This is a genomic window from Streptomyces sp. NPDC034099 (genome assembly GCF_055575415.1).
Window position 1 is genome coordinate 308,818 of record NZ_JBVISR010000010.1, and the last position, 56,748, is coordinate 365,565.

Annotated in this window: 49 protein-coding genes and 1 pseudogene (2 of these 50 cut by a window edge); 12 read left to right on the forward strand and 38 right to left on the reverse strand. The window is 73.1% G+C overall.

The features are described from left to right. Both ACZ56V_RS27905 and ACZ56V_RS27910 read right to left on the reverse strand, forming a co-directional pair. Positions 1-747 carry the 5' portion of a DNA polymerase Y family protein gene (locus ACZ56V_RS27905; protein WP_468946009.1) on the reverse strand. 222 nt of this gene lie to the left of the window's left edge, so only the first 747 of its 969 coding nucleotides appear in the window; its start codon is at positions 745-747; its stop codon lies beyond the left edge, outside the window. Continuing rightward, on the reverse strand, positions 744-4,283 hold the full coding sequence (locus ACZ56V_RS27910) for a DNA polymerase III subunit alpha (protein ID WP_467384255.1): 3,540 nt from the start codon (positions 4,281-4,283) through the stop codon (positions 744-746). The genes ACZ56V_RS27905 and ACZ56V_RS27910 overlap by 4 nt, the downstream gene beginning before the upstream one ends. A gap of 163 nt (positions 4,284-4,446) precedes the next feature. Here ACZ56V_RS27910 and ACZ56V_RS27915 point away from each other — a divergent pair, with 163 nt between their 5' ends. Beyond that, positions 4,447-5,511 carry an ABC-2 transporter permease gene (locus ACZ56V_RS27915; protein WP_467384256.1) on the forward strand — a complete coding sequence of 355 codons (1,065 nt, stop codon included), beginning with the start codon at positions 4,447-4,449 and terminating at the stop codon, positions 5,509-5,511. A gap of 123 nt (positions 5,512-5,634) precedes the next feature. Here ACZ56V_RS27915 and ACZ56V_RS27920 read toward each other — a convergent pair whose 3' ends face one another. The 7 genes from ACZ56V_RS27920 to ACZ56V_RS27950 form a co-directional block, all read right to left on the reverse strand. Beyond that, a complete protein-coding gene (locus tag ACZ56V_RS27920) occupies positions 5,635-6,717 on the reverse strand; it encodes a S1 family peptidase (protein WP_398916585.1) in 1,083 nt (360 codons plus the stop codon). A 284-nt stretch (positions 6,718-7,001) separates the two neighbouring features. Beyond that, on the reverse strand, positions 7,002-7,904 hold the full coding sequence (locus ACZ56V_RS27925) for a S1 family peptidase (protein ID WP_398916583.1): 903 nt from the start codon (positions 7,902-7,904) through the stop codon (positions 7,002-7,004). 574 nt (positions 7,905-8,478) lie between these two features. Beyond that, positions 8,479-9,792: an NtaA/DmoA family FMN-dependent monooxygenase gene (locus tag ACZ56V_RS27930; RefSeq protein ID WP_398916581.1), complete on the reverse strand. Its 1,314-nt coding sequence runs from the start codon at positions 9,790-9,792 to the stop codon at positions 8,479-8,481. Then, entirely contained in the window at positions 9,789-10,868 is a 1,080-nt protein-coding gene (locus ACZ56V_RS27935) for an LLM class flavin-dependent oxidoreductase (protein ID WP_468946015.1), read from the reverse strand. Before ACZ56V_RS27935 ends, ACZ56V_RS27930 begins: the two co-directional genes overlap by 4 nt. An 80-nt stretch (positions 10,869-10,948) precedes the next feature. Further along, entirely contained in the window at positions 10,949-11,728 is a 780-nt protein-coding gene (locus ACZ56V_RS27940; protein ID WP_468946017.1) for an amino acid ABC transporter ATP-binding protein, read from the reverse strand. Beyond that, positions 11,725-13,530 carry an FAD/NAD(P)-binding protein gene (locus ACZ56V_RS27945; RefSeq protein ID WP_467384263.1) on the reverse strand — a complete coding sequence of 602 codons (1,806 nt, stop codon included), beginning with the start codon at positions 13,528-13,530 and terminating at the stop codon, positions 11,725-11,727. Before ACZ56V_RS27945 ends, ACZ56V_RS27940 begins: the two co-directional genes overlap by 4 nt. Then, positions 13,527-14,384 carry an amino acid ABC transporter permease gene (locus ACZ56V_RS27950; protein WP_398916574.1) on the reverse strand — a complete coding sequence of 286 codons (858 nt, stop codon included), beginning with the start codon at positions 14,382-14,384 and terminating at the stop codon, positions 13,527-13,529. The genes ACZ56V_RS27945 and ACZ56V_RS27950 overlap by 4 nt, the downstream gene beginning before the upstream one ends. A 429-nt stretch (positions 14,385-14,813) precedes the next feature. Here ACZ56V_RS27950 and ACZ56V_RS27955 point away from each other — a divergent pair, with 429 nt between their 5' ends. Continuing rightward, a complete protein-coding gene (locus tag ACZ56V_RS27955) occupies positions 14,814-15,761 on the forward strand; it encodes an ABC transporter substrate-binding protein (protein ID WP_398916572.1) in 948 nt (315 codons plus the stop codon). Positions 15,762-15,796: 35 nt separating this feature from the next. Here ACZ56V_RS27955 and ACZ56V_RS27960 read toward each other — a convergent pair whose 3' ends face one another. After that, the gene (locus tag ACZ56V_RS27960; protein ID WP_398916570.1) at positions 15,797-16,987 is read right to left on the reverse strand and encodes a DUF5685 family protein; all 1,191 of its coding nucleotides are present in this window, start codon (positions 16,985-16,987) and stop codon (positions 15,797-15,799) included. Between the two features lie 289 nt (positions 16,988-17,276). Here ACZ56V_RS27960 and ACZ56V_RS27965 point away from each other — a divergent pair, with 289 nt between their 5' ends. After that, positions 17,277-17,717 carry a cell division protein SepF gene (locus ACZ56V_RS27965; RefSeq protein WP_007447969.1) on the forward strand — a complete coding sequence of 147 codons (441 nt, stop codon included), beginning with the start codon at positions 17,277-17,279 and terminating at the stop codon, positions 17,715-17,717. Between the two features lie 48 nt (positions 17,718-17,765). Here the strand turns inward: ACZ56V_RS27965 and ACZ56V_RS27970 are convergent, their stop codons facing one another. Next, complete coding sequence (locus ACZ56V_RS27970; protein WP_468946022.1) at positions 17,766-18,959, reverse strand: acyl-CoA dehydrogenase family protein; 1,194 nt, start codon at positions 18,957-18,959, stop codon at positions 17,766-17,768. 271 nt (positions 18,960-19,230) lie between these two features. Next, entirely contained in the window at positions 19,231-20,832 is a 1,602-nt protein-coding gene (locus tag ACZ56V_RS27975) for an MFS transporter (RefSeq protein WP_468946025.1), read from the reverse strand. Positions 20,833-21,091: 259 nt separating this feature from the next. On the opposite strand from ACZ56V_RS27975, the gene ACZ56V_RS27980 reads away from it, so the two are divergent. Together ACZ56V_RS27980 and ACZ56V_RS27985 are read left to right on the forward strand one after the other, a co-directional pair. Beyond that, positions 21,092-22,273, forward strand: coding sequence for a mannosyltransferase family protein (locus ACZ56V_RS27980; protein WP_468946027.1), 1,182 nt, complete (start codon positions 21,092-21,094; stop codon positions 22,271-22,273). Positions 22,274-22,511: 238 nt separating this feature from the next. Further along, positions 22,512-23,531, forward strand: a complete 1,020-nt coding sequence (locus ACZ56V_RS27985) for a phosphatase PAP2 family protein (protein WP_356365459.1) — start codon at positions 22,512-22,514, stop codon at positions 23,529-23,531. An 18-nt stretch (positions 23,532-23,549) separates the two neighbouring features. Here the strand turns inward: ACZ56V_RS27985 and ACZ56V_RS27990 are convergent, their stop codons facing one another. Together ACZ56V_RS27990 and ACZ56V_RS27995 are read right to left on the reverse strand one after the other, a co-directional pair. Next, positions 23,550-23,765: an I78 family peptidase inhibitor gene (locus tag ACZ56V_RS27990; RefSeq protein WP_059299754.1), complete on the reverse strand. Its 216-nt coding sequence runs from the start codon at positions 23,763-23,765 to the stop codon at positions 23,550-23,552. 333 nt (positions 23,766-24,098) lie between these two features. Then, positions 24,099-24,944, reverse strand: a complete 846-nt coding sequence (locus tag ACZ56V_RS27995; RefSeq protein WP_467384269.1) for a hypothetical protein — start codon at positions 24,942-24,944, stop codon at positions 24,099-24,101. Positions 24,945-25,353: 409 nt separating this feature from the next. On the opposite strand from ACZ56V_RS27995, the gene ACZ56V_RS28000 reads away from it, so the two are divergent. Further along, positions 25,354-26,151 (forward strand): hypothetical protein, encoded by a 798-nt coding sequence (locus ACZ56V_RS28000; protein ID WP_356365455.1) that lies wholly within the window; start codon positions 25,354-25,356, stop codon positions 26,149-26,151. 73 nt (positions 26,152-26,224) lie between these two features. Then, on the forward strand, positions 26,225-26,518 hold the full coding sequence (locus tag ACZ56V_RS28005) for a hypothetical protein (RefSeq protein ID WP_356365453.1): 294 nt from the start codon (positions 26,225-26,227) through the stop codon (positions 26,516-26,518). Positions 26,519-26,596: 78 nt separating this feature from the next. On the opposite strand, the gene der is transcribed toward ACZ56V_RS28005, so the two are convergent. From der to aroH, 5 genes are all read right to left on the reverse strand, one after another. Beyond that, positions 26,597-28,075, reverse strand: coding sequence for a ribosome biogenesis GTPase Der (gene der / locus ACZ56V_RS28010; protein ID WP_398916560.1), 1,479 nt, complete (start codon positions 28,073-28,075; stop codon positions 26,597-26,599). Positions 28,076-28,149: 74 nt separating this feature from the next. Next, the gene (locus ACZ56V_RS28015) at positions 28,150-28,851 is read right to left on the reverse strand and encodes a lysophospholipid acyltransferase family protein (protein ID WP_446750281.1); all 702 of its coding nucleotides are present in this window, start codon (positions 28,849-28,851) and stop codon (positions 28,150-28,152) included. Continuing rightward, complete coding sequence (gene cmk, locus ACZ56V_RS28020) at positions 28,809-29,504, reverse strand: (d)CMP kinase (RefSeq protein ID WP_104635612.1); 696 nt, start codon at positions 29,502-29,504, stop codon at positions 28,809-28,811. The genes ACZ56V_RS28015 and cmk overlap by 43 nt, the downstream gene beginning before the upstream one ends. 113 nt (positions 29,505-29,617) lie before the next feature. Then, on the reverse strand, positions 29,618-30,703 hold the full coding sequence (locus ACZ56V_RS28025; RefSeq protein ID WP_468946033.1) for a prephenate dehydrogenase: 1,086 nt from the start codon (positions 30,701-30,703) through the stop codon (positions 29,618-29,620). Beyond that, the gene (aroH, locus tag ACZ56V_RS28030; protein ID WP_104635614.1) at positions 30,700-31,062 is read right to left on the reverse strand and encodes a chorismate mutase; all 363 of its coding nucleotides are present in this window, start codon (positions 31,060-31,062) and stop codon (positions 30,700-30,702) included. The genes ACZ56V_RS28025 and aroH overlap by 4 nt, the downstream gene beginning before the upstream one ends. A 145-nt stretch (positions 31,063-31,207) precedes the next feature. On the opposite strand from aroH, the gene ACZ56V_RS28035 reads away from it, so the two are divergent. Then, positions 31,208-31,606 (forward strand): Rieske (2Fe-2S) protein, encoded by a 399-nt coding sequence (locus ACZ56V_RS28035; protein ID WP_468946036.1) that lies wholly within the window; start codon positions 31,208-31,210, stop codon positions 31,604-31,606. Between the two features lie 22 nt (positions 31,607-31,628). Continuing rightward, positions 31,629-32,381 (forward strand): nucleotidyltransferase domain-containing protein, encoded by a 753-nt coding sequence (locus tag ACZ56V_RS28040; RefSeq protein ID WP_468946039.1) that lies wholly within the window; start codon positions 31,629-31,631, stop codon positions 32,379-32,381. Here the strand turns inward: ACZ56V_RS28040 and ACZ56V_RS28045 are convergent. The 12 genes and pseudogenes from ACZ56V_RS28045 to ACZ56V_RS28100 form a co-directional block, all read right to left on the reverse strand. Then, positions 32,307-32,566: pseudogene (locus ACZ56V_RS28045) on the reverse strand (nucleotidyltransferase domain-containing protein); the annotation flags it as partial. The gene ACZ56V_RS28040 and the pseudogene ACZ56V_RS28045 sit on opposite strands and share 75 nt — an antisense overlap. A gap of 85 nt (positions 32,567-32,651) precedes the next feature. After that, complete coding sequence (locus tag ACZ56V_RS28050; RefSeq protein ID WP_467384276.1) at positions 32,652-33,674, reverse strand: ADP-ribosylglycohydrolase family protein; 1,023 nt, start codon at positions 33,672-33,674, stop codon at positions 32,652-32,654. After that, complete coding sequence (locus ACZ56V_RS28055; RefSeq protein ID WP_398916547.1) at positions 33,671-34,390, reverse strand: NUDIX hydrolase; 720 nt, start codon at positions 34,388-34,390, stop codon at positions 33,671-33,673. The genes ACZ56V_RS28050 and ACZ56V_RS28055 overlap by 4 nt, the downstream gene beginning before the upstream one ends. A 69-nt stretch (positions 34,391-34,459) precedes the next feature. Further along, complete coding sequence (locus ACZ56V_RS28060) at positions 34,460-35,575, reverse strand: pseudouridine synthase (protein ID WP_104635620.1); 1,116 nt, start codon at positions 35,573-35,575, stop codon at positions 34,460-34,462. Continuing rightward, the gene (gene scpB, locus ACZ56V_RS28065) at positions 35,575-36,144 is read right to left on the reverse strand and encodes an SMC-Scp complex subunit ScpB (RefSeq protein WP_238696843.1); all 570 of its coding nucleotides are present in this window, start codon (positions 36,142-36,144) and stop codon (positions 35,575-35,577) included. Before scpB ends, ACZ56V_RS28060 begins: the two co-directional genes overlap by 1 nt. A gap of 98 nt (positions 36,145-36,242) precedes the next feature. Further along, on the reverse strand, positions 36,243-37,517 hold the full coding sequence (locus ACZ56V_RS28070; RefSeq protein ID WP_468946043.1) for a segregation and condensation protein A: 1,275 nt from the start codon (positions 37,515-37,517) through the stop codon (positions 36,243-36,245). Positions 37,518-37,535: 18 nt separating this feature from the next. Then, a complete protein-coding gene (locus ACZ56V_RS28075) occupies positions 37,536-38,114 on the reverse strand; it encodes a hypothetical protein (RefSeq protein WP_468946044.1) in 579 nt (192 codons plus the stop codon). Next, positions 38,099-39,229: a ParA family protein gene (locus tag ACZ56V_RS28080; RefSeq protein WP_171987084.1), complete on the reverse strand. Its 1,131-nt coding sequence runs from the start codon at positions 39,227-39,229 to the stop codon at positions 38,099-38,101. The genes ACZ56V_RS28075 and ACZ56V_RS28080 overlap by 16 nt, the downstream gene beginning before the upstream one ends. A gap of 387 nt (positions 39,230-39,616) precedes the next feature. After that, positions 39,617-40,732, reverse strand: a complete 1,116-nt coding sequence (gene ald, locus ACZ56V_RS28085) for an alanine dehydrogenase (RefSeq protein WP_398916711.1) — start codon at positions 40,730-40,732, stop codon at positions 39,617-39,619. Between the two features lie 142 nt (positions 40,733-40,874). Next, a complete protein-coding gene (locus tag ACZ56V_RS28090) occupies positions 40,875-42,902 on the reverse strand; it encodes a tetratricopeptide repeat protein (protein WP_398916537.1) in 2,028 nt (675 codons plus the stop codon). Positions 42,903-43,066: 164 nt separating this feature from the next. Next, entirely contained in the window at positions 43,067-43,702 is a 636-nt protein-coding gene (locus ACZ56V_RS28095; protein ID WP_104635625.1) for an NUDIX domain-containing protein, read from the reverse strand. Positions 43,703-43,788: 86 nt separating this feature from the next. Then, the gene (locus ACZ56V_RS28100) at positions 43,789-45,456 is read right to left on the reverse strand and encodes a CTP synthase (RefSeq protein ID WP_398916710.1); all 1,668 of its coding nucleotides are present in this window, start codon (positions 45,454-45,456) and stop codon (positions 43,789-43,791) included. 585 nt (positions 45,457-46,041) lie between these two features. Here ACZ56V_RS28100 and ACZ56V_RS28105 point away from each other — a divergent pair. Further along, positions 46,042-47,844 carry a glycoside hydrolase family 15 protein gene (locus ACZ56V_RS28105; protein WP_356365419.1) on the forward strand — a complete coding sequence of 601 codons (1,803 nt, stop codon included), beginning with the start codon at positions 46,042-46,044 and terminating at the stop codon, positions 47,842-47,844. Between the two features lie 264 nt (positions 47,845-48,108). Here the strand turns inward: ACZ56V_RS28105 and ACZ56V_RS28110 are convergent, their stop codons facing one another. After that, a complete protein-coding gene (locus ACZ56V_RS28110; protein WP_398916535.1) occupies positions 48,109-49,062 on the reverse strand; it encodes an LLM class F420-dependent oxidoreductase in 954 nt (317 codons plus the stop codon). Between the two features lie 89 nt (positions 49,063-49,151). Between ACZ56V_RS28110 and ACZ56V_RS28115 the strand changes: the two genes are divergently transcribed. Then, entirely contained in the window at positions 49,152-50,798 is a 1,647-nt protein-coding gene (locus tag ACZ56V_RS28115; RefSeq protein ID WP_468946049.1) for a PucR family transcriptional regulator, read from the forward strand. A 20-nt stretch (positions 50,799-50,818) separates the two neighbouring features. Here ACZ56V_RS28115 and ACZ56V_RS28120 read toward each other — a convergent pair whose 3' ends face one another. The 5 genes from ACZ56V_RS28120 to ACZ56V_RS28140 all read right to left on the reverse strand — a co-directional run bounded on the left by ACZ56V_RS28120 (position 50,819) and on the right by ACZ56V_RS28140 (position 56,160). Beyond that, positions 50,819-51,967: a glycosyltransferase family 4 protein gene (locus ACZ56V_RS28120; protein ID WP_467384285.1), complete on the reverse strand. Its 1,149-nt coding sequence runs from the start codon at positions 51,965-51,967 to the stop codon at positions 50,819-50,821. A gap of 274 nt (positions 51,968-52,241) precedes the next feature. Beyond that, a complete protein-coding gene (recN, locus tag ACZ56V_RS28125) occupies positions 52,242-53,984 on the reverse strand; it encodes a DNA repair protein RecN (protein ID WP_398916529.1) in 1,743 nt (580 codons plus the stop codon). Positions 53,985-54,144: 160 nt separating this feature from the next. After that, positions 54,145-55,050, reverse strand: coding sequence for an NAD kinase (locus ACZ56V_RS28130; RefSeq protein WP_052842112.1), 906 nt, complete (start codon positions 55,048-55,050; stop codon positions 54,145-54,147). After that, entirely contained in the window at positions 55,047-55,862 is an 816-nt protein-coding gene (locus ACZ56V_RS28135; protein ID WP_356365407.1) for a hemolysin, read from the reverse strand. Before ACZ56V_RS28135 ends, ACZ56V_RS28130 begins: the two co-directional genes overlap by 4 nt. Positions 55,863-55,869: 7 nt before the next feature. Beyond that, positions 55,870-56,160 (reverse strand): hypothetical protein, encoded by a 291-nt coding sequence (locus tag ACZ56V_RS28140; RefSeq protein ID WP_468946054.1) that lies wholly within the window; start codon positions 56,158-56,160, stop codon positions 55,870-55,872. 42 nt (positions 56,161-56,202) lie between these two features. Between ACZ56V_RS28140 and ACZ56V_RS28145 the strand changes: the two genes are divergently transcribed. After that, positions 56,203-56,550, forward strand: a complete 348-nt coding sequence (locus ACZ56V_RS28145; protein WP_356365403.1) for a sterol-binding protein — start codon at positions 56,203-56,205, stop codon at positions 56,548-56,550. On the opposite strand, the gene ACZ56V_RS28150 is transcribed toward ACZ56V_RS28145, so the two are convergent. Then, a protein-coding gene (locus ACZ56V_RS28150; protein ID WP_467384288.1) for an ABC transporter ATP-binding protein crosses the window boundary here: on the reverse strand, positions 56,534-56,748 show its 3' portion. Its footprint extends 661 nt past the window's final position; the window shows 215 of its 876 coding nt (coding positions 662-876); the start codon falls outside the window, past its right edge; its stop codon occupies positions 56,534-56,536. The genes ACZ56V_RS28145 and ACZ56V_RS28150 overlap by 17 nt on opposite strands.

Consider the following 56,748-nt stretch of genomic DNA (forward strand, 5'->3'; position numbering starts at 1 on the left):
CAGGGCCGCCGAGTGCGCGGTCGGCTCCTTCAGGGTGCGACTGCGGGTGGTGGCGGAGCGGTCGGCGTAGCGGACGGTGAGGGTGAGGGTGCGGCAGACCTTGCCCACGGCGCGCAGCCGGGCGCCCAGCTCCTCGGCGGCCGAGAGCAGGGCGCGGCGGTGGCGGTCGGGGTCGAGTTCGTCGCGGTCGAAGGGGCGGTCGGCGGCCAGGGACCGGGAGACGCCGTTGGGGACGACCCGGCCGCGGTCGACGCCCTGGGCCTTCTCGTACAGCTCGCGGCCGGTCTTCGCACCGACCAGGCGCTGGAGCGTGGACAGCGGCGCGGCGGCGACCCGGCCGAGGGTGTCGAGGCCGTACTCGCACAGGGTGCGGGCGGTCGCGGTGCCGACGCCGGGCAGCGTGGCGACGGGCTTGCCGGCGAGGAAGTCCCGCTCCTCCCCGCCGGGCACCGCGCGGGTCAGTCCCGGCCGGGCGTCGCGCAGCGCCATGCGGGCCAGCATCGGGCCGGGTCCGGCGCCGATCACGCAGTCCACGCCGTACAGCGCGAGGGCCCGGACCCGGATCACCGAGGCCAGTTCCACGGCGTCGCGTCCGAAGTACCGTTCGGCGCCGCGCAGGTCGGCCAGCGCGCCGTCGGGCGGCAGCGCCTCGACGACCGGCGTGAACTCCTCAAGGAGACCGAGCAGTTCGGGCAGGGCCGCCTCGCGCGTCGGCGGCAGCTGGAAACGTACGCAGAGAATCGTCATCCCGCACTCCCCGGGCTCTGGTGCCACAACTTCCTTCCGACCGCGGGCCCTTCGCCCGCGGGGCGCAGATCGGCCCAGGGATGCATCTCGTACCCGGTGGACATGCGGATCCTCCGCTGCTCCATCGGGTCCTGGGCCGCGGAGCCGGCCGGCGCGGGCCGCCCGTCCGAACCGGCGAGGCGGCGGCGCGCGGGGCCGCCCTCGGGGTCGTCGCCCTCCCGGTTTCCGCCCGCCGCCGCCAGCCGGGCGGCGACGCCCTCCAGACCCTCCTCGCGGCGCACCTCCAGCAGGTCGGCGAGGTTCCAGGCGGCGGAGCCGACGACGCTGAGGCTGCGCGGGCCGCGCCGTTGCACCACCCCGCGCACCAGCAGCAGCCAGGAGTGGAAGACGGTGTGGGCGCAGGCGTCGTGGGAGTCGTCGAAGAAGGCGAGATCGACCAGGCCGGAGCCGTCGTCGAGGGTGGAGAAGATGACCCGGCGGCCGGAGCGGACCGGCGGGGTCTGGGTGGCCGCCTTGGCGCCCGCGACCAGCACCGTCTCCCCGTGCCGTGCCTCGCGCAGCCGCTTGGCCGACACCACGCCCAGCTCGCGCAGGAAGGTGCGGTGGTCGTCCATCAGGTTGCGTGAGGCGTCCATGGAGAGCACGCCGAGTTCGGCGCTGAGCTTCTCCGCCGAGGTGAGGTCGGGCAGTCCGGCGGAGGCGGTCCTGCGTCCGCCGGACAGGGGGAGCTGGTCGCCGCGTCCGCCCCGGGCGCCGCGGTGCAGCTCGGTCAGGTGCAGTTGCAGGTCGCGGCGGTTGGCGCCGAACGCGTCCAGCGCACCGACCTGGGCGAGCCGTCCGGCCAGCGGCCTGCTGGGGCGGGCCCGTTCCCAGAAGTCGAGCAGGGAGGCGTAGGGCTGCCCCTCGGCGATCCGCTCCGCCTCGGCCTCGCTGATGCCGTGCACGTCGGAGAGGGCGAGGCGCAGGCCCCACGTGGCAGGCTTCCGTGACCGCGATTCAGACACCAGTTCGATCCTGTGTGCGACCCCGGACTTGTTCACGTCCAGCGGCAGGATCGGCACCCCGCGCCGCCGCGCGTCCGCCAGCAGCAGCCGCTTGGGGTACATGCCGGGGTCGTGGGTGAGCAACCCCGCGTAGAAGGCGGCCGGATGATGGGCCTTCAGCCACGCCGACTGGTAGGTCGGCACGGCGAAGGCGACGGCGTGCGCCTTGCAGAAGCCGTAGCTGCCGAACGCCTCGACGATCTCCCAGGTCCGCTGGATCGTTTCCGCGTCGTAACCGTTCGCCGTCGCGTGCTGCGCGAACCACACCTTGATCCGCCCCTGCGACTCCGGGTCGGAGAGGCCACGCCGCACCCGGTCCGCCTCGCCGCGTCCGCAGCCGGTCATGATGGCGACGATGTCGATGATCTGCTCGTGGAAGACGACGACCCCGTACGTCCCCTCCAGCGGCTCCGCCAGGTCCTCGTGCGGGTAGCGCACCGGCGCCCGCCCGTGCCGGGCCTCGATGAACGGCCGCACCATGTCGGCGGCGACCGGTCCCGGCCTGAAGAGCGAGATGTCGACCACGAGGTCGTGGAAGGTCGACGGCTGGAGCCTGCCGACCAGGTCCCGCTGGCCCGGCGACTCGATCTGGAAGCAGCCCAGCGTCTCGGCGGACCGGATCATCCGGTACGTCGCCGGGTCGCCCTCCGGTACGGCGTCCAGGTCGACCTCGGTGCCCGTGGCCCGCTTCACCTCGGCGACCGCGTGCGCCATCGCCGACTGCATCCGCACCCCGAGCACGTCCAGCTTGAGCAGCCCGAGGTCCTCCACGTCGTCCTTGTCGAACTGCGCCATCGGGAAGCCCTCGCCGCTGGTCGGCATGACCGGTGTACGGGAGAGCAGGGAGGCGTCGGACAGCAGGACGCCGCAGGGGTGCATGGCGACACCGCGCGGGAGGGCGTCCAGGCCCTCGACCAGCTCCCAGAGCTTGCCGTACCGCTCCCGCTCCCCCGCCAGTTCCCGCAGTTCGGGCAGTTCCTCCAGCGCCGCGCGGGCGTCGCGGGCGCGGATGTGCGGGAAGGACTTGGCGACGCGGTCGATCTCGGCCGGATCCATGGACAGGGCGGCGCCGACGTCGCGGATGGCGTGCCGCACCCGGTACGTCTCCGGCATGGCGACCGTGGCGACCCGCTCGGTGCCGAACCGGCCGATGATCGCGCGGTAGACCTCCAGGCGGCGCGCGGACTCCACGTCGATGTCGATGTCGGGCAGCACGACCCGTTCCTTGGACAGGAAGCGCTCCATCAGCAGCCCGTGCTCGACCGGGTCGGCGTGCGCGATGCCGAGCAGGTGGTTGACGAGCGAACCCGCGCCGGAGCCGCGCGCGGCGACCCGGATGCCCATGTGCCGTACGTCGTCCACGACCTGGGCGACGGTGAGGAAGTACGAGGCGAAGCCGTGGTGGGCGATGATGTCCAGCTCGTGGTGCATCCGCTCCCAGTACTCCCGGTGGTCCGGCCGCCGGTCGTAGCCGCGCCGCACCATGCCCGCCGCCGCCCGGGAGGCGAGCGTCCGCTGCGCGGTGCGGCGGCCGGCGCCGACGAGGTGCGGTTCGGGGAAGTGGACGGCGCCCATGCCGAGGTCGTCCTCGGGGTCGACCAGGCACTCGGCGGCCGTGGCCCGGGTCTGCTCCAGCAGGCGGTGCGCGGTGTCGCGCCCGAAGCCCGCGGACTCGACGATCCGCTCGGCGGCGTGCCGCATGGCACCGGCGTCCTTGAGCCAGGCCTCGCCGGAGTCCAGTTCCCTGGTGGCGCCGATCGGGACCAGGCGGCGGGCGGCGTCCAGGACGTCGGCGACCTCGCCCTGGCCGGGGTCGGCGTAACGGACGGCGTTGGAGAGCACCGGCCTCACGCCCTGTTCGGCGGCGAAGCCCACGGTGCGGGAGGCCAGCCGCAGGGAGCCGGGGCCGGTGCCCTCGCGGCCGTGCCAGACGGCCTCCAGGCGCAGGGCGTCGCCGTAGACCTCCCGCCAGGGGGCGAGGAGCCGCGCCGCGCGGTCGGGGCGCCCTGCGGCGAGGGCGCGGCCGACCTCGGAGTCGGGGCCGAGCAGAACGGTCAAACCGTCGGCGTGGTTGTCGGGCCAGGACAGCAGCGGGGTGCCCTCGGCCGTGTGGGCGGCGGAGACCAGGCGGCACAGGTCGGCCCAGCCACGGGCGCCGTCGCGGGCGAGGAACGTCACCCGGGGGGCCGACTCGTCGACGAAGGCGCCGCCGCGCACGGGGACGCGGCGCCGGTCCCGGCGTACGGAGGTCTCCGTGCGGTCGGCTTCGGGCTCGGGGGCCGCCACCGCCAGCTCCGCGCCGAACAGGGGGCGGACGCCCGCCTTCGCGCAGGCCTTGGCGAAGCGGACCGTGCCCGCGAGGGTGTCGCGGTCGGTGAGGGCGAGGGCGTCCATGCCCCGCTCGACGGCGCGCTCGGCCAGCCGCTCCGGGTGGGAGGCGCCGTAGCGGGCGGAGAACCCGGAGACGGTGTGCAGATGCGTGAAACCCGGCACGCGCACCTCCCGACTCATGGACCCGACGCATGACCGAACGCCATTATCGAACGTCTGTTCCCAGCTACCTCACCCACCATACCTCCATCCTCGAATATGTGTGCGACATCCGTTCGGCCCCGCCCCACCTGCGCAAACGCCCCCCGACCAGGACTGTGGGGACATGTCACACACACCGGGCCCCGGCACGCGAAGCGGCTCCTTCCTCGGTGAGGTGAAGGACGCCGTCACCCCGCGGGCCACCCTGCTGGTGCTCGGCGTGATCGCGCTCCAGCTGCTGTTCATCGCCTCCTACGTGGGGGCGCTGCACGACCCGAGACCGAAGGACGTGCCCTTCGGGGTGGTCGCGCCCGGGGCGGCCGCCGGGCGGACGGTGGACCGGCTGGAGCGGCTGCCCGGCTCCCCGCTGGACCCGCGCGCGGTGGCCGACGAGGCGAGCGCCCGGCGGCAGATCGTGAACCGGGACATCGACGGCGCCCTGGTCCTCGACCCCTCCGGCCGCACCGACACCCTGCTGGTCGCCTCCGGCGGCGGCACCGTCCTCGCCACCACCCTGGAGGGCATCGTCGGCAAGGCGGAGAAGGCCGAGAGACGCGCGGTGCGGGTGGTCGACGTGGCCCCGGCCTCGTCCCACGACTTCGACGGGCTGTCGTCCTTCTACCTGGTCGTGGGCTGGTGCGTCGGCGGCTACCTGTGCGCCTCGATCCTGGCGATCAGCACCGGCGCCCGGCCGGCCAACCCGCGCCGGGCGGCGATCCGGCTCATCGTGATGGCGCTGGTCGCGATCGTCGGCGGACTCGGCGGCGCGGTGATCATCGGGCCGATCCTGGGCGCGCTGCCCGGCGGCGTGCTGGACCTGTGGGGGCTCGGCGCGCTGATCACCTTCGCGGTGGGCGCCGCCACGCTCGCCCTCCAGGGCGTCTTCGGGATCGTCGGCATCGGTCTGGCGATCCTGCTGGTGGTGATCGCGGGCAACCCGAGCGCGGGCGGCGCCTTCCCACTGCCACTGCTCCCGCCGTTCTGGAAGGCGATCGGCCCGGCGCTGCCACCGGGCGCGGGCACCTGGGCGGCCCGCTCGATCGCCTACTTCAAGGGGAACGACGTGACCGCCTCCCTGCTGGTGCTGTGGGCGTGGGCGGTCGCGGGAACGGTGATCACGATGCTGGCGGCCGTGCTGCCGCGCCGCGGACGGCAGGAGACGGAGCTGCCGCCCGCGCGGGCCGGCTGACCGTCGTACGGCCGACCCTCGTACGGCCGGCCGTCGTACGGGCGCGGGAGCCGCGGGCGGACACGCGGAAGTCCCGCCCCTCGCGCGCGGGACGGGACTTCACAGGTGTGCGGGTACCGCTGCTCAGCCGATCTGCGTACCGGTGGCCGACAGGGCCTCCGTCACCGGCTGGAAGAAGGTCTCGCCGCCCGAGGTGCAGTCGCCGCTGCCGCCGGAGGTGAGGCCGACGGCCTTGTCGCCCGAGAAGAGCGAGCCGCCGCTGTCGCCGGGCTCGGCGCACACGTCGGTCTGGATCAGGCCGTTGACGATGTCGCCGTTGCCGTAGTTCACGGTGGCGTCCAGGCCGGTCACCGTCCCGTCGTGCACCTGGGTGGTGGAACCGCTGCGGGTCACCTGCATGCCGACGGTGGCCTCGGCGGCGCCCGAGATGGCCTGCGAGGAGCCGTTGTAGAGGTTCACCTCGCTCGGGTGGTCCACGTCGGCGGTGTACTTGACCAGGCCGTAGTCGTTGTCGGGGAAGCTGGACGCCTCGTTCTCGCCGATGACGTTCCCGGAGGAGTCCGACCAGGTCGAGATGGACTCGGTGCAGTGGCCGGCGGTGATGAAGTACGGCTCACCGCCCTTGGTCACGTTGAAGCCGAGCGAGCAGCGCCCGCCGCCTCCGGTGATGGCGTCGCCGCCCGCGACGAAGGGCTTGTACTCACCCTTGGTCCGCTTCAGCTCGGCCTTGGCCCCCAGCCCGTCGACCACCTTGGTCAGCTTGGCCAGTTCGGCCTGGGAGACCGTGCGGTCGGCGGTGACGACGACCTTGTTGGTGGTCGGGTCGGTCGCCCAGGACGTGCCCGGGATGGTCGCGTCCTTCGTGAGAGTGGTGCGCGCGCTCTTCAGGTCGGCGAGCGAGTTCTCGACGACTCTCGCCTTGGCGCCCGCCTCCTGGACGGTGTGCGCGGCACTCTCGTCGAGCACGTTGACGACGAGGCTCTTGGCCTGCGCGTCGTAGTACGTGCCGGCCGCGTCGGCGCCGAGGTCGCCGAGCAGTGTGGAGGCGAGCTTTCCGGCCGCCGTGACCGACAGGGTCTCGGGCGCGGCGGTCTTCGGGGCCTCGCTGGCGTTCGCGGTCTGGAAGGTGACTCCGGCCGCGACCAGTGCGGTGATTCCCGCACCTACCACGGCGACCCGCCGCCTGGGTATGCGTCGGTGCTTCAACTCACGTCCTCCTGTGGGGGGTCGGCCCGGAGGTTGTGGGGACCTCGCGGACCGGAAGGCTGGTTGACGAGCGTTGACTCTTCCGATTCCACAGGCCGCACACAAGGTCGGCTCCAGGACGTGCGCACGACAACTCCAGGGTGGTCACACGGCCTTCACCGTTCGCTTCCCTCTCAGCGGGATGCGCGGACCCGCAGTCCGGACGCGGGAGAGCCCCCGCACACCTCTCGGTGCACGGGGGCTCGTCGCACCGCCGGCCGCGCGGTACGGGACGGGCGGGCCGGTCAGTAGACGCTGACGCCGTAGGCGCTCAGGGCCTCCGTCACCGGCTGGAAGAACGTCGTCCCGCCGGAGGAGCAGTTGCCGCTGCCGCCGGAGGTCAGACCGTACGCGGTGCCGTTGCTGCCGTAGAGCGAGCCGCCGGAGTCGCCGGGCTCGGCGCAGACCGTCGTCTGGATCAGGCCGGAGACCACGTCGCCGCCGCCGTAGTTGACGGTGGCGTTCAGGGCGGTGACCCGGCCGCTGTGGGTGCCGGTGGTGGAGCCGTCGCGGATGACGGTGGTGCCCACGCTCGGGGTGGCCGCGCGGGTGATGTCCACGCCGTTGGCGGTGCCGGGCCGGGAGACGGATCCCGTGTACTGCACGATGCCGTAGTCGTTGCCCGGGAAGCTGGAGCCCGCCGTCTGTCCGATGACGGTGCCTCCGGAGCTGGCGCGCCAGGCGCCGGCGCCGTCGGTGCAGTGTCCGGCGGTCAGGAAGTACTCGGCGCCGTTGCTGGCACGGACGTTGAAGCCGAGGGAGCAGCGCCAGCTGCTCGCGTAGATGGCGTCGCCGCCCTGGATGAGCTTGTTGAACTTACCGGGGGTGCGCTTGATCGTGAGCGCGTCGGCCTTGTCGCCGGCCTGCTCCTTGATCTTCGCGATCTCGGCCTGGGAGACGGTGCTGTCGATGGTGACGAGCACCCGGCCGGACTTGCTGTCGACGGCCCAGGCGGTGCCGGGGACGTCGGCCTGGAGCACCGCGCCGCTGGCACTGCTCAGCTCGGCGGCGCTGAAGGTGGCCGGGGTGGATGCCGCGTTCGCGCTGGGGATCGCGACGGCGGCAGCGGCCACGAGGCCGGTGGATACGGCGATCAGCCGAGTCCGTCTCGTGATGCCGCTGCGGGGGGTGGTGCGCTTGATCCTCACTTTTCGTTCCTCCACAGGGGAAGTCGGGGGCCCCTCTCGTGGGGATGGGGGCCCGTGAGGCGCAGTCAGGGACGGACCTCCGGGTTCCGAATACGTCGTGCCCCTGACAAGCGCTGAGGTTGAAGTCTCGGCCGAACGACCGGTCGGCGCAAGAGGGCCTTTCGGTCGTCCGCCTTTGAACGGTCTTTACCAACCCCGGCCGGTCCCGGCGCAGTTCGCGCTCCCCCGCCGCGACGTGGGCCTCCAGGGTCTTCCCCGGCGGCGGGAAGGTGCAGACGGAGGCGCAGACGAAGTGGTCGGCCAACGCGACGCTCGTCCGGAGCGTGTGCTCCCGCCCGTCCGGCTCGAAGGCCGGTTCCCCGCCGAGTACCGGCCCACGCTCCCGGCCGTCCGCGTTCGGCGACCCGCACGCCGCGCGGCCCCGCGTCGCCGTCCGTCGTCCACTGCCCGGGGATGTCCGGAAGTTGCCCGTCCGGATGGTCCTCCGGCCAGTGGGTGCCGGTCGGCGCGAGCAATCCGTAGGGCGCCGGGACCGTGGCGACGCGCTCGTCGCGCCACCGCCGCCACCCGAGGTTCAAGCCTTCCACACCGGTTCGGCCAGGCCGAGGTGGGAGCGCAGGGTGGCGCCCTGGTACTCGGTACGGAACGCGCCGCGCTCCTGCAGCAACGGGACCACCCGGTCCACGAACTCGTCCAGCCCGCCCGGGGTCAGGTGCGGTACGAGGATGAAGCCGTCGGCGGCGTCCCGCGCCACGAACTCCGTCAGTTCGGTCGCGACCTCCCCGGGTGTGCCCACGAAGGACTGCCGGGCGCCCGCCTCGATCACGGTCTGCCGGATGGACAACCCCCGCTCCTGCGCCAGGGCCCGCCACTTCTCGGCGGTCGCGACGCTGTCGCCCTGCCGGGTCCGCCCCTGGCTGAGCTGCGGATCGGGCACCGGGTCGACGTCGGGCAGCGGCCCGTCGGGGTCGTAGCCGGACAGGTCGACACCCCAGATCTGCTCCAGCGTGAGCAGCGCGGTCTGCGGGGAGACCTGCTGCCACCGGATCTCCTCGGCCCGCTCCTGCGCCTCGGCGGCGGTGTCCCCGAGGACGACGGTGACGCCGGGCATGATCTTGAGGTCTCCGGGGCTCCGGCCGTACTTCGCCAGGCGGCGTTTCACGTCGGCGTAGAAGGCGCGCCCCGCCTCCAGGGTGCCGTGGCGGGTGAAGATCACGTCCGCCGAGGAGGCGGCGAACTCCCGGCCCTCGTCGGAGTCGCCCGCCTGGATCACCACCGGGTGCCCCTGCGGGGAGCGGGGCAGCGTGAACTCGCCCGCGATGTCGAAGTGCCGCCCGTGGTGGGCGAAGGGGCGGGGGGTGCCGTCCGGGGTCCAGGAGTCCCACAGCTTCCGTGCCGTCGCCACGAACTCGGCGGCCCGGGTGTACCTCTCGGCCCGGTCCAGGTAGCCGCCGCGCCGGAAGTTCTCGCCGGTGAAGGCGTCGGAGGAGGTCACCACGTTCCAGGCCGCCCGGCCGCCGCTGAGGTGGTCCAGGGTGGCGAGCCGGCGGGCGAGTTCGTAGGGCTCGTTGAAGGTGGCGTTGACCGTGGCGGCGAGTCCGAGACGTCCGGTGACGGCGGCGAGCGCGTTCAGCACGGTCAGGGACTCGGGGCGGCCGACCACGTCCAGGTCGTGGATGCGGCCCTTGTGCTCGCGCAGCCGCAGCCCCTCGGCGAGGAAGAAGAAGTCGAACAGGCCGCGTTCGGCGGTGCGGGCGAGGTGCTCGAAGGAGGCGAAGTCGATCTGCGAACCCGAGCGCGGATCGGCCCAGACGGTGGTGTTGTTGACGCCCGGGAAGTGGGCGGCGAGGTGCATCGGCTTCGGCTGCATCGGCTTGGGTCCGGTCATGACGCTCCCTGCGCGACGGCGTACTGGTTGGCGGGCCGGGTCAGGCCCAGGTGGTCCCGGAGGGTGCTGCCCGGGTAGAAGGTGCGGAACAGGCCCCGGTGCTGGAGCAGCGACACGGTGCCGTTGACGAGGCGTTCCAGGTCGCTGTGCGGCTCGACCGGCGTGAGGTGGAAGCCGTCGACGACGCCGTCCCGGTGCCAGGAGGCGATGAGTTCGGCGAGGTCCACGGGGCCGCCGCGGTACTGCGGGCCGCGTGGCGTGGCGCGGGGGCCGCCGCCGCCGTGGCCGGGTTCGGCCGCGTACTCGCCGTCCCCGAGGTCGACGTCCAGGGCGGCGAGGACCCGCAGGTCGTCCGGGTCGCGGCCGTGCGCCGCGGCGGACGCCCGCAGTTCGGCCCGCGCGGCGGCGGCCCGGGCGGGGAGCGCGGTGCGCACGAGCGCCACGTCGGCGTACCGGGCCGCGACCGCCCGGGCGGCCCGGTCGGTGGCGTCGACCACGCGCACGGGGTGCCCCTGCGGGGGCCGCGGCACGATCGAGGGGCCCTTGACGGAGAAGGCGGTGCCGGTGAAGTCGACGTGGTGGAGCTTGTCCCGGTCGACGAAGCGGCCGGTGGCCACGTCCCGGATCTCGGCGTCGTCCTCCCAGCTGTCCCACAGGCGCGCCGCCACGTCGGCCACCTCGCCGGCCTCCTGCCAGAGGGCGTCGGCGGGGGCGGCGTGGCGGCGGCCGAAGAGGCGGGCCTCGCCCTCGCTGGTGGACACCTCGATCCGCCAGCCCGCCCGGCCGCGGCTGACCCAGTCCAGGGTCGCCACGGCCGCCTGGACGTGGAAGGGCTCGGTGTGGGTGGTGGTGACGGTCGGGACGAGGCCGACGCGCCGCGTGGCGGGCGCCACCCGGGACAGCACGGAGAGCGCGTCGGGACCGGGGCGGGCGAGGCTGTCGCCCAGGGTCACGAAGTCGAGCGCGCCCCGTTCGGCGAGCCGGGCGGCCGCCGTGAACTCGTCGGCGTCGTACACCGACCGCCGGTCCAGGGCGGTCGCCAGGTGCAGTCGCCGTCTGCCGTGGGAGGAGGTCATGCGGGGTCATCCCTTTCCGTCTGCTGCTGTCTGCTTCTGCCTACGTCTGTCTGCCGCTGTCTGCGCCAACAGGGCTGTCCTCACAGGACCTTGGAGAGGAAGGCCCGGGTGCGCTCGTGCCGCGGGCGGTCCAGTACGTCGCCGGGCGGGCCCTGTTCGACGATGCGTCCGTCGTCCATGAAGACCACCGTGTCGGCGACCTCGCGGGCGAAGCCGATCTCGTGCGTGACGACGATCATGGTGGTGCCCCGCCGGGCCAGGTCCTTGATGACGTCGAGCACCTCGCCGACCAGTTCGGGGTCGAGCGCGGACGTCGGCTCGTCGAACAGGAGCAGCCTCGGCTCCAGGGCGAGCGCCCGCGCGATGGCCACCCGCTGCTGCTGCCCGCCGGACAGGTGCCGGGGGTAGGCGCCCTCCTTGTCGGCGAGCCCGACCCGCTCCAGCAGCCGGCGTGCCGCCTGGACGGCCTCGCGGCGCGGTCGCCGCAGCGCGGAGACCGGGGCCTCGGTGATGTTCTCCAGCACGGTCAGGTGCGGGAAGAGGTGGAAGTCCTGGAAGACGAAGCCGATCCGCGTGCGCTGTCTCAGCACCTCGCGCTCGGACAGCTCGCGCAGCCGGTCGCCGCTGCGCCGGTAGCCGATGAGGGCGCCGTCCACGCTGATCAGGCCCCGGTCCACCTTCTCCAGGTGGTTGACGGTGCGCAGCAGCGTCGACTTGCCGGAGCCGGAGGGGCCGAGCACCACGTTCACCTCGCCGGTGCGCACGGTGAGGTCGATGCCCTTGAGCACCTCCAGCGGGCCGAAGCTCTTGTGCACGGACCTGATGTCGACCATGACGTCCGTGTCGTCGGTGACGCTCATCGCGCGGACTCCTCCAGCAGGGGGTGGTGCGGTGACGCGAGTGCCTCGGGCGCCCGCAGGAAGGTCAGTACGGCCCGTGCGGTGGCGTCGTTCTGCCGGAAGGCCACGCCGCCGGTGCCGGGCCGGGTGAACGCGCCCGAGCCGCGCGCGTCGGTGTGCGGGCCGAGCGCGAACCGCCTCGGGTGGGGCCGCCCGGCCCGGTCCAGTACGCGTCCGTCGGCGCGGTCCACGGCCAGCAGCCCGTCCGGGGTCGCGGCGGCCCCGTCGGCGTGCAGCGCGCGCAGCAGTGGATCGCGGGCGCGTTCGACGGTGGGGTGCGGCAGCCGCGCCTCGACCAGCGCCCGGGCCTCGACGACGGCACCCGGCACGGTGGCGCTGGTCGCCCGGAACACCCCGTTCTCGGCGGTGACGGCCGTGTCGGCGCCCAGGAAGCGCACCACACCGGCCCGGGACAGGGCGAGCAGTTGCCGCAGCCGCGGGCCGGGCGGTCCCGAGGCGAGGAGGCTGAAGAAGCCGTGCCACCAGCCGCCGACGTCGCCGAGCCGGACGAGCTGTCCGTAGACGGAGAGCAGCGCGAGGAAGACCGCGAGGTCCGGACTGCGGGCCGGGTCGTGCCGGCGCCGCAGGTCGGCCTCGACGTGGCGGCGCACCCCTTCCTGGAGCTCCGCGTGCGAGCCGTACCGCACGGCGTCGAGGGGACGGTCGAGGGCGGCGAGGTCGAGCCGGTCGGCGGGGTCGGGCACCGCGGCGGCGACGAGGGCGGCCCGCTCGTCCGGACCGGCGGTGGCGTACCGCGCCTCGAAGCCGGCCCGGTCGGCGCGCACCCGTTCCGGATGGGCCGTGAACAGGCGGTGGTAGTGGGCGAAGCCCAGTTCCTTCTCGACCAGCGGCCAGACGTCGCGCCGGAAGTCGAAGCCGTCCGGCCGGGCGAGCAGCGCCTCGGTCTCGGCGGGGCCGAAGAACCGCGGCAGCGGCGGCCGCTCCCCGGTCCAGTCGTAGCCGATCTTCGAGTGGTACGGCACGCCGCGCCGCGAGCCGGCGTACAGCACCGGCTCCCGTCCGGACGGGACGTAGGTGTCCCCGTCGTACCGTCCTCCCCTGCCCTCGGTGAGCAGCACCATCAGGTCGACGAAGGCCAGCCCGAGACCGCGTACGAGGACCGGCTCCCCGGGGCGCAGCGCGGACAGGTCGCTGTCGGCGGTGAAGTCCGGCGGGAGGTGGACCAGGCCGTGCGCACGGGCGTAGTCCGACAACTCCCGCTGTTCGGCGTCGGGTTCGGCGTCGAGGTGGCCGAGGGTGAGGACGACCAGGTCGGCGGGGAGTGGAGTGTCGCGGCCGTCGAGCCACACCCGTTGGCGTTCCTCCCGCGTGCCCTCCACCCGCAGCGCACGGCGCGCGTGGTGGTGGACGACGACGTTGGCGGGCAGCCCCGCCACGGCGCGCTGGTACGCCCAGCGCAGGTACGCGCCCTGGGTCCGCCGGTCGGCGAAGGTGCGCCCGTCCACGGCCGCCCACTCGTGCAGGGTGGGTCCGGGCCGTACGGGACCGGCCATCTCGACGGTGTCGTCGGTGAACACGGTGACGTCCTCGGCGTGCGAGTTCATCCACAGCAGCGGCGACTGCCGGGCGCGCCAGACGCGTCCGGCGCCCGGTGGATGCGGGTCCACGAGGTGGATGTCGAGGCCGCGGCCGTCGTACAGCTCGGGCGCGTTGGCGGCGACGCGCTCCAGCAGTCCGGTGCCGCGGGGTCCTGCGCCGACGATCACCAGGGAGGCCCTGGTGCCCGGCGCGGGGCGGCTCATCGGGTGCGCTCCGTGCCGCGGGCGTAGTGCTTCTCGACGTAGTACTGGCCGATGCCGAGCAGGGAGGTGACGACGGTGTACCAGACGGTGGCCACCATCAGCATCGGGATGACCTGGTAGGTGCGGTGGTAGACGAGCTGCACCGAGTAGAGCAGGTCCTGTACGGCGATGACGCTGACGATGGAGGTGCCCTTGAGGGTGCCGATCAGCATGTTCCCGGCGGGCGGCACGATGGCGCGCATGGCCTGCGGGAGGACGATCCGCCGCCACCGGCGCCACCGGCTCAGTCCGAGCGCCTGCGCGGCCTCGACCTGGCCGCGGTCCACGGACAGGATGCCGCCGCGCACCACCTCGGCGGCGTACGCGGCCTCGTGCAGCGTCAGGCCGATGACCGCCACGGTGACCGGACCGAGCAGATCGACCGTCTTCACGCCGAGGACCCGCGGGTACAGGGCGCCGATGTTGAACCACAGCAGCAGCTGCACCAGGATCGGTATCGACCGGAACAGCCACACGTAGCCCCAGCTCACGGCGCGCAGCACGGGGTTGGCGGAGAGCCGGAACGCGGCGAGCAGGGTGCCCAGCGCGAAGCCGAGGACCATGACGACGGCGGTGAGCCAGAGGGTGAGCCACAGGCCGCGCAGGACGGTGTCGGAGGTGAACCAGTCGGCGACGACACCCCACTGGAACGCGTCGTTGCGCAGGACGGAGTTGGCGGCGAGAGCGAGCAGGACGAGGACGACGACGGCGGCCGTCCACTGGCCGGGGCGGCGTTGCGGGACGATCCGCGGGAGGTCCGCACGGCCCGGGGTGTCGGGTACGGCGGCGGACTTGGCGAGGGTGTCGGAGGACATGCGAAGGCTCCGTGACATCGAGTCAGTCGGACACGGTGGGTGGTGCCTTCACACGGCCGAGCCCCTCAGCATGGCCGTCCGCCGAGAGTACGGGGGTGTTTCCGCCCGCTGTCAAGGCTGTCCACACTGTGAGCCGCGCATCTCAAGTCGTTGACGCGGAACCGGATGCCTGTTCCACTTGGCCCATGCATCCACAGCAGTGGCTGGTCACGCGCTCCCACATCGACTTCGGTCGAGTGTGGTCCTGTTCCTGTTGAGCCGACCCCCCTGCCTGCCCCGATCGCGTGATCACGTGATCACTCGTACCGCCTGATCGTCTGATCCCGTCGGGGCCTTCTCGGGTTCGACCTGTCGTCGACCCGCCTTCACACGCGCACGCCCCCTCCCCTCGCGCCGCCCCATGCCTTTGCTCTCAGGAGACCAGTGACGATGCGTACGCCCACGCGTGCCCGAAAACGCCTCTTCCTCCCCTTCGCCCTCATCGCTTCGGCCGCCCTGCTGCTCACGGCGTGCGGCTCCGGTGATCCCGCCGGCGACGTCGCGGGCGCGGCGGCCGGCTCCGACGCGGTCCCCACCACGGACGTCGTCTCCGGTGTCCGGCGGAACGCGGACGCCGTGCGGCTGCTGCCGGCGGGCACCACCGAACTCACCCTCGCCGTCAGCGTCGGCGGCGCCCCGCCGGGCACCACCTACCTGTCCGACGGCAAGACGCTGACCGGCCAGGACGTCGACTTCGCGCACGCGGTCGCCAGGGCGCTCGACATCAGGCTCAAGACCGAGCAGGCCTCCTTCGAGGCGATCCTGCCGGCCCTGGACAGCGGCAAGTACGACGTCGGCGCCAGCAACTTCGGGGTGACCGACGAACGGCGCGGGACCATCGACTTCGTCACCTACATCAACGACGGCCAGGGCTTCGCCGCCCGCGAGGACAGCGAGTTGTCCGAGGTCACCGACCTGAAGCAGCTGTGCGGACGGAAGGTGGCGACCGGCGCCGGCACCACCTTCGAGGCGACGCTGGAGGAGAACCGGCACCGCTGCACGGACGCGGGCGGCGAGGCGTACACGGTGCAGACGTACAGCGAGCCCGGCGCGCTGTGGTCCTCGCTCCAGCAGGGGCGCAGCGACGTGGTGATGTCGACCATCAACGGCCTGCGCTACGCGGTCGCCCACCAGCAGGGCCTGAAGTTCCTGAACGAGTTCCACCGCCTGGACGTCGGCTTCGCCCTGAAGAAGGGCTCCGCGCTGGCGCCCGCCCTCCGGGCCGCGGTGAACGGGCTGATCGCCGACGGGACGTACGCCCGCATCCTGAAGAAGTGGGACACGACGGAGTCGGCGATAGCGAGGTCCGAGATCTCACCCCCGGAGCTGAAGGACTGACGGCCCGGAGAGGCCGGGCCGAGGCTGACGACGTCTCAGCAGCTGCACCCGCAGTCGCAGCCGTCACAGCCGCAGTCGCACCCGTCGCCGCAGCAGCTGCAGCAGTCACAACAGTCGCAGCAGTCGCCGCAGTCACAGTTGGAGCAGAGCCCTTCCCTGCGCTGCCTGCTCCAGGGGTCCTCGAACGTGCCGCAGCACATCTGGCACGTGCAGGCCAGCCCGAGCCACACGGCGCACCCCGCGAGCAGCCCGCGCCGGTCGCGGCGCGGCGGTTCCGGGGGCGTCGGCCCACCGGGGCCGCCGGGAGCACCCGGGGTACCGGGCGCGCCGGGAGGGGCGTACGGATGGCTGCCGTGGGCGCACGAGACGGTGCCGAACGCGCGGTCCACGGAATTGCCCAGCTCGTGCACGAGCAGCCGGTGCACCAGCCGCCCGTCGGTGAACTCGGTCTCCCGCAGGGCCAGCCGCACCCCGCGCACGGCGTCGTCCGCGAGCCGCCGCGCCTCGGTGAGCGGCGTCCCGGTGGCGGTGAGCGGATTCCAGGCGCCGGACGCGGCATCGGCCTCCCGGTCCTCCACAGCGTCCAGGAGATGGGCGAGCCGCCCGAAGAGCCGTCCGGCCTCGGCGAGCGGCGCGGCGTTGTGCGGCCGCCCGGCAAGGTGCGCGGTGTGCGCGAAGGCGGCGGCGGTCGCGGTCTCGGTCGGTTCGGTGACGGTCAGCAGGGGCGTGCCGGGCCCGGCGAGCGCCTCGATGCCGCCCTGCCGGTCCACGGCGTCGACCAGTACGGCGGTGTCGAAGCCGACGGCGCTGCCGCCGCGTGCCCCGGCCGCGTCCCAGCCGCCGGCGATCCGGCGGGCGGCGAGCGCCACCGGCCGGCGGGCCAGCAGGCCGTCCCCGTCGGCGACATGGTCGCGCACCTTGGCCGAGGCCAGCACCAGGGAGACGGCCGCCGCGAGCCGGGCTCCCTCGCCGTGCGCGACGGACGCGGTGCGCATCCCGCGCAGCGGACAGGGCCCGGCGGTGCGCCGCCCGGCGCCCGCACCGCCCCGCTCGGCCTGAGCCTCCGTCAAAACCGATATGAGCAGCCCGTCATAGTTCGTCACGATCCGTGCGAACTGTCCGTGGTCCTTGCGCAGTGCGAGGCACAACCCGCACAAATGAGCCATCCACTGGCTCGTGAGGCTCTCTCCGAGCCGGTGCCTGCACGGCCTGACGATTCCGAACACGACGCTCCCCCGTGGTTGGTACGACGCTGAGCTGCGGCATCGTACCGACCGCCGCCATCACCCGTACGCACCCTCTCTCACCCGTGTGCCGTGAAGAATCATATTTCACTCACAGTCAGCAGCCGTTTGGGAAACGGCCCTTGGGACACAAGGACTCTCGACGGATCCGCTGTGCACCAGTACCGTCACAAACCCCCCGCGCGGCGTCTATCCACTTGGCGCGACGTCCGCATCATGGATGACCATAGGGATGCGGAAGCACGAAAGCCCGCTGTGAGAGGAGGCGTCCATGGGATCGGTACGCAAGGCGAGTGCGTGGCTCGGCCTCGTCGACGACAACGATGACGAGCGTTACTACGACGACGACTACTCCGAGGGCACCGAGCAGCCCGGGGACGCCTGGGTCACGGACCCGCGGGTCAAGGTGGCCTCGGACGTGGCCGAGGAGAAGGGCCGCCGCATCGCGACGGTCACCCCGGACAGCTTCCGGGACGCACGGGCCATCGGTGAGCTGTTCCGGGACGGAGTCCCGGTCATCGTGAACCTGACGGCCATGGAGGGGACCGACGCCAAGCGCGTGGTCGACTTCGCGGCCGGGCTCATCTTCGGCCTGCGCGGCTCGATCGAGCGGGTGTCCACCCGGGTGTTCCTGCTGAGCCCGGCCGACACCCAGGTCATCAGCGGCGAGCCCGCCGCACACCGTTCCGACGGTTTCTTCAACCAGAGCTGAGGCGGGGCCGCACACCACGGCCCCGCTCCCCCGCTCGCCGGGCGCCTCCTACCGGAAGGCGTCGAGCCCGGTGAGCGCCTTGCCGAGCACCAGCTGGTGCATCTCGACGGTGCCCTCATAGGTGAGCACCGATTCCAGGTTCGTCGCGTGCCGCATCACGGGGTATTCGAGGGAGATCCCGTTGGCGCCGAGGATCGTACGGGCCGTGCGGCAGATGTCGATGGCCTCGCGCACGTTGTTGAGCTTGCCGAAGCTGACCTGCTCGGGACGCAGGCGGCCGGCGTCCATGCGGCGCCCCAGGTGATGGGCGAGCAGGATCCCCTTGTGCAGTTCGACCGCCATGTCGGCGAGCTTGGCCTGGGTCAGCTGGAAGCCTCCGATGGCCCGCCCGAACTGCTCCCGCGACTTCGCGTACTCCAGGGCCGCCTCGAAGGAGCTGCGCGCCGCGCCCATCGAGCCCCAGACGATCCCGTAACGGGCGTGCGACAGACAGCTGAGCGGTCCGCGCAGCCCGGTCACCTCCGGCAGTACGGCGTCGGCGGGCAGCCGTACGTCGTCGAGGACCAGCTCGCTGGTGACGCTGGCCCGCAGGGACCACTTGTGCTTGATCTCGGGGGCGGAGAACCCGGCGCTGTCGGTCGGCACGACGAAGCCGCGGATCCCCTCCTCGGTCCGCGCCCAGACGACGGCGACCCCGGCCACCGAGCCGTTGGTGATCCACATCTTGCGCCCGTTGAGCACCCAGTCCCCGCCGGCGTCGCGCTTGGCATGGGTGCGCATGGCGGCCGGGTCGGACCCGTGGTCGGGCTCGGTGAGCCCGAAGCACCCGATGACCTCACCGGCGGCCATGCGGGGCAGCCACGTCTGCTTCTGCTCCTCGCTCCCGAAGCGGTGGATGGCGTACATGGCGAGGGAGCCCTGCACGGAGACCAGGGAGCGGATGCCGGAGTCGGCCGCCTCCAGCTCCAGACAGGCCAGCCCGTACTGGACGGCGCTCGCCCCGGCGCAGCCGTACCCCTCCAGGGACATGCCGAGCGCGCCGAGGGAACCGAGCTCGCGCGCCAGCTCCCTGATCCCGGGCAGCTCGCCCTTCTCGTACCAGTCGGCGACGTACGGCAGCACACGGTCGGCGGCCCAGTTCCGCACGGTGTCCCGGACCGCGAGATCCTCCGGCTCGAGGAGGTCGTCGATGCCGAGGGGGTCGGTGGGATCGAACGCGGGCGGCTTGGGGGACGCGGCCATGGGGACACCCTCCGGGACTCTAAAACTAGCGCCGCTAGTCACGGCTGTCGTTGCCGACGTTACGATGCGGCGCTCCGCACGTCCACCATGCCCGTCTCCAGGACGTCGCCCGTGGGGGTGATCCGCCGTCGGCGGCTTGCGGTGGTCGGTGTGCCGAGCCTGTGCCCACAGCGACATGACCCGCAGCCGCCAACGCTCCTCGACCAGCCACGGGCGACGTCCACCCCTCGGCCGACGGCGAACGGGTGGGCGTGGGTGGGAGACGACGGGGTCACACCGAGACACGGGACTGGGACTTCACCGCATCCCGCTGCGCCGGCACGGAAACCTCCTCGCACTGCATCACCCGCGGCAACCGCAACGCCATCACCGCCCCCAGCACCAACAACCCCGCGCTCACCAGCAACGTCACATGCAGCCCGTGCACGAACGCGTCCCCCGCGGCCCGCCGCAACGCCACCCCGGCGGGCCCCCCGAGCTGCGCGGCGACCTCGTACGCCTCCCCCAGCGAATGCCCCGCCGCCACCGACGCCGACCCCGGCACCCCGGGCACGCCCCCCGCCAGCCCGGGCGTGTACGCCGCGTTCATCACGCTGCCCAGCAGGGCTATACCGATCCCGGCACCCAGCTGGTACGAGGTCTCGCCGATCGCCGCCGCCCCGCCCGACTGCTCCTGCGGCGCCTCGCTCAGCATCGACTCGTACGCCCCGAACAGCGTCGTCTCCAGACCGAAGCCGAGCAGCACGAACCCGGTCAGCAGCAGCGCCCAGTTGTCGGCCCGGCCCATCGCCGTCAGCAGCAGCACCGCGAAGGCGGTCAGGCAGAATCCCGCGCACACCGTCCGCCGCGGCCCGAAGCGCCGCAGCAGCCGCGCTCCCGCGAGTCCCGCCGCCATCGCCGCGAAGGTCAGCGGCAGCAGCCTCAGCCCGGTCTCCAGCGGGGACAGCCCGAGCACCAGCTGCAGGTACTGCGCCGCGATCAGCTCGAGTCCCACCAGCGCCAGCATGGCCAGCACGATGCACCCCACCGACGTACTGAACGCCGGCCGCCGGAACATCGCGAGGTCCACCAGCGGATACGTACGCCTCCGCTGCCGCCGCACGAAGCCCGCCAGCAGCAGCGCGCCCAGCACCAGCGGCAGCACGGTGAGCACGCTCACCACCGGCTCCCCGCCGCCCAGCCGCTTCACTCCCAGGACGACCCCGAACAGTCCGCCCGCCGCCATCAGCGCGCCGGCCACGTCCCAGGGCCCGCGGCCGTCGCCCTTCGACTCGGGCAGCAGCAGCCGCCCTACCGGCAGGCTGACCAGCATCAGCGGGATGTTGACCAGGAAGACCGAGCCCCACCAGAAGTGCTCCAGCAGGAAGCCGCCGAGCAGCGGACCGACCGCCGCGCCGACCGCGGCCACGGCGCTCCAGATGCCGATGGCCAGCGCCCGCTCCCGCCGGTCGGGGAAGACCTGCCGCAGGATCGACAGGGTCGCCGGCATGATCATGGCGCCGCCGACGCCGAGCAGCGCACGGGCCGCGATCAGCACCTGGGCGGTCTCGGCGAGCGCCGCGAGCGCGGAGGCGACGCCGAAGAGGGCGTAGCCGAGCAGCAGGACCCGTCTGCGGCCCACCCGGTCGCCCAGCGTGCCGAAGAGGATCAGCAGCGAGGCGCAGACGAGCGGATAGACGTCGACGATCCAGAGCAGGTCGATGGCGCCGGGCCTGAGGTCCTCGGTGACGGCGGGGACCGCCACGTGCAGCACGGTCGCGTCGACGGCGACGAGGAGCAGGCTGACACAGAGGACGACCAGGACCACCCAGCGGTTGGCACCGGCCCCGGCCGCCCGACGGCGCGGCGCGGCAGCCGTGGTCGTCCCGGACATGTACGTACCTCCAAGATGTTCCCTCGCGTCCGGCGGGCCGTGGGGTGGGGACTCCCCTGCGGCTCGGCCGGAGAGGAGCGGGGGGCTCCGGGCCGTGCAACGGAACGCGAGTGACTGGCCAGAGTACGCGAGACCGGGCACGGCACATGTGGCGGGCCTCACACATCCCGCGTCACCCGTGTGGCGTGCGCCACTGCGGCCGCCGTCCCGTCCGCCCCGCCGGGACGGCCGGCCCGGCGCACGGCAGATAATCGAGCCCGTGACCGATCTTGAAACGCGCACCGCGGGCCGCCCCGGCGCCCCGGGTCCGTCCGGTGCCCTGCGCCGGGCCGCCCCGGCGCTCCTCGGCTACGCGGCCGTGCGCGCCCTGGGCCTGCTCGCCCTGGCCCTGTGGAGCGCGGCGCGCGACAAGAGCGCGTACTCGCTGCTGACGGCCCGCTGGGACTCCCTCTGGTACACCAGGGTCGCCGAGCTGGGATACGGCTACGAGGTGCGGCTGCCAGGCGGTGACGTGCACTCCAATCTGGCCTTCTTCCCGCTGCTGCCCTGGCTGGAGCGGCTCGGCGCGGCGATGACGCCCCTGTCGTACGCCGACGCCGGGTTCGTCGTCTCCCTGCTCGCCTCGCTCGCCGCGGCCTGGGGGATCTTCGCGGTGGCGGACCACGAGTACGGCCCCCGCGCGGGCGTGTGCGCGGCGTTGCTGTGGGCCGTGCTGCCGGTCGGGATCGTGCAGTCGATGGCGTACAGCGAGTCCCTGTTCACGGCGCTGGCCGCCTGGTCGCTGTACGCGGTGCTGACCGGGCGCTGGGTGACGGCCGGGGCACTGGCCGCGCTGGCCGGGCTGACCCGCCCGGTCGGGCTCGCGGTGACGGCGGCGGTGTGGGCGGCCGTGATCACGGCGTTCGTGCGGAGCCGGGGCGAGAGCGGTACCGGCGGCGCCCCGGGTGCTCGGCACGTGCTCGGCATGCTGCTCGCGCCCCTGGGCGCCGCCGGTTACGTCCTGTGGGTCGGCCACCGCACCGGCAAGGGCCCGCTCGGCTATCTCGACGTGCAGGCCGGCTGGCGCAACGGCTTCGACGGGGGCGTGGCCTTCGCCCGCTTCGTCGCGGCGAGGTTCACGTCGTTCCCGGCGGCGCTGGCGGGCGTCGGGCTGATCGTCGGGGTCGCGCTGCTGGCCTGGCTGTACGTGGTGTGCGTGCGGCAGCGCCAGCCGCTGCCGCTCCTGGTGTACACGGGGATCGTCACCGTGCTCGCCCTGTGTGCGTCGAGCTACTTCGGCTCCAAGCCCCGGCTGCTGCTGCCCGCGTTCCCGCTGCTGTTCCCCCTGGCCCTGGGCCTGGCCCGGCTGCGCACCGCCGGGGCGGCGGCGGTCGTGTGCGCCGTCGCGGCGGCGTCGGCGGTCTACGGGGCCTTCTGGCTGAACGGCTCCGGGCCGCCCTGACCGTCGGGGGCCGTCCGATGACTGCCGGGACAATTCCGTACCAGCATTCGGTGAACGAATTCATAAGCACGATAAAACCGCCGGCCGGACAGATCAAAGGAATTGAAGTCCGCGGCCGGACGGGATTACGGATTACCCGGAAATAAGGCGCCGGCTGAGAGGAATCCCACATCACATCGTCATCACAAAGCCGTTGATTCGGCCGGGATCACTCCTCACTCGCTGTAACGTCGATTGGGTGCGTACCGAACGGAAGCCCACCCGTCTGGACCGGGTGTTCGCGAGACTGGACCGGGAGCCGGAACGACCGGAGCTCCTGGACGTGCCGGAGATGTCCCGGCACAGGTTCGCGCTGTTCGCCGGGACCCTCGCGTTCTACCTCGCGATCGTGTGGGCCGTAGTGATCAGCTCGTGGCTGGTCCGGCTCGACTGGCAGGTCATGTTCTTCAGGCCCTACCAGCAGTGGCCGGAGATCCACGCGTTCGTCGACTACTACGTGGTGCTCGGCCAGCGCGGCCCCACCGCCGTGATGGTCGCGGCCTGGCTCGGCTGGCGCTCCTGGCGGCAGCACACCCTGCGTCCGCTGCTGGCGCTCGGCGTCTCACTGCTCCTGCTGAACATCACGGTCGGCGCCGCCAAGTACGGCATGGGCCGGCTGGGGCCGCACTACGCGACCACGATCGGCGCCAACGAGATGTGGCTCGGCGGCGATATATTTCCGAGCGGTCACACCGCGAACGCCGTCGTGACCTGGGGCATCCTCGCCTACCTGGCCTCGACGCACCGCGCCCGGCGCTGGCTGTCCGCGCTGTCCGCGGTCACCTCGCTCGGGGTGGGCATGTCCACCGTCTACCTCGGTACGCACTGGCTCAGCGACGTGCTCCTCGGCTGGGCGGCGGGGCTGCTGATCCTGCTGGCGCTCCCCTGGGTCGAACCGCTGATCACCCGGGCGGAGGCCTGGATCCTCGGCCTGCGCGACCGCTGGTACGCCCGCCTGGGCCGCGAGCGGGCGACGAAGCGGCCGGTCGGCCGGCCCGTGCCCGTCGCCCCGGCAGGCTCCGGGCGGCCGGAGACACCCGCCCGCGAGCCGGTCGCCGCGCCGCACACCACCCGGGCCCCGGTGTACCTGGCCCCGGGCCCGCACACGGCCCGCTCGGACCGTACGCCCGTGACCCCGGCCGGCAGCCGCCGGCCGCCGCACGCCGACCGCCACCCGCGCAACACGGCCCCGGCCGCGCGCCCCCTGTCGGGCGGCTGACCGGACTCGGGACCCGTCCTAGCCCTTCCAGGCCCGGGACACGCGGCCGTCCTTCACCTCGAAGTTGAGGCGGCCCACGCGGTACTCCATGGTGATGACCGTGCCGGGCGCCAGGGACCGCACCGTCGACCAGCCGCGCTCGCGCGCCTGCCGCTCGGCCGCGTCGGAATCGAGGCCGACGTAGGTGTCCGGACTGTCCTGGGGCTCGGCCGGGGGTGTCGGAATCGGTGCCATGCCGCCACGCTATGCCCTGCTCAGGGGGCAGGGAAGCCCGAGCCGGTAACCCGGGCCACAGATGCACCTACGGTCACATTTCTGTCACAGGATCACGCTGCGCGTTTTGCCGGAACCCGTTCACACGGACGGACGGTTTTGCGCGGCTTCCGCGGGCGGCCGAGGTGAATTCCCGCGTGTCGCGCTACTCCGTCGAATAAGTGGACGGAAAAGGCGCTCGGGGTGTCCCGGTGAGGCCCCGCATTCCGCGTCCGAAGACTCCCGAACTGACGTGCGCGCGCCCGCGCGGAAGAGCCCCGGATCACTTACACGAATCGAACATCGGACACGCGGTCAGACTTCCAGCGGAGTGACGGCGAGCGACAGGTCGTTGTCCCGGGTGTAGTACGGGCCGGCCTCCACGGGGCCGTGCGGCGTCCGCACCCGCGCGCGGGGAAACGTGAACACCGGGTGCTTGTCGGCGACGTCGTCCAGCAGCCGGGCGAGCCGCACCACCGGCCCGGACTCACCGGCGGGCCGCAGCCACAGGTCCCACAGGCCCGGTGCCAGGCCGTCGTAGGGCACGGTGAAGGCGAACTCCGTCCGCTCGGCGGCGAGGTCCACCCGGCGCACGCCGGAGCCGTCCGCGCCACCTGCTCCGTCGCCGGGCCGGGCCCGCAGCTCGGCGTCCGCCCCGGGCACGAGCTGGGTGCCGTACACGCGCCCGCGTACGGTCAGACCGCCGCTCGCGGGGCGCAGGTCCACCGCCTCCGCGTGCGGGGCGCGCAGCCAGCTGCGGACCGTGAGGTTGCCCTGCCGGGTGGCGTACGGGATGCGGACGGCGACGTGGCCGAGCAGTGCGCTGGGCGTGCGCCCGGCCAGGGAGCGCAGATCGGTGACGCCGGGCACCAGGCGCCGCGGCCGGCCGTCGGACAGACGGGCGTAGGCGTCCCAGCGGCCCTCGGGCAGGGAGACGCTGCTGGGCAGCGCGGCGCGCAGCCGGCCCTCCGCCGCCGGGGCCAGCGGGAGGCTGACCGTGTCCGCGGCGTCGGCGTCGGCGGCCTCGGGGACGCGGCGGCGCAGGACGAGCAGGGCCGCCCCGGTCTTTCCGCGCGCGGCGACGTCGAAGGTCAGACCGCCCGCGGAGTCGCCGATGCAGTCGGCGCGCAGCGGGGCGGCCGGTGCGGCCGGCGGCGTCATGCGGTGCGGTTCCTCCCCTGGGCTTCTCGTCGTCCGGTTAGACCCGGAACCCTGCCTTCTGGTTGTCCGTGTCCGATTGCGATGTGGTCACGACGGGGACGGGCGCCCGACGACGGCTCTTTCCAGTCACCCAGTTCATTCACTGATTTCATGATTTGTCGACTCGCAGGTCGAGCGGATGCCCCTCCTCCAGCGACCCAACCCCGTTGCGCGACACCCCACTTGGGCCTATGACGACGATCCCCGCCCTCGGGCGGTCGCATGCGTCGCATGGTTCGATTCCGTCGGCCGTGGGGCGTGACTCCCGCCACCGGTCCCCCGTTGTCCTTGCATGAGCCGGGGACCCGCCCGGACCACGGCCCGGGAGCCACCCGGTCCGGCCACGCACCGCATCCCGAGGGAGCCACCCGTGCCGCGCATGCTCGACGTCAGCGACGACGTACGCGCCGAGATCGGCGACGAAGAAGCCGACCGCCTGCTGGCCGGGGAGTCCGCCCCGGGCAGCTACGACTGCACGTCCTGCCGCACCCCGGGCGACTGCGAGCAGGAGCGCACCAGCACCGTCCTGTTCATCGGGGACGAGACCGCCGTGCTCGCCTTCGCCCACGCGGGCTGCCTGCCCTCGCAGGTGGTCAAGGTCACCGAGGAGCAGCTCCAGGGCGCGGTGCGGTCGATCAGCGCCGACCAGGCCCGCTCCGAGCCCGCTCCCGCCGCCCCGGAGAAGGCCGCACCCGAGCAGGCCGTGCTCGGTGTCACCAGCGGGCTGATCCTGATCGCCGGGGAGCTGCACCCGGCCCTCGTGGTGGAGCCGACCGCCCCCATCGCACGGCCCGGCACGGCCGGCGCCGGCGACGACTTCCTGCCGCTGCTGATCGAGCAGGGTTTCATGCCGGTCACCGAGCTGGCGTCCGCGCCGGCCGTGCTGCACGGCTGGTCGGTCCTGCTCGCGATGGGCCAGCTGCACGCGGTGCTGCAGCCCGGGACGAACGGCGGCCGGCCGGTGGCCTGGTGGCAGGCGCACCAGCCGCTCCAGGTCACCGAGGGGTGGCGCACGGCGGCCAACAAGCACCAGCAGGTGCTGATGTTCGCGGCGCCCGTCGGGTCGATCGGCCGGCAGCCGCGCGAGGACCTGCTGCGCGACGCGCTGGACAAGGCGGCGGCGAACGGGCAGCTGGTCGCGGCGGCGCTGCCGCTGGCGGGGACCTGAGCCCGTTCACGCGGCTGCCGGACGGCCGTCACCTGGGCCGCATCCCTTCCACCGCGGGGTCGTTTGGACATACGTGTACGCATACGACGCCTTCCACCGCCACGGCGGCCCCTCGACCACGCCGATCTACGACGCGCTCTACGCCGAGTACGTCAGGTCCTTCCGATCGCTGCCGGGGGATCGCAGCGGTGAGGAGGAGTTCGGATTCACGGCCTTCAGGAGCATCCCGCGCGGCAGAGGCGGCTACAGCGCCTACAGCGCGGGGGCCCAGAGCGCCCGCGTCGGCCAGCACTCGGTGTGGCAGCGTGTCGGCGGCACGCATCACGTCCCGGCGGCGCTGCCACCGGCCCCGCGGTCCGGCACCTGACCGCCGTACGACCGACGCGTGAGGGGCGCCCCCGGCCGGGGCGCCCCTCACGCGTCACTGGGTGTTCCCAGGGCGGTCCTACTTCTTCTTCGCGCCGCGCTTCTCGCGCACCCGCACCGAGATGTGGATCGGCGTCCCCTCGAAGCCGAACTCCTCGCGCAGCCGGCGCTCGATGAAGCGCCGGTAGCCCGCCTCGATGAAGCCGGAGGCGAAGAGCACGAACCGCGGGGGCTTGGTGCCCGCCTGAGTGCCGAAGAGGATGCGCGGCTGCTTGCCGCCCCGCACGGGGTGCGGGTGGGCGGCGACCAGCTCGCCGAGGAAGGCGTTCAGCCGGCCCGTCGGGACCCGGGCCTCCCAGCCCGCGAGGGCGGTCTCGATCGCCGGGACGAGCTTTTCCATGTGCCGCCCGGTCTGCGCCGAGACGTTGACCCGCGGCGCCCAGGCCACCTGGCCCAGCTCCGTCTCGATTTCCCGCTCCAGGTAGTAGCGGCGCTCCTCGTCGAGGGTGTCCCACTTGTTGTAGGCGACGACGATGGCGCGGCCCGCCTCGACGGCCATGGTGACGATCCGCTGGTCCTGGACCGAGATCGACTCGGAGGCGTCGATGAGGATGACGGCGACCTCCGCCTTCTCGACGGCGGCGGCGGTGCGCAGCGAGGCGTAGTAGTCGGCGCCCTGCTGGAGGTGGACGCGCTTGCGGATGCCCGCCGTGTCGACGAACTTCCAGGTGACGCCGCCCAGCTCGATCAGCTCGTCGACCGGGTCGCGGGTGGTGCCGGCCAGTTCGTTGACGACGACGCGCTCCTCGCCCGCGACCTTGTTCAGCAGCGAGGACTTGCCGACGTTGGGGCGGCCGATCAGGGCGATGCGGCGCGGGCCGCCGACGGCGGTGCCGAAGGTCTGGGCCGGGGCCTCGGGCAGCGCCTCCAGGACCCGGTCCAGCATGTCGCCGGTGCCGCGGCCGTGCAGCGCGGAGACCGGGTGCGGCTCGCCCAGGCCCAGCGACCACAGGTAGGAGGCGTCGGCCTCGCCGCTCGGGCCGTCGACCTTGTTGGCGCACAGCACGACGGGCTTGCCTGCCTTGCGCAGCAGCCGGACGACCGCCTCGTCGGTGTCGGTGGCGCCGACCTTGGCGTCCACGACGAAGACGACCGCGTCGGCGGCCTCGATGGCGTACTCGGCCTGGGCGGCCACGGAGGCGTCGATGCCGAGGACGTCCTGCTCCCAGCCGCCGGTGTCGACGACCTTGAAGCGGCGCCCGGCCCACTCGGCCTCGTAGGTGACGCGGTCGCGGGTGACGCCGGGCTTGTCCTCGACGACGGCCTCGCGGCGGCCGATGATGCGGTTCACGAGGGTCGACTTGCCGACATTGGGGCGGCCGACGACGGCGAGGACGGGCAGCGGACCGTGCCCGGCCTCCTCGATCGCGCCCTCGACCTCCTCGACGTCGAAGCCCTCTTCGGCGGCCAGCTCCATGAACTGCGCGTACTCGGCGTCGCCGAGCGCCCCGTGGTCGTGCTCCTCGCCCGAGCCCTCGGGGTGGATGTGGTCGTTCATGAAGTCCGTACCTCGTTCATCGTGGTGATCGGTGGAACACCCCTGTACCGGGTGATCCACTACTCAAGTGTCACTCAGCGCCCGGTGAGGCGCCTGGCGTTTTCCAGGTGCGCGGTGAGCTGCTTCTGGATGCGTTCGGTGGCCTCGTCCAGGGCCTTGCGGGTGCGCCGCCCGCTGCCGTCGCCCGCGTCGAAGGGGTCGCCGAAGACGACGTCCACGCGGGAGCGCAGCGGGGGCAGCGCCTTTATCAACCGTCCGGGTCGGTCCGTGCTTCCCAGTACCGCGACCGGGACGATCGGGGCGCCGCTGCGCACCGCGAAGTAGGCGAGCCCGGCGCGCAGCGAGGCGAAGTCGCCCTCGCCCCGGGTGCCCTCCGGGAAGATGCCCAGGACGCCGCCGTCGGCCAGCACGCCGAGCGCCTGCCCTATGGCGGCGCGGTCGGTGGAGTGGCGGTCCACCTTCAGCTGGCCGATGCCGGTCAGGAACCGTCCGAGCGGGCCGACGAACGCCTCCTTCTTGATCAGGAAGTGCGTCGGCCGGGGCGCCACGCCCATGACCATCGGGCCGTCGATGTTGTGCGCGTGGTTGACGGCGTAGATCACCGGACCGGTCGCGGGCACCCGCCAGGCGCCGAGCACGCGCGGCCTCCACAGGCCGTACATCAGGCCGACGCCGATGCGCCGGCCGACCTCTGCGCCCTTCTCGGAGGGGACGGGCGCCGCGGGGGATGCGGTCACTTCCCCGCCCGCTTCTCCTCGACGAGGGTGACGACGCACTCGATGACCTGCGGCAGGGTGAGGGCGGTGGTGTCCACCTCGACCGCGTCGCCGGCCTTGGCCAGCGGGGAGGTCTTGCGGCTGGAGTCGGCCGCGTCCCGCTTGATCAGGGCCTCGCGGGTGGCGTTGACGTCGGCGCCCTTCAGCTCGCCGCTGCGGCGGGCGGCGCGGGCCTCCGCCGAGGCGGTCAGGAAGATCTTCAGGTCGGCGTCGGGCAGCACGGTGGTGCCGATGTCGCGGCCCTCGACGACGATGCCGAGCGGCGCCGCGGCGGCGATGGAGCGCTGCAGCTCGGTGATCCGGGCGCGGATCTCCGGTACGGCGCTGACCGCGCTGACCTTGGAGGTGACCTCCTGGGTGCGGATCGGGCCGGCCACGTCCACACCGTCGACCGTGATGGTCGGTCCGGCCGGATCGGTGCCGGAGACGATCTCGGGCTTGCCGGCCGCGGCGGCCACGGCGTGCGGGTCGTCGGTGTCGATGCCGTTGGTCACCATCCACCAGGTGATCGCCCGGTACTGGGCACCGGTGTCCAGGTAGCTCAGGCCGAGCTGTGCGGCCACGGCCTTCGACGTGCTCGACTTGCCCGTGCCGGAGGGGCCGTCGATGGCGACAATCACGGCCGGGACGGTCGGGGCGGCGCCGTTTTCCACGAGGGGACACCTTCCTGGTGCGGTGCGGTGGGTGGTGTGCGGGACGCGAGCGCGTCCCGCACAAGGTTACCGGGCCCAGGAGGGCCCTCCGACAGGCGTCCGGCGCCCCGCGCTCACTGGCGGATCGCCCAGCCCCGCTCCTTCAGGGCCGCGGTGAGGACGGCGGCGGCCTTCGGCTCCACCATGAGCTGCACCAGACCCGCCTGCTGCCCGGTCGCGTGCTCGATCCGTACGTCCTCGATGTTGACCCCGGCCCGTCCCGCGTCCGCGAAGATGCGGGCCAGCTGGCCGGGCTGGTCGTCGATGAGGACGGCCACCGTCTCGTAGGCCCGCGGGGCCGAGCCGTGCTTGCCGGGGACGCGGACCTGCCCGGCGTTGCCGCGCCGCAGCACCTCGGCGATGCCGGTGCCGCCCTCGCGGCGCTTGTCCTCGTCGGAGGACTGCAGGGCGCGCAGGGCCCGCACCGTCTCCTCCAGGTCGGCGGCGACGTCGGTGAGCAGGTCGGCGACCGGCCCCGGGTTGGCGGAGAGGATGTCGATCCACATCCGGGGGTCGGAGGCGGCGATCCGGGTCACGTCGCGGATGCCCTGCCCGCACAGCCGTACGGCGGCCTCCTCGGCGTGCTCCAGGCGCGCGGCGACCATGCTGGAGACCAGGTGGGGCATGTGCGAGACGAGGGCCACGGCGCGGTCGTGGGCGTCCGCCTCCATCACCACCGGCACCGCGCGGCAGTGCGAGACCAGCTCCAGGGCCAGGTTCAGCACCTCGGTGTCGGTGTCCCGGGTCGGGGTCAGCACCCAGGGGCGCCCCTCGAAGAGGTCGGCGGTGGCGGCCAGCGGACCGGACTTCTCCCGGCCGGACATGGGGTGGGTGCCGATGTACGCCGACAGGTCGAGGCCGCGCGCCTCCAGCTCGCGCCGGGGGCCGCCCTTGACGCTGGCCACGTCGATGTAGCCGCGGGCGGCGCCGCGGGCCATGGCGTCGGCGAGCACGTCGGCCACCAGGGCGGGCGGGGCGGCGACGATCGCGAGGTCGACCGGGCCGTCCGGGGCCTCGTCGGTGCCGGCGCCGAGCGCGGCGGCGGTGCGGGCCTGCTCGGGGTCGTGGTCGGCGAGGTGGACGGTGACGCCCCGGTCGGTGAGGGCGAGGGCGGCGGAGGTCCCGATGAGGCCGGTGCCGATGACGAGTGCGGTTCTCACTGGGCGATGTCCTTGCGCAGGGCCGCGGCGGCGCCGAGGTAGACGTGGGCGATCTCGGCGCGGGGCCGGTCCGACTCGATGTGGGCGAGGACACGCACGACGCGGGGCATGGCGCCCTCGATGTCCAGTTCCTGGGCGCAGATCAGCGGCACGTCGGTGATGCCGAGCCCGCGGGCCGCGGCGGCCGGGAAGTCGCTGTGCAGATCGGGGGTGGCGGTGAACCACAGGCTGATCAGGTCGTCGACCCTCAGGCCGTTGCGCTCCATCAGGGCGGTCAGCAGGGCCGCGACCTGCTCGTCCATGTGCCCCGCCTCGTCCCGCTCCAGTTGGACGGCGCCCCGGACCGCTCGTACCGCCACGGCGATGCTCCTTGCTCACAGTGCTGACGCATGTATCGGTTCTTGGTCCGTCCAGCCTAGTCAGCCCGCCGCGTACCGGCCCGCGGCGCCCGTCTCCTGAGACGCTGGCCCCGCCGCCTGGAACCCCCTCCCCCGGAGTTGCGACATGACCCAGATCCCGACCCGCCGCACGGTCCTCGGCTGCGCGGGCGCGGTGGCGCTCTGCGCGGGCTGCGGCGACGAGGGCGGTGACGGCGGCTCCTCGGCCGTCTCACCCGGGCGGGAGCTGACGGCCACGGGCGACGTCCCGATCGCCGGCGGCAAGATCCTCACCGAGGAGAAGATCGTGGTGACCCAGCCGGAGAAGGACGAGTTCAAGGCGTTCTCGGCGGTCTGCACCCACCAGGGCTGCATCGTGTCGGACGTGCGGGACGGCACCATCGACTGCGCCTGCCACGGCAGCAGGTTCTCCGCGGCCGACGGCTCGGTGGTGCGGGGTCCGGCCACGAAGCCGCTGCCCGGCAAGCGGATCACGGTGCGGGGAAATGCGGTCCGCCTGGCGTGAGCCGCCCGCGTACGCTCCCGCCATGCGCCCCCAGACCCCCGAGTCCCTGGTCCGCGACCACACGGTCTACTCCTGCGTCATGGGCTCGCGGGCCTTCGGTTTGGCGACGGAGGAGAGCGACACGGACCGCCGGGGCGTCTTCCTCGCGCCGACCGCGCTGTACTGGCGCTTCGAGAAGCCGCCGACGCACGTGGAGGGACCCGCGGAGGAGCAGTTCAGCTGGGAGCTGGAGCGCTTCTGCGAGCTGGCCCTGCGGGCGAACCCGAACATCCTGGAGTGCCTGCACTCACCGCTGGTGGAGTCCGTGGACGACACCGGCCGCGAACTCCTCTCCCTCCGCGAGGCCTTCCTCTCCCGCCGGACCCACGAGACGTTCACGTGTTACGCGCACGGCCAGCGCCACAAGCTCGACGCCGACGTGCGCACCCACGGCGCCCCGCGCTGGAAGCACGCGATGCACCTGCTGCGGCTCCTGACCAGCGCCCGCGACCTGCTGCGCACCGGCGTCCTGACGATCGACGTCGGCGACGAACGGGAGCCGCTGCTCGCCGTGAAGCGCGGCGAGGTGCCCTGGCCCGAGGTGGAGGCGCGGATGAACCGCCTGGCGCGGGAGGGCGAGGAGGCGGCCCGGCGCAGCCCGCTCCCCGACGAGCCGGACCGGCGCCGCGTCGAGGACTTCCTGGTCCGTACCCGCCGCGCCTCAGCGCTCCAGCCGGGTCCGTACGACGAAGTCGTGCAGGGCGTCGTACGCGGCCGGGGCGTCGGGGAGGACTGACGCGCCCTGCGCCTCGTCCAGCACGCCGTGCAGCCGCTCCACGTCGCCCCGCCCCCGCTCGTGGTCGACGCCCGCGTCCCCGTGCTCACGCTCGGCCGCGATCAGCTGTACAGCAGGGGCTTCAGCTGGCCGGTCTTCTCGAACAGTTGCCACTGGGTGCCCGCGAACCCCCGGTAGTGATGGGCGCCGGAGACGGTGGCGAACAGCACCGGGAAGGGCTGTTCGGCCACCACCGGTGCCAAGTCGATGTCCAGGGCGTCGAGCATGCGCTCAAGCGTCCCAGAGCGCTCCGAGGGCCAGCAGGTCGCCCCGGTACTCGATGCGGTCCGCCCAGTCGGTGGGCCAGGCGTCGGCCCCCAGGTGCGCGCCCGCGAAGGCGCCCGCGAGGCAGGCGATGGAGTCGGAGTCGCCGGAGGTGCAGGCGCCGCGGCGCAGGGCGGTGAGCGGCTCGTCGACGAAGAGCAGGAAGCAGAGCAGCCCGGCCGCCATGGCCTCCTCGGCGATCCAGCCCTCACCGACGGCCAGGCAGGGGTCGGTCTCGGGCGAGACGGCGCGCACCGCCTCTTGGAGCCGGTCGAGTGTCGCCAGGCACTCGTCCCAGCCGCGCGCGATGAAGTGCTCGGGCGTCGGGTCCTGGGAGCGGGTCCACAGGTCGCCGAGCCAGCGCTCGTGGTAGCGGGTGCGGTTGTCGTAGGCGTACGACCGCAGCCGCCCGACCAGCCCGGTCGGCTCGGCTCCCTCGGCGAGCAGCCGTACGGCGTGCGCGGTGAGGTCGGAGGCGGCGAGCGCGGTGGGGTGCCCGTGGGTGAGCGCGGACTGCAACTGGGCGGCACCCGCGCGCTGTTCGTCGCTCAGGCCGGGGACGAGCCCGACCGGCGCGACGCGCATGTTGGCGCCGCAGCCCTTGGAGTGGATCTGGCTGGCGTCCTGCCAGGGGCGGTCTTCCCGCTCGAGGAGGTCGCAGGCCCTGAGGCAGGTGTTGCCCGGGGCCCGGTTGTTGTCCGGTGAACGGTTCCAGGCGATGAACTCCTGCCGTACCGGCTCGGCCATGCCCTCCGGAGCCAGCACTCCCCGGTCCATGGCGGTTCGCAGCCCCTTGCCCAGCGCCAGGGTCATCTGGGTGTCGTCGGTGACGATCGCGGGCCGGGGCAGCGCCATCTCGCGCCAGGGGCCGCACTTGGCGAGGATCGACGGCACGTCGTTGAACTCGGTGGGGAAGCCCAGCGCGTCGCCGAGGGCGAGGCCGGTGAGCGCTCCGGTGGCGGCGCGCTTGGTGCCGGTGGTCGTGGTCATGCGGGGCGTCCTTCCCGAGGGGTGCGGAGCAGGGGCGGGTGCAGGGTGGTGGCCGGGCCGGCCCGGTACACGGCGGCGGGCTTGCCGCGGCCTCCGGTCAGGCGGGCGGCGCCCGGGACGGACTCGACGAAACCGGGGGTGGCGAGGACCTTGCGGCGGAAGTTGGGCCGGTCCAGGGCCGTGCCCCACACCGTCTCGTAGACCTGCTGCAGCTCGCCCAGGGTGAACTCGGCCGGGCAGAAGGCGGTGGCCAGGCAGGTGTACTCCAGCTTGGCGCCGACCCGGTCCCGGGCGTCGGCCAGGATCCGGTCGTGGTCGAAGGCGAGACCCCGGGCCTCGTCGTACGGCACCCAGCGGGCCTCGGCCGCGTCACCGCCGCCGCGCGGCTCGGGAGGGTCCGGCAGCAGCGCGGCGAAGGCCACGGAGACGACCCGCATCCGGGGGTCGCGGCCGGGTTCGCTGTAGGTCCGCAGCTGCTCCAGGTGCAGCCCGGTCACGTCCGCGAGGCCGGTCTCCTCGGCCAGCTCGCGCCGGGCCGCCGTCTCCGCCGACTCCTCGGGCATCAGGAAGCCGCCGGGCAGTGCCCAGCGGCCCGCGTACGGCTCCTGGCCCCGCTCGACGAGCAGCGCGTGCAGGACGCCCGCGCGGAGCGTGAGAACGGCGAGGTCGACGGTGACGGCGAAGGGTTCGAAAGCGTGCTTGTCGTAGCCGTGCACGAACGCCCACCCCCTTAATAGTCACTACGACTATAAAGATGGCGGGCGCTCGGAACAACCCTCGGAGACCTACAGCTCGACCTCCTGCATCAGCATCCCGACCTCCGTGTTGGACAGGCGGCGCAGCCAGCCCGACTTCTGGTCGCCCAGCGTGATCGGGCCGAAGGCGGTGCGCACCAGCTTGTCGACGGGGTAGCCCGCCTCCGCCAGCATCCGGCGGACGATGTGCTTGCGGCCCTCGTGCAGGGTGACCTCGACCAGGTAGTTCTTGCCGGTCTGCTCGACGACCCGGAAGTGGTCCGCGCGCGCGTACCCGTCCTCCAGCTGGATGCCGTCCTTGAGCTGCTTGCCGAGGTCGCGCGGGATCGGGCCCACGATGTGCGCGAGGTAGGTCTTCTTCACGCCGTACCGGGGGTGGGTCAGGCGGTGGGCCAGCTCGCCGTGGTTGGTGAGCAGGATGACGCCCTCGGTCTCGGTGTCGAGCCGGCCGACGTGGAAGAGGCGGGTCTCACGGTTGGTGACGTAGTCACCGAGGCACTGGCGGCCCTCCGGGTCCTCCATGGTGGAGACGACACCGGCGGGCTTGTTGAGCGAGAAGAACTGGTACGACTGCGTGGCGACGGTCAGGCCGTCGACCTTGACCTCGTCCTTCTCCGGGTCGACGCGGCGGCCCTGCTCCAGCACGATCTCGCCGTTGATCTCGACCCTGGCCTGCTCGATCAGCTCCTCGCAGGCGCGCCGGGAGCCGTAGCCCGCGCGCGCGAGGACCTTCTGCAGCCGCTCGCCCTCCTGCTCGGCGCCCGGGAAGGTCTTGGGCAGCTTGACGTCCTTCTTCCCCGCGTACCGTTCGCGGTTGCGCTCCTCGGCCCGCGTCTCGTACTCGCGGGACGTGGCCGGGGCGCTGCGGCCGCGCTGCTGGGGCCGCTTGGGGCCGCCCTTGGCGCCGCCCCGGGCCGAGGGTCCGCGGCCCGACTTCGGGCCGTCCTTGGTGGCGCCGGGGCCCACGTCGTAGCGCCGCTCCTCCGGGCGCGGCTTCTTGGGTCGGCCGCCCTGCTTGTCGTCGCGGTCGTTGCCGGCGCCGCGGTGGTTGCCGCGGCCACCGCCACTCCCGCCGCGGCCGCCGCTGTTGCCACCACGGCTCCCGCCGTTGTTTCCGCTGCTGTTCCTGCCGCTGCTGCTTCGCATCAGAATTCCGTCTTGTCGTGTGCGCCCTCGGAATCCGGGGCGTCCGGATCGAACGACGGGACCGCTTCCAGCGTCTCGGCCTCGATCGCCTCCGCCTCCGGGAGGAAGGGCGCGAGCTCCGGGAGCTCGTCCAGGCCGCGCAGGCCCATCCGCTCCAGGAAGTAGTTCGTCGTCACGTACAGGATCGCACCTGTTTCGGGTTCCGTGCCCGCCTCCTCGACCAGGCCCCGCTGCAGGAGGGTGCGCATCACGCCGTCGCAGTTCACGCCGCGTACCGCGGAGACGCGGCTGCGGCTGACCGGCTGGCGGTAGGCGACCACGGCGAGGGTCTCCAGGGCGGCCTGGGTGAGGCGGGCGTGCTGGCCGTCCAGGACGAAGCCCTCGACGGCCGCGGCGTACTCGGGCCGGCTGTAGAAGCGCCAGCCGCCCGCGACCAGGCGCAGCTCGAAGCCCCGGCCCTGGACGGCGTACTCGTCGGCCAGCTCGCGCAGGGCGTCCGCGATCCGCCGCCGGGGCCGCTGCAGTATCTTCGCCAGCTGCTCCTCGGTCGCGGGCTCGTCGACGACCATGAGGACGGCTTCGAGGGCGGGCTTCAGGTCGAGTCCGGCGACGCCCTCCGGCCCGTCCGGAGCCCCGGTTGCCGCTTCGGCCCCGGTGGTCTGTTCTCTCACGCCTTCTGCTCCTCCTTCGGGACCTCGGGCGGCCGGTCGAACTCGTCGGTCACCACCGGCTGCGTCTCCCCGTCCCCGCCGGTCCAGCGCACCAGCAGGTCGCCGAGGGCGGTCTCCTGGTCCAGTTCGACGGCCTTCTCCCGGTACAGCTCCAGCAGGGCCAGGAAGCGGGCGACGACGGTCAGGGTGTCCTCGGTGTCCTGGACCAGCACGCGGAAGCTGGCCTCGCCCAGTTCCCTCAGGCGGGCGACCACGATCCCGGCCTGCTCCTGCACGCTGACCAGGGGCGCGTGGATGTGTTCGACGTACACCTGCGGCTTGGGCTTCGGCTGCATCGCCTTCACGGCGAGCTTGGCGAAGCCCTCGGGACCGATGCTGATGACGACCTCGGGCAGCAGCTCGGCGTGGTGCGGCTCCAGGCCCACGGTACGGGGGTAGCGGCGGGCCTCGGCCTCCAGCCGCTCGTTGAAGATCTCCGCGATCTGCTTGTACGCGCGGTACTGGAGCAGGCGGGCGAAGAGCAGGTCGCGGGCCTCCAGGAGCGCCAGGTCGGCCTCGTCCTCGACCTCGGCGGCGGGCAGCAGCCGGGCCGCCTTCAGGTCCAGCAGCGTGGCCGCGACCACCAGGAACTCGGTGGTCTGGTCGAGGTCCCAGTCCGGTCCCATCGCCCGGATGTGCGCCATGAACTCGTCGGTCACCTTCGACAGCGCGACCTCGGTGACGTCCATCTTGTGCTTGGAGATCAGCTGGAGCAGCAGGTCGAACGGCCCCTCGAAGTTGGCGAGCCGCACCGTGAAGACACCGTCGCCCCCGTCGTCGGGGACGTCCTCCGAGGGTTCCTGACGCGGTGGCCCCCCTGGTACCCCGGCACCTTCGCGGTCCGCGTCCCCAGAAGCCTGTGCGGGCACGGGGGGCGGCTCCACGGAATCCACGGGACCCGGGCCCGTCGCGGGCGTCCTGGTGTCCGAAGGGCCGGGGTGGTCCCGTCCGTCCGCGCCCGGTTCCGTCGTCTCCCGGACCCGCGCCGGGTCTCCGGGTCCCGCGTCCGGCGCCCCGGCCGGGGCTGCGGGGGCTGCGGGGGCTGCGGGGGCGGACTCGCCCCGGGCAGGCCGCTCGTCGTCCTCCGGAGCGGCGGCCGGGGAGAGGCCGGTGGCGGGGAGCCCCTCCTCGGGGAGCGGCGCGGCCGTCGGCGCCTCCGGGCCCCGGCCCAGCGCACGCCGGCGGGCGGCGCGCGGGCCGCGGCCGGGGTGGGGGGCGTCGTTCGAGGTCATGGCCCCCGCAGGCTACCGCTACCGTCCGCGCAGCCGTCGTACGAGGATGCTGGCGTCCCCGCGGGTCTCCAGGTCGGCCAGGACCACGGCGACGGCCTCGCGGACGATGCGGCCCCGGTCCACGGCCAGGCCGTGCTCGCCCCGGAGCACCAGGCGGGCGTGCTCCAGGTCCATCAGCTCCTCGGCGGAGACGTACACGGTGATCTTCTCGTCGTGGCGCTCACGCCCGCTGGGGCGCCGTGCGGCGGCCCTGCCGCGCTTGCGGGGCCGGTCGACGCCAGGGGCGGCAGAACCTTCCTGCGCGCCCGTTCCCGGCCCGGAGGCCCGTGCGGAGCGCTCCGTGCCCCGTGTGTGCGTCTCGCCCGCCGAGCCCGGCTCCGCGTCCGCCGCCGCGTGCTCCGCGCCCTCGCCGTCCCCGGCCTGCGCGGGCACCGACTGCGGTGCGTCCTCGGCGGCTGCCTGGTCGCTCTCCCCCGCCGGGGCCGGCACCCGGGCCTCGCCGCCCGCCGGTCGCCGCGGGGTGGACGCCTGGAGCGCCATTCCCCCTGTCGTACGGAAGAGTTCGTCGGCCCCCGGCAGACTCACTCGGCGTGACACCGGGCGAGCACCTCCCTGGCGAGCTGGCGGTAGGCGGCGGCACCGACGGAGTTGGACGCGTACGTGGTGATCGGCTCACCGGCGACCGTGGTCTCCGGGAAGCGGACCGTGCGCCCGATGACCGTGTGGTAGACGTGGTCGTCGAACGCCTCGACGACCCGCGCGAGCACCTCACGGCTGTGCACCGTGCGCGAGTCGTACATCGTGGCGAGGATGCCGTCGAGCTCCAGGTCGGGGTTGAGCCGCTCCTGGACCTTCTCGATCGTCTCGGTCAGCAGCGCCACACCGCGCAGCGCGAAGAACTCGCACTCCAGCGGCACGATCACCTTGTGCGCCGCGGTCAGCGCGTTGACCGTGAGCAGGCCGAGCGAGGGCTGGCAGTCGATCACGATGTAGTCGTAGTCGTCCATCAGCGGCTTGAGCGCCCGCTGCAGCGTGGACTCGCGCGCCACCTCGCTCACCAGCTGCACCTCGGCCGCCGACAGGTCGATGTTGCTGGGCAGCAGGTCCATGTTGGGGACCGCGGTCTTCAGCAGCACCTCGTCGGCCGCCATGCCCCGCTCCATGAGCAGGTTGTAGACGGTGAGGTCGAGCTCCATCGGGTTGACGCCGAGTCCGACCGAAAGCGCGCCCTGCGGGTCGAAGTCGACGAGCAGCACCCGGCGCCCGTACTCGGCGAGCGCGGCACCCAGGTTGATGGTCGACGTGGTCTTGCCCACGCCGCCCTTCTGGTTGCACATCGCGATGATCTTGGCGGGGCCGTGCTCGGTCAGCGGGCCCGGGATCGGGAAGTACGGCAGCGGGCGTCCGGTCGGGCCGATGCGCTCGCGGCGCTGTCGGGCCGCGTCGGGCGCGAGCGTGGCGGCGTACTCGGGATCCGGCTCGTACTCCGCGTCCGGGTCGTAGAAGTGCCCCTCGGGCAGTTCGTCGTAGTCGGCGAAGTGGTTGCGTGGCGCGCCACTTCCGTCGCCGGCCATGGCGTTCACGTGTTGGCCATCCATACTCATGTGTGCTGTCCGAGTTGCCTGCGGACTCTGGTGGTCGGCTGCCAAGGTGCGTACAGCCACGGAGCCGACAGCCTCGAGACGCCCGGGACCGTGGGTCCGTGCCGGCATTCCTGGTTGACCACCCCCGGGAGTAAATGTCGACTCATTCACAAGTCGTCTTACCTCCTTGGTGACCAGGGAACTTCTAGACAGGTCAGCGTGGCACCATGCCGACGTTCGGCGACTCTATGGCGTGTCGGCCGTCCGCAGCAACACAATCCGCCGGACCCGGCCCGATGTGTCGGCAATGAAACATCCCTCTGTCAAGGGCGTACGGCCGTCGCACAGCAGGTTTCACCGGTGCGCGAATCGGTTGAAGCGTTACGTTCGAGGCGAGTTGACCGAGAATCGCAAAGTGACCATACACACACCCGGCCGGACCTTGTCGGGCAAGGTCCGGCCGGGTGTGCGGGGTTGACGACGACTGTTGACGTATCGCCTTTGCCGTTTGATGACTTAGGCGAGCAGAGTCGCCGGGTCGACATACTCCAGACCGTGCGCCTCGGCGACCTCGCGGTAAACCACCTTGCCGTCATGGGTGTTGAGACCCTTGGCCAGCGCGGGGTCGCGGCGCAGCGCCTCGGCCCAGCCGCGGTCGGCCAGCTCGACGATGTAGGGCAGCGTGGCGTTGGTGAGCGCGTTGGTGGAGGTGTTGGGCACCGCGCCCGGCATGTTGGCGACGCAGTAGAAGACCGAGTTGTGGACCCTGAAGGTCGGCTCGGCGTGCGTGGTCGGGTGCGAGTCCTCGAAGCAGCCGCCCTGGTCGATCGCGATGTCGACAAGGACACTGCCCGGCTTCATGCGGGAGACCAGCTCGTTGGTGACCAGCTTCGGGGCCTTGGCGCCCGGGATGAGCACCGCACCGATGACCAGGTCGGCGTCGACGACGGCCTTCTCCAGCTCGAAGGAGTTGGACATGACGGCCTTGACCTTGGTGCCGAAGATCTTGTCGGCCTCGCGCAGCTTGTTGATGTCGCGGTCGAGCAGGGTCACCTCGAAGCCCATGCCGACGGCGATCTGGGTGGCGTTCCAGCCGGAGACGCCACCGCCGATGACGACGGCCTTGGCGGGGGTCACGCCCGGCACACCGCCGGGCAGCACGCCGCGCCCGCCGTTGGGGGCCATCAGGTGGTAGGCGCCGACCTGCGGGGCGATCCGGCCCGCGACCTCGGACATGGGGGCCAGCAGCGGCAGCGCGCGGCTGGGCAGCTCGACCGTCTCGTAGGCGATGGCGGTGGTGCCGGACTCGATGAGCGCGTCCGTGCACTCCTTGGAGGCGGCCAGGTGCAGGTAGGTGAAGAGCGTCTGGTCCTTGCGCAGGCGGTGGTACTCCTCCGCGATCGGCTCCTTGACCTTCAGGAGCAGGTCCGCGGTGGCCCACACCTCGTCGGCGGTGCCGAGTATCCGCGCACCGGCCGCGACGTACTCCTCGTCGGGGATCGAGGAGCCGACGCCGGCGTTGTGCTCGATGACGACCTGATGACCGTGGCGCACCAGCTCGTGCACGCCGGCGGGGGTGATGGCCACCCGGAACTCGTTGTTCTTGACCTCGCGGGGGATGCCGACCTTCACGTGGATCACGGTCCTTGCCTCAGAGGATGGGCTATTACAAGGCATACCCGCTCAAGCGCGGGCACACCGGGAGAGACCGCAGGAGAACGTGCGGCAGAGCCAGTCTAATGAAGGTGTTCCCTCTGTCTAGCCTTTCAAAGCATTAATCTTCAGACGATGTGCTGCGGATTTCGCAGGCGTCTGCGGGATCTTCCCTCAACATCCGTTCGGCCGCGCCCCGCTCCAGGCCCGCGGCGGTGGGGTCGCCGAGCCGGTCCAGCGTGTCGGCGAGCCGCAGGTGCAGCGCGGCCTGGAGCCGTACGTCCTCGGCCCGGCGGGCCCAGTCGACGGCCTCCCGGCAGGTGCGCAGCGACTCCTCGGGGCGCCCGGCGTACTCCTGGACCCGGGCCAGCTCGGACAGTGCCCGCGCGTGTGCGGCCACGTCCCCCGCCTTGCGGTACCCGGCCAGCGCGGCGCGCCAGGACCGCACCGCCTCGCCGTAGCGTCCGGCGTAGGTGTGGGCGGTGGCGAGGCGGCCGTAGATCCGGGCGGCGTCGGCGCGCTCGTCCCGGGCGAGGCGCTGGGCGAGGGCCCGGCCGAACCAGTCGGCGGCGCGGTCGTAGTCCCCCAGCTCCAGGTGGGCGCCGCCCACGGATTCCATCGCGCGGCCGGTCGCGTACGGGTCGTTCGCCTCGCGTCCGGCGTCCAGCGCGGCCCGATAGCGCACCAGGGCCTCGGCGGTGCGGCCGGTGCGGGCGTCCAGGTCGGCCAGGTTCAGCAGCGCCGCGGCCTTCTCCCGGGGCAGTTCGCGGCGCTCGGCCACATCGAGGACGAGGCGGTGGACGCCGTACAGGTCGGGGGCGGCGGCCCGGGTGCCGAAGTGGGCGACCATGGCCCGCACCAGCTGGGACATCAGTCTGCGGGCAAGGGTGTCCAGCTCGCCGTCGGCGACCGCGAGGCGGGCCGCGGCCAGCAGGGCCGGACGCCGGGCGCGCAGCCAGTCGGCGGCGGCCCTCGGGTGCGGGAAGCGCAGGTCGCGCGGCGTGGCGAGGAGCTTCTCACGGGCCTGCGGGCTGTCGGTCTCGGTGACCGCCCGGCAGGACTGGAGCAGCCGCACGGTCCGCTCCAGCATGCGGGCGCGGGCCAGTTGCAGCTCGGCGGGCCGGTCGTGCTTGCGGGCGAGGGCGCGCAGCCGGCCGTGCAGGCACCCGGGGACCTCGTACTCGGGCAGCGGCGAGTCGACGGCGCGCAGCAGGCCGAGGCCGACGAAGTCGTCCAGGGTGGTGCGGGCGCCGCTCACCGAGCAGCCGGCGAGCGCGGAGGCGGTGTGCGGGTCGACCAGGCCCGCCGGGGCGAGGGAGAGCAGCCGCAGCATGCGGGCGGCGGTGCTGGGCAGCGACGCGTAGACGAGGCGGAAGACGCGGCCGAGCGCGCTCCCCTCGTCGCTCTCCGCGTGCACGTGCTTGGCCAGGTCGGCGACGGCCGCCTGGGGACGGGCCGCGAGCCAGCCGCCGGCCAGGGTCAGCGCGGCGGGCTGGGCCTGGCACAGCTCGACCAGCTGTTCGGCGGCCCGGGGGTCGACGGTGATGCGGACCGAGCCGGTGTGGCGGGACAGCAGTTCCACGGCCGACTTGGTGTCCAGGCCGCCCAGCGTGCACGGGCGGACGTCCGCGATGCCGGTCAGCGGGCCCTCGGCCACGGCGACGGCCAGGCAGTCCGGGGTGTCCGGCAGCAGGGCGTCGACCTGCTCGGCGTCGGCGACGGCGTCGAGCAGGAGCAGGACCCTGCGGTCGGCGAGCGCGCTGCGCAGGGTCTCGGTGAGGTCGTCCTCCTCGGCCCCGGGCGGCGCGGTGCGGTCCAGTTCGGTGAGCAGGTCCCGGGCGACGCGTTCGACGGGGACGCGGGTGCCGTCCGGCTCGCTCAGCCGGGCCCGCAGCACGCCGTCCGGGTAGTCGTCCGCGACCCGCGCGGCCAGTTCCTCCGCGAGCGCGGTGCGCCCCGAGCCGGGGCGGCCCGCGATCAGCAGCACGCGCGCGCGGGGGGCCTTGCGGCCGGAGAGGGTGTCGAGGCCGGCGCGCTCGATGTCGGCGCGCAGCTCTTTCAGCTCCCGGGTGCGGCCCAGGAATCCGCTGTCCGCAGCAGGGTCCTGAGACAGTCGTACGCCGTCCGTGTCCACCGCCTGATCCGTCACGGGCCACACTCCCGATCCCACCGCACGCCGGTGCCCGCCGGAAGCCCGGTTCGGGCGTTTGAGAGCCTAGTTCACGCTCTGCGACGTTCCCGGTGGAGCGCGGCGGGCACATCCCCCGATCGGATCAGCCGATGGTCACACCGGCGGAGGCTCCGAGAGCGCCCTCAGGCCTCGAACGGGCGGGCCGGCCACGGGGCCTGGGCCGGACGCAGGGCGTCGAGTCCGTCGCCCTGCTCGGCGGCGACCAGCGAGAGCACGCCCACGACCAGGCAGTTGTTGTGCAGCTCTCCCGCGAGCACCCCCCGCACCAGGTCGGCGACGGGCACCCGCTCCAGCTCCATGTCGGCCTCCTCGTCCTCGACCTCGAAGCGCTCACCGGCGGCCTCGGACAGGTCCCGGGCGAGGAAGATCCGTACGGCCTCGTCGCAGCCGCCGGGGGTGGTGTAGACGTCGGTCAGCACCCGCCAGTCCTCGGCCTTGACGTGCGCCTCCTCGTACAGCTCGCGCTGGGCGGCGTGCAGCGGGTTCTCGCCGGGGACGTCGAGCAGCCCGGCCGGGATCTCCCACAGCTTCTCGCGCACGGGGTGCCGGTACTGCCGGATGACCAGCACCCGGCCCTCGTCGTCCAGGGCGAGGACGGCGACCGAGCCGGGGTGGACCTGGTAGTCGCGGGTCACCACGGAGCCGTCGGGCATGACCACGTCGTCCGTGCGGACCGAGGTCTTCTTGCCCCGGAAGGGGGTCTGGCTGCCCCGGATCTCCCACTCCTCGGGAGTGTCCTTGATCGTGCTGCCCGTCATTGCCTGACCTGCCCTTCCAGACGTACGCGAAAGCCGGGGCCCGCGCGGTTGAGTGCGCGCGCCCCGGCCACCGTACAACTGGTGTGTTACTTCGACGTCTTCCGCTCGACCGCGGCCTTGACCAGCCCCGCGAAGAGCGGGTGCGGGCGGGTCGGGCGCGAGCGCAGCTCCGGGTGGGCCTGCGTGGCGACCAGGTAGGGGTGGACGTCGCGCGGGTACTCGACGTACTCGACGAGCTTGCCGTCCGGGGAGGTGCCCGAGAAGAGGAGGCCGGCCTTCTTCTCCAGCTCCGCGCGGTAGGCGTTGTTCACCTCGTAGCGGTGGCGGTGCCGCTCCTCGACGTACTCCTTGCCGTCGTAGACCTCGCGCACGATGGAGCCCTCGGCCAGCTTCGCCGGGTACATGCCGAGCCGCATGGTGCCGCCCATGTCGCCCTCGCCGGCCACGATGTCCAGCTGCTCGGCCATGGTGGAGACGACCGGGTGGGCGGTGGCGGGGTCGAACTCGGTGGAGTTGGCGTCCGCGATCCCGGCCAGGTTGCGCGCGGCCTCGACCACGATGCACTGCAGGCCGAGGCAGAGGCCGAGCAGCGGGATCCGGTTCTCACGGGCGTACTTGATCGCGCCGACCTTGCCGGTCACGCCGCGTTCGCCGAAGCCGCCGGGGATGCAGATCGCGTCGACGTCGCCGAGCTGCGCCTTGGCACCGGCCGGGGTCTTGCAGTCGTCGGAGGTGACCCACTTGATCTTCACGCGGGCCTTGTTGGCGAAGCCGCCCGCGCGCAGCGCCTCGGTGACCGAGAGGTAGGCGTCGGGCAGGTCGATGTACTTGCCGACCAGGGCCATGACGATCTCGTGCTCGGGCTTGTGGACGCGGTCGAGCAGGTCGTCCCAGGTCGTCCAGTCCACGTCGCGGAACGGCAGGTCCATCTTGCGGACGACGTAGGCGTCCAGGCCCTCGGCGTGGACGACCTTGGGGATGTCGTAGATGGAGCGGGCGTCGGGGCAGGCCACCACGGCTGCCTCGTCGACGTCGCACATCAGCGAGATCTTGCGCTTGATCGCGGTCGGGACCTCGCGGTCGCAGCGCAGGACGATCGCGTCCGGCTGGATGCCGATGTTGCGCAGGGCGGCGACGCTGTGCTGGGTGGGCTTGGTCTTCAGCTCGCCCGACGGGCCGATGTAGGGCAGGAGCGAGATGTGGACGACGAAGACGTTGTCGCGGCCGACCTCGTGCCGGACCTGGCGGACGGTCTCCAGGAACGGCAGCGACTCGATGTCGCCGACCGTGCCGCCGACCTCGGTGATCACGACGTCGACCTCGTCCGTCGCCATGCGGCGGATGCGGTGCTTGATCTCGTTGGTGATGTGCGGGATGACCTGGACGGTGTCGCCCAGGTACTCGCCGCGCCGCTCCTTGGCGATCACCGTGGAGTACACCTGGCCGGTGGTGACGTTGGCCGAGCCGTCGAGGTCGCGGTCGAGGAAGCGCTCGTAGTGGCCGATGTCCAGGTCGGTCTCGGCGCCGTCGTTGGTGACGAACACCTCACCGTGCTGGAAGGGGTTCATCGTGCCGGGGTCGACGTTCAGGTACGGGTCGAGCTTCTGCATCACGACGCGCAGGCCCCGGGCCTTGAGCAACATGCCGAGGCTGGAGGCGGTGAGCCCCTTGCCGAGCGAGGAGGCGACACCCCCGGTGACGAAGATGTGCTTGGTCGTCGAGGCTGTGCTGTTTCGAAAAGCGGTGGGCGGCATGGCCAAGAGGGGGCTCCCGTGGTCGCGGTCTGGGGTGCGGTGCGTTCGCCCTCCGCCCCGGTCGTCCGGGGTGTCGTCGGCGGCGCCGTCGCTGCGGTTCCGGGGTTTTTCTCCCACCGGTCCACGGGCTACCAGCGTATCAGCGCCTCGGGGCGATGGCTTCCGGCCACCCTCCGCGCACGCACGGACACGCAGGTGGGACCGTCACCGTTTCCTCACGCGGTGGTCACCCGTTCGGCGGACCCGGGTTGCCCGGAGCGGCACACAGATCATCTACGTGCGTCGTATCCTGCTCGGACGTTCGCTGCCGAGCCCGCCCGGCGACACGGCACCACCCCTCGCCCGTCAGCGCCGGAACAACGAGAGCTCGTCAGTTCGTTGAGCAACAATTGTCGTTCGGGGCACCACGTTTGGCTGCACGGCCGAATGGCTGCTTTGCTTCATCGCTCAACGAGGCATGGCACACAGGACAGACATCCTCGACACACATTCCCTGACACACACCCCTGACCCCACCCTTGACCGCTGACCGCACTAGCGACCGCCCCCATGCGGGGTGACGTGGCCGTTCGACTGGAGTTGCACGTGGCCGGGCGCATCGAAGACTACGCACTCATCGGAGACATGCAGACCGCTGCCCTGGTCTGCCGGGACGGCACAGTCGACTGGCTGTGCCTGCCCCGCTTCGACTCGCATGCCATCTTCGCCGGCCTGCTGGGCACCGGGGAACACGGCTTCTGGCGGCTCGGACCCGCCTATGCCCCCGGCGCGGAACCGCCCACGTCGGCCCGGCGGACCTACCGCGGCGACTCGCTGATCCTGGAGTCCGAGTGGGACACCCCGCGCGGCACCGTCCGGGTGACCGATTTCATGCCGCCGCGCGACGGTGCGCCGCAGCTGATCCGGATCGTGGAGGGCGTCTCCGGCCGGGTTCCGATGCGCTCGGAGCTGCGGATGCGGTTCAGCTACGGCCGGGTGGTCCCCTGGGTCCACAAGCACGAGGGCCGCACGGTGGCCGTCGCGGGCCCGGACTCCGTGTGGTTCGACACGGAGGCGGAGACCTACGGCAAGGCGCTGACCACGTACGCGGACTTCACGGTGGCGCCGGGTGACCGGATCGCGTTCACGATCTCGTGGGAGCCCTCGCACAAGGAGCCGCCGGCGCTGCCGGAGCCCGAGCAGTCGCTGGTGGCCACCGAGGACTTCTGGCGCGACTGGGTCGAGCACTGTACGTACCACGGTCCCTACCGGGAGGCCGTGGTCCGCTCCCTGATCACGCTGAAGGCCCTGACGTACGCCCCCACCGGCGGCATCGTCGCCGCGCCCACCACCTCCCTGCCGGAGGACATCGGCGGCGTCCGCAACTGGGACTACCGCTACACCTGGCTGCGCGACGCCGCGATCACCCTGTCCTCGCTGCTGCGCACCGGCTACCGCGAGGAGGCCCGCGCCTGGCGCGAGTGGCTGCTGCGCGCGGTCGCCGGCGACCCCGAGAACCTGCAGATCATGTACGGCATCGCCGGTGAGCGGGAACTGGGCGAGGCGGAACTGGACTGGCTGCCCGGCTACGAGGGCTCCGGCCCGGTCCGGGTCGGCAACGGCGCGGCCCACCAGCTCCAGCTGGACGTCTACGGCGAGGTGACCGAGGCCCTCCACCTGGGCCACATGACGGGCCTGGCCCGCAACGACTACGCCTCGGTGCTCCAGCTCAAGCTGATCCGCTACCTGGAGTCCCACTGGCACGAGCCGGACGAGGGCATCTGGGAGGTGCGCGGCCCGCGCCGCCACTTCGTGCACTCCAAGGTGATGGCCTGGGTCGCCGTCGACCGCACCATCAAGCTGATCGAGTCCGGCGACGCCGACGGCCCGCTGGAGCGCTGGAAGCAGCTGCGCGACGACATCCACCGGGACGTGTGCGAGAAGGGCTACGACAAGGAACGCAACACCTTCACGCAGTCCTACGGCTCCCAGGAGCTGGACGCCTCCCTGCTGCTGATCCCGCAGATGGGCTTCCTGCCGCCGGACGACAAGCGGGTCATCGGCACCATCGAGGCCATCCAGCGCGAGCTGTCCACCTCGGACGGCTTCATCCTGCGCTACCCGACGGACGGCAAGGACGAGGGCGTCGACGGTCTGCCGGGCGACGAGGGGGCCTTCCTCGCCTGCTCGTTCTGGATGGCCGACGACCTGGCGATGATCGGCCGGGTCGACGAGGCGCGCAAGCTGTTCGAGAAGCTCCTCTCCCTCCGCAACGACCTGGGCCTCCTGGCCGAGGAGTGGGACCCCCGCCTGCAGCGCCAGGTCGGCAACTTCCCCCAGGCCTTCAGCCACGTCCCCCTGATCGACACGGCCCTCAGGCTGACGGCGAGCGGGGCGTACGGCGGCTGAGGACGGGGCGCGGGGCGCCGGAATTCGGCCACGGAGGGGCGGACCGGCTCACAACGGCCCGCCCCTCCCGTGGCCGACACCAGGGGCTCCGCCACCCCACCGGCCACTGCCGATGCCTCGCCGGACAGGACCGACGCCGACACCGAGCGGGTCGGGGGCCGCCCCCGGGTGCTCGGCATTCGGAATGCCACACGGCCCGGTGATCCGGCCGCTCTCCGTCGTCCACCGCCGGCACCCCTGTCGGCCGTGGCCGCGCGGGCGGGCTCAGGGTGCCAGTGCTGTCAGGGTGCGTTCTGCGCCCGGGTCGCCGGACGTCGCCGGTACCAGGGCGATCTCGTCCAGGCCCGCGTCCGCGTAGGCGTCCATCCGGGCCCGTACGGTGTCGAGGCCGCCGATCAGGCCCACGGTGGCCGCCGCCTCTTCAGGCAGCGCCCGCAGCAGGGTGTCGGCGTCGGCTCCCGTGCGGGCCAGCGCGACCGCCTCGCCGAAGCCGGCCTCCTCGAACATCTCGCGGTAGCCGGGCACCGTGAGATAGCCCACGACGCTGCGCATGACCTGGGTGAGGGAGGCGGGATCGGGGTCGACGGCGGCGGGGACCCAGGCGGCCAGCGTCGGCGGGGTCCGTCCGGCCTCGCCGCAAGCCGTGAGCAGCTTGGCGCGCAGGGCGCGGACCTGCTCGGGCGAGACCACGTCGAGGAGCATGCGGTCGGCGTACCGGGCGGCGACGGAGATCGCCCGGTCGCCGAAGGCCGCCACGGTGAGCGGACCGCCCGGCGGCCGGTGGCGGCGCCGGAAGGCGCTGCCGGGCACGACGGGTTCGCCCGGCACGCCGTGGAGCAGTTCCCGCAGTGCCCCGGCGGTCTCCGCCAGCACGGCCGCCGGCCGCTCCCGGACCCGGCCGTGGACACCCTCGACGACCCGCTTGCTCGACGTGCCCAGCGCCACGCCGACCGGGCGCCCGGTGACCGCGGCGACCGAGGCGGCGCCCCGCGCGATGCCGTGCGGGTCGCGCACCGACACGGCGACCGGCCCGGCGGTGAGCGCGATCCGCCGGGTGCCCGCCCCGACGGCCGCGGCCAGCACGAACGCGTCCCAGGTCGGCCCCTCCCCCAGCCACACCTCGGGGTATCCCAGCCGGTCTGCCTGCTGCGCCACCCGCAAGGGCTCGTCGAGGGGGCTGGCGTCCTCACGTGCGGCGGCCACGACGGTGATGTCCATGTCCGGTGCCCTACCCCGCGGACGCCCGCCGACCCGGCGGAGGCCGGGTGGATGTCCCGGGCGGGGCCGTGCCGGGTAGCGTCCGGCTCATGGACAGCGGCATGAACAGCGGGTTCGACACGCAGGGCGCCGGGATCACCGTGCGGCGGGCACTGGAGCTGCCCGGGCTGCGCAGCGGTCTGCCGGAGGTCCTCGCGGGCGCCGACCGCATGCAGCGCACCGTGCGCTGGGTGCACGCCGGTGAGGTGCCCAACATCGCCTCGCTGCTCAAGGGTGGCGAACTGCTGCTGACCACGGGATACGGCCTCGGCACCCGCCCCGCCGAGCAGCGGGCGTTCGTGCGCACGCTGGCCGAGCGCGGCATCGCGGCGCTCGTCGTGGAGCTGGGCCCGCGCTTCGCCCGGCTGCCGGCGGCGCTGGTCGACACGGCCCGCGCGGCCGGGCTGCCGCTGGTGCAGCTGCACCGCGAGGTGCCGTTCGTGACGGTCACCGAGGAGATCCACACCGAGATCGTCAACGGCCACTACGCGCTGCTCCAGCGTGCCGAGGAGGTGCACCGCCGCTGCACCGAGGCCCTGCTGGGCGGCGGCGGAGTGCCCCAGGTCCTCGCCATCCTGGCCGACTTCGCCGGGAACCCGGTCTTCCTGGAGACCATCGACGGCCGCCTGCTGTACGCCGCCGGTCCCGGGCCCGAGGGCGCCGACCCCCTCCAGGTCTGGGAGGGGCTGCGGGGCCCGCACAAGGAGGCGCCGCCCCCGGCGGGCTCGGTCCTCGTGGACGTGCCCGGCGGCGGACCGGGCACGGGGTCGGTCCGGGCCCGCCTCGCCCTGCTGCCGGTACGGTCCCCGCTGGCGCCGGTGCACCGGATGGCGGCGGAGCGGGCGGCGGGCATCCTCGCCGTGGTGCTGATGCAGGCACGGCAGGAGGAGGAGCTGGCGGCACGTGGTCGGGGCGACTTCCTCACCGACCTCGCCGAGGGCCGGATCACCGCGGAGGACGCTCCGGCGCAGGCCCGGGTCCTGGGCTTCAAGCCGGGGTCGGGACCGCTGCTGCCGGTGGTGATGCGGCTGGGTGACGCCCTGTCCCCGGCGGGCGGCGGCTGGGCGCTGCTGGCGCGCGCGGTCGCCGAGGAACTGGCCTCGGTGGGGGTGCCGGTCCTGCTGGGCGTGCGGCCGGTGGAGGGCCGGGTCCCGCTGCTGCTGGGGCTGCGCTCGGAGTCCGAGCGGGCGGCGGTCGCCGACCGGGTCGCCGCGGCGCTGCGGGCGGGCGTGGAGCGGGCCGGGATGCAGCGGCCGGGGGCGCAGCCGCCGGTCGTGGTCGTCGGGGTGTGCGGCGGCTGGGCGGCGGCCTCGGCGGGCCTCAGGCACGCGGCGGAGACGGCGACCGCGGCGCAGGGCCTGACCGACCGGCCCTGGTACGACGCCCGGCGCCTGGACATCGACCTGCTGCTGTGGCGGCTGCGCGACGACCCGGACCTCGCGGCGTTCGTGGACCGGGCGATCGGTCCGTTGCGGGACCACGACGAGCGCTCGAAGCCGCCGCTGCTGCCCACCCTCCAGACGTACCTGGCCCACGCCGGCCGCAAGGCGGAGACGGCGCGCGAACTCCACCTCAACCGGCAGACGCTCTACAACCGGCTGGCGCGGATCGGGGAGCTGCTGGGCACGGACCTCGACGACCCGCAGACGGTGCTGGCGTTGAGCCTGGCCCTGCGCGCCCGCCGGCACGTGCCCTAGGGGGTGTCCGAGGCGGGTGCCTAGAGCAACGGCGTGGGCTGCGTCAACTCGTCGTAGATGCTCAGCACCTGGGCGACGGTCTCGTCCTCGGTCGGCCAGCCGGCCGCCTGCCGTGCGCCCCGCTCGCTCAGCTCGTCCCGCCGCGCGGGGTCGGCGAGCAGGCGGACCACGGCGTCGGCGAGGGCCACCGCGTCCCCGGGCGGCACGAGTTCGGCGGCGTCGCCGACCAGCTCGGGGATGCCGCCGACGGCACCGGCGACCAGCGGCACGCGTGCGTGGAGTGCCTCCTGGGCGAGGACGGAACGCCCCGGCTCACGGCGGCTCGGCAGCAGCGCCAGGTCGGCCGCCGCCAGCAGGTCGGGAACGTCGTCGCGGCTGCCGACGAGCACGACCGGCAGTCCCTCGTCCTCGATCCGCCCCTGCAACTCGCCGCGCAGCGGGCCCTCCCCGGCGACCACGACCAGCGGCGCGGGGTCGAGGCGGCGCCATACGCGCGCGGCGTCGAGCAGGACGTCGTATCCCCGGTGCGGCTCCAGGGAGCCGACGGCGACCAGCAACGGGCGGTCGATGACGCCGAGTTCGGCCCGGACCTTGGGCCGCAGCCGGTCGGGGTCCTCGGGTCCGGCGGGCCGGTCCGGCCGGGCGGGAAGCGCGACAGGGCCGAGACGGGCGTCCCGCGCGCCCGTCCGCCGCGCCCCGTCGACCAGCTCCGAGGTGGCGCCGAGCACGACGGTGGCGGCCTTCATCACCCGCCGCTCCAGCACGCGCAGCAGCTGGCCGCGGGCCCCTTCGGCGTGCGCCCGGTCGTGCCAGGTGACGACGAGCGGTGTGCGCACGCGCCGCCCGCCCAGGGCCAGGGCGGCCCGGAAGGAGGCGTGCAGTCCGTGCGCGTGCACCAGGTCGGCCTCGGCGCACACCGTCCGCAGCGTGGCCACCGACACGGGATCGCTGCTGCGCGGCACGTGCACGTGGTCGGCCCCGGCGCCCGTGAAGTCGTAGGTGCGTTCCGCATCAAAGGGGGCGCACACCGTCACTTTCACGCCCCGTGCGACGAGCCCCGCGGCCAGTGAGCGCACGTGCGCGCTGCTGCCGGCGTTGCCGCCGCCCAGCACCTGCACGGTGCGCAACGGCGACTGGCCGTGCGGTGAGTGGCTGCTCACGGGGGTCACCTGGCCGCGGCTCCTGGTTCGGCGGGGGACGGTCACGAAGAACGTACAGAAGGATGGTGCGGACGGGGCGCGCCGGGCGGATTCCGGTGCGCCGCTCCGTCAAGGATGCCAGGCCGCACGGGTGTTCCGGGAACGACGACCGCCACGACCGGACGACCGACGGGACAACGACACCGGTCCGTCTCACTCGTACGAGTGAATGTCACGCCGTCGCACCGGCCCACCCGGGGCGTACGTCCAGGAGCCCGGTACGCCCGCTCGGACGCCGGAGTCCCTACTGGTCGGCCCGGGCCGTCGCCAGCAGTTCCTCCGCGTGGGCGCGGGCCGTCTCCGAGTCCTCCTGGCCGGCGAGCATCCGGGAGAGTTCCCGTACGCGTTCCTCGCCCTCCAGGACCTTCACGCCGGAGCGGGTGACCGAGCCGTCGTTCGTCTTCTCCACCAGCAGCTGACGGTCGGCGAACGCGGCCACCTGCGGCAGATGCGTGACGACCACGACCTGCGCGCTCTTCGCCAGCCGCGCCAGCCGCCGCCCGATCTCCACCGCCGCCTTGCCGCCGACCCCCGCGTCGACCTCGTCGAACAGGTACGTCGGCACCGGATCGGTGCCCGCGAAGACGACCTCCACCGCCAGCATCACGCGCGACAGCTCACCACCGGACGCGCCCTTGGCGATCGGCCGCGGCGGCGCTCCGGGGTGCGGCGCGAGCAGCAGCTCCACCTCGTCGGCGCCCGACGGCCCGCAGGCGACCGTCCGCCCGCCGACCTCGACGCCCTCCGGGTCCTCGGTCTGCCGGATCTCGAACGACACGCGCGCGTGGGGCATGGCCAGCGACGCCAGCTCGGCGGTCACCGCGGCGGCGAACCGCTCGGCTGCCTCGGTACGCGCGTCGGTCAGCGCCTGGGCGAGCCCGCCCAGTTCCGCCCGCAGCGCGTCCCGCTCGGCGGTCAGCTCGCCGATCCGCTCGTCGTCGCCGTCCAGCTCGGTCAGCCGCGCGGCGCTCTGCTCGGCCCAGCTCAGCACGGCCGCGATGTCCTCGCCGTACTTCCGGGTCAGCGCCGTGAGCGCGGCCCGGCGCTCCTCGACCGCCGCCAGCCGCAGCGGGTCGGCGTCCAGGTCGTCGGCGTACCCGGCGAGCTCCCCGGCCACGTCGCGCAGCAGGATGCCGACCTCACCGATCCGCTCGGCGAGCGCGGCCAGCGCCGGGTCGTGCGACCGTACAGCATCCAGGGCCCGCTGCGCGCCCGCGACGAGCGTGGAGCCGTCCACGCCCTCGGGGTCCTCCGGGTTGCCCGCCAGGGCGGCGTGGGCGGCCGTGGCGGCCGACGCGAGCGCCTCGGCGTGTCCCAGCCGCTCCGCCTCCTCCGCCAGCTCCACGTCCTCACCGGCGCGCGGCTCGACGGCCGCGATCTCGTCGAGGCCGTAGCGCAGGAGGTCGGCCTCCTGGGCGCGCTCACGCGCGCGCGTGGTGATCTCCTCCAGCTCCGTGGTGACGGCCCGCAGCCTGCGGTACGCCTCGGCGTACTTGGTGAGCGGACCGGCGACCGCGTCGCCCGCGTACCGGTCGAGCGCCTGCCGCTGCCGGGACAGCTTGAGCAGCCCCTGCTGGTCGGTCTGCCCGTGCACGGCCACCAGCTCGTCGGCCAGCTCGGCGAGCATCCCCACCGGCACCGACCGCCCGCCCAGATGCGCGCGCGAGCGCCCCTCGGCGGAAACGGTACGGCTGATCAGCAGCGCCCCGTCGTCCAGCTCGGCCCCGGCCTCCTCGGCCCGGACGGCGGCCGCGGCGTCGTCGGGCACGGCGATGCGCCCCTCGACGACCGCGCTCTTCGCCCCGATCCGCACGAGCGCCGCGTCCGCGCGTCCGCCCAGCAGCAGCCCCAGGCTGGTGACCACCATGGTCTTGCCGGCACCCGTCTCACCGGTGACAGCGGTGAACCCCGGCGACAGCTCGACCACGGCGTCGTCGATGACCCCGAGCGACCGTATCCGCATCTCCTCAAGCACGGACACGACCATACGAGGTCCGAGCCCGGGAGTGCGACCGGCCCGCCCTTGTCACCCAGGGGAGTGGACGCGCCCCTTCAGGGGCGCGGGGCTGTGTCATGTGCGGCTCGCCGCGTGGGCGCGAGAACCACACACGACCCGCACACGCCGTACCGCCCCCGGCCCTACGGCGCTAATGCGGAGCGCCCCGCCACCCGGACACCGGCAGCGCGAACTTCGCCACCAGCCGGTCCGTGAACGACGCATGGTGCAACCGAGCCAACCGCACCGGCACCGCCCCCCGCCGCACCTCCACCCGCGCCCCGGGCGGCAACTCCACCGTCCGCCGCCCGTCGCACCACAGCACCCCCGGCGGGACATGCGGCAGCACCTCCACCGCCAGCACCGAGTCCGGCGAGGTCACCAGCGGCTTCGCGAACAGCGCGTGGGCGCTGATGGGCACCATCAGCAGCGCCTCCACCTCGGGCCACACCACCGGCCCCCCGGCCGAGAACGCGTACGCCGTCGACCCGGTCGGCGTGGACAGCACGATGCCGTCGCAGCCGAACCCCGTCACCGGCCGGCCGTCGATCTCCAGCACGACTTCCAGGAGCTTCTCCGCGCCCGCCTTCTGCACGGCCGCCTCGTTCAGCGCCCAGTCGGTGTGCACGATGTCGCCGTTGCGGTGCACGACGACGTCGACGGTCATCCGCTCCTCGACCTCGTAGGCCCGGCTCACCACCCGGTCGACGACCTTGTCCAGGTCGTCGCGCTCGGCCTCCGCGAGGAAACCGACCCTGCCCAGATTGACGCCGAGCATCGGAACGCCCGAGGCACGGGCGAACTCGGCGCCGCGCAGCAGCGTGCCGTCGCCGCCCAGCACGATCAGCAGCTCGCACCCGTCCAGGCACTGCGGAGTGGCCTCGCCGACCAGCTCCACCTCGCCCGGCAGTGGCAGGTCGCGCGCCTCGGCCTCCAGGACCCGTACGCCGATCCCGGCCCGCAGCAGCCCCTTGACCACCAGCTCGGCGCTGCGGATGGCAGCGGGGCGCCCGGTGTGGGCGAGCAGGAAAACAGTACGCGCTCGGTTCTGTGTCAACGCGGCCCCTCCGCCACTGCACGATCGACATCGGCCGGGTCCAGTTCACCGGCACCGGCCCGCAGCCACAGAAAGTACTCGACGTTCCCGGAGGGACCGGGCAGCGGACTGGCGGTGACCCCCTTCACCCCGAGCCCCAGCTCCCAGGCCCTCCGCGCCACCGCCCGCACGGCCTCGGCCCGCAGCTGCGCGCTGCGTACCACTCCCCCGCTGCCGAGACGTTCCTTCCCCACCTCGAACTGCGGCTTCACCATCATCACCAGGTCGGCGTCCGGCCGGGTGCACCGCACCAGTGCGGGCAGTACCAGTCCGAGCGGGATGAAGGACAGATCCCCCACGACAAGGTCCACGGGCTCCCCATCGATCGCTTCCGGCGTCAACTCGCGTACGTTCGTACGGTCCTTGACGGTGACGCGTTCATCCTGCCGGAGACTCCAGGCGAGTTGTCCGTATCCGACGTCCACGGCGACGACGTGCGCGGCGCCCGCCCGCAGCAGTACGTCGGTGAAGCCGCCGGTGGAGGCACCGGCGTCCAGGGCCCGCCGCCCCTCGACGACGAGGCCCTGCGGAACGAACGCCGACAGCGCCCCGGCGAGCTTGTGGCCGCCGCGCGAGACGTAGTCGGGGTCGTTGTCGTCGGCGGTCACCACGATCGCGGCGGCGGTCTCGACCTGTGTGGCGGGCTTCGTCGCGACGGTCTTGCCGACGGTGACCCGCCCGGCGGCGATCAGCTGGCTCGCGTGCTCGCGCGAGCGCGCCAGCCTGCGGCGGACCAGCTCCGCGTCGAGACGGCGGCGTGCGACTCCTGCCACGTTCGGTTCAGCTCCTGTGTTCGTGCGGGGACGGGGGCGCCGGTGGACCCGGGCGGGCGTCGAGCGCGGTGAGCGCGTCGCGCAGCCCCCGGTGTACATCCTCGTACACCTCGACATGTCCGTCGGTGGCCAGGTGGTCGGCGTCGGCCAGCCGCGCCAGCCGGGCGTCGACCTCGGCGTTCCCGATGGGGGTGCGGGGGACGTCCAGCGGGGCGGGGGCGGCCGGCTCGTACCCGGGGTCCGGGTGGGCGCCGGGCTCCGTCTCCTCGGGCTCCGGCTCCGGTACTGCGTCGCTCATGCCCCGACGCTACCGCGTGGCGCTGGGGTACGGTCGGTCACGATGGCGACGACTGAGGAGTGCCGTGCCGCACTCGACAAGCTCTCGGACAGCATGCGCGGCGCCGAAGGGGACGTGCGGTCGGCCACGGAGCTGGACCGCTCGGTGAGCTGCCACATCACCGACCTGGACGTCACCTTCGCCGGACGCATGGCGGACGGCCGCATCGACGTGCGCGAGACCCTGCAGGGTCCGCCGCGCGAGAAGGCCGAGATCAGGCTGGCGATGACCGGCGACGACCTGGTGGCCCTGGTGGCGGGCGAACTGAACTTCGCCAAGGCGTGGGGCTCGGGCCGGGTGAGGCTGGAGGCGGGCCTGCGTGACCTGTTCCGGCTCAGGAAGCTCCTGTAGCGGCCGCTTCCGCCCGCTGGGTACGCCCCTTGCGGGCGGCCGGCACCACCAGCGGCGTGCCCGTCTCCGGGTCGTCGATGACCTGGCAGCGCAGCCCGAAGACCCGCTCGACCAGGTCGGCGGTGACAACGTCCTTCGGCGCGCCCTCGGCGATGATCTCCCCGCCGCGCAGGGCGATGAGGTGGGTGGCGTAGCGGG

What these genes read in the sequence shown, in the direction of transcription:
- ACZ56V_RS27990 (WP_059299754.1), bottom strand. Translation starts at nt 23,765, where the DNA reads ATGGCACCGATTCCGACACCCCCGGCCGAGCCCCAGGACAGTCCGGAC.
- ACZ56V_RS28080 (WP_171987084.1), bottom strand. Translation starts at nt 39,229, where the DNA reads ATGCCGGCACGGACCCACGGTCCCGGGCGTCTCGAGGCTGTCGGCTCC.
- ACZ56V_RS28040 (WP_468946039.1), top strand. Translation starts at nt 31,629, where the DNA reads ATGCGCCCCCAGACCCCCGAGTCCCTGGTCCGCGACCACACGGTCTAC.
- ACZ56V_RS27970 (WP_468946022.1), bottom strand. Translation starts at nt 18,959, where the DNA reads ATGGCCGCGTCCCCCAAGCCGCCCGCGTTCGATCCCACCGACCCCCTC.
- recN (WP_398916529.1), bottom strand. Translation starts at nt 53,984, where the DNA reads ATGGTCGTGTCCGTGCTTGAGGAGATGCGGATACGGTCGCTCGGGGTC.
- ACZ56V_RS28035 (WP_468946036.1), top strand. Translation starts at nt 31,208, where the DNA reads ATGACCCAGATCCCGACCCGCCGCACGGTCCTCGGCTGCGCGGGCGCG.
- ACZ56V_RS27955 (WP_398916572.1), top strand. Translation starts at nt 14,814, where the DNA reads ATGCGTACGCCCACGCGTGCCCGAAAACGCCTCTTCCTCCCCTTCGCC.
- ACZ56V_RS28140 (WP_468946054.1), bottom strand. Translation starts at nt 56,160, where the DNA reads ATGAGCGACGCAGTACCGGAGCCGGAGCCCGAGGAGACGGAGCCCGGC.
- ACZ56V_RS27975 (WP_468946025.1), bottom strand. Translation starts at nt 20,832, where the DNA reads ATGTCCGGGACGACCACGGCTGCCGCGCCGCGCCGTCGGGCGGCCGGG.
- ACZ56V_RS27940 (WP_468946017.1), bottom strand. Translation starts at nt 11,728, where the DNA reads ATGAGCGTCACCGACGACACGGACGTCATGGTCGACATCAGGTCCGTG.
- ACZ56V_RS27915 (WP_467384256.1), top strand. Translation starts at nt 4,447, where the DNA reads ATGTCACACACACCGGGCCCCGGCACGCGAAGCGGCTCCTTCCTCGGT.
- scpB (WP_238696843.1), bottom strand. Translation starts at nt 36,144, where the DNA reads ATGGTCGTCGACGAGCCCGCGACCGAGGAGCAGCTGGCGAAGATACTG.
- ACZ56V_RS28070 (WP_468946043.1), bottom strand. Translation starts at nt 37,517, where the DNA reads ATGACCTCGAACGACGCCCCCCACCCCGGCCGCGGCCCGCGCGCCGCC.
- ACZ56V_RS28100 (WP_398916710.1), bottom strand. Translation starts at nt 45,456, where the DNA reads ATGCCGCCCACCGCTTTTCGAAACAGCACAGCCTCGACGACCAAGCAC.
- ACZ56V_RS28110 (WP_398916535.1), bottom strand. Translation starts at nt 49,062, where the DNA reads ATGGACATCACCGTCGTGGCCGCCGCACGTGAGGACGCCAGCCCCCTC.
- der (WP_398916560.1), bottom strand. Translation starts at nt 28,075, where the DNA reads ATGAACGACCACATCCACCCCGAGGGCTCGGGCGAGGAGCACGACCAC.
- ACZ56V_RS28145 (WP_356365403.1), top strand. Translation starts at nt 56,203, where the DNA reads ATGGCGACGACTGAGGAGTGCCGTGCCGCACTCGACAAGCTCTCGGAC.
- ACZ56V_RS28115 (WP_468946049.1), top strand. Translation starts at nt 49,152, where the DNA reads ATGGACAGCGGCATGAACAGCGGGTTCGACACGCAGGGCGCCGGGATC.
- ACZ56V_RS27945 (WP_467384263.1), bottom strand. Translation starts at nt 13,530, where the DNA reads ATGAGCCGCCCCGCGCCGGGCACCAGGGCCTCCCTGGTGATCGTCGGC.
- ACZ56V_RS28095 (WP_104635625.1), bottom strand. Translation starts at nt 43,702, where the DNA reads ATGACGGGCAGCACGATCAAGGACACTCCCGAGGAGTGGGAGATCCGG.
- ACZ56V_RS27935 (WP_468946015.1), bottom strand. Translation starts at nt 10,868, where the DNA reads ATGACCTCCTCCCACGGCAGACGGCGACTGCACCTGGCGACCGCCCTG.
- ACZ56V_RS28050 (WP_467384276.1), bottom strand. Translation starts at nt 33,674, where the DNA reads ATGACCACGACCACCGGCACCAAGCGCGCCGCCACCGGAGCGCTCACC.
- ACZ56V_RS27995 (WP_467384269.1), bottom strand. Translation starts at nt 24,944, where the DNA reads ATGACGCCGCCGGCCGCACCGGCCGCCCCGCTGCGCGCCGACTGCATC.
- ACZ56V_RS27950 (WP_398916574.1), bottom strand. Translation starts at nt 14,384, where the DNA reads ATGTCCTCCGACACCCTCGCCAAGTCCGCCGCCGTACCCGACACCCCG.
- ACZ56V_RS28060 (WP_104635620.1), bottom strand. Translation starts at nt 35,575, where the DNA reads ATGCGAAGCAGCAGCGGCAGGAACAGCAGCGGAAACAACGGCGGGAGC.
- ACZ56V_RS27930 (WP_398916581.1), bottom strand. Translation starts at nt 9,792, where the DNA reads ATGACCGGACCCAAGCCGATGCAGCCGAAGCCGATGCACCTCGCCGCC.
- ACZ56V_RS27965 (WP_007447969.1), top strand. Translation starts at nt 17,277, where the DNA reads ATGGGATCGGTACGCAAGGCGAGTGCGTGGCTCGGCCTCGTCGACGAC.